Source organism: Neobacillus camarae (genome assembly GCF_054950115.1).
This window is the reverse complement of the sequence record NZ_JBUCKX010000001.1, coordinates 1-57,671: the sequence shown is the minus strand read 5'-3', so window position 1 is coordinate 57,671 and position 57,671 is coordinate 1. Positions and strand designations below refer to the sequence as shown.

General features: G+C 42.7%; 48 protein-coding genes, 1 tRNA gene, 1 pseudogene and 1 riboswitch (1 of these 51 running past the window's edge). Of the genes and pseudogenes, 18 read left to right on the top strand and 32 right to left on the bottom strand.

The window, feature by feature from the left end; translation table 11 throughout:
• From ACY8D0_RS00250 to ACY8D0_RS00235, 4 genes are all read right to left on the bottom strand, one after another.
• Positions 1-215: the 5' end (the start) of a beta-glucoside-specific PTS transporter subunit IIABC gene (locus tag ACY8D0_RS00250; RefSeq protein ID WP_462408516.1), read on the bottom strand. The gene continues 1,714 nt to the left of window position 1, outside the view; the window shows 215 of its 1,929 coding nt (coding positions 1-215); its start codon is at positions 213-215; the stop codon falls past the left edge of the window.
• Positions 216-428: 213 nt separating this feature from the next.
• Positions 429-1,628 (bottom strand): phosphoglycerate dehydrogenase, encoded by a 1,200-nt coding sequence (locus ACY8D0_RS00245; protein ID WP_462409906.1) that lies wholly within the window; start codon positions 1,626-1,628, stop codon positions 429-431.
• A gap of 163 nt (positions 1,629-1,791) precedes the next feature.
• A riboswitch (ZMP/ZTP riboswitch) is annotated at positions 1,792-1,870 on the bottom strand.
• Positions 1,871-1,982: 112 nt separating this feature from the next.
• Positions 1,983-2,894, bottom strand: coding sequence for an HD-GYP domain-containing protein (locus tag ACY8D0_RS00240; RefSeq protein WP_462408515.1), 912 nt, complete (start codon positions 2,892-2,894; stop codon positions 1,983-1,985).
• A 96-nt stretch (positions 2,895-2,990) separates the two neighbouring features.
• The gene (locus tag ACY8D0_RS00235) at positions 2,991-3,683 is read right to left on the bottom strand and encodes a hypothetical protein (protein WP_462408514.1); all 693 of its coding nucleotides are present in this window, start codon (positions 3,681-3,683) and stop codon (positions 2,991-2,993) included.
• Between the two features lie 371 nt (positions 3,684-4,054).
• Here ACY8D0_RS00235 and ACY8D0_RS00230 point away from each other — a divergent pair, with 371 nt between their 5' ends.
• Entirely contained in the window at positions 4,055-4,573 is a 519-nt protein-coding gene (locus tag ACY8D0_RS00230; protein WP_462408513.1) for a PH domain-containing protein, read from the top strand.
• A complete protein-coding gene (locus ACY8D0_RS00225; RefSeq protein WP_462408512.1) occupies positions 4,570-6,012 on the top strand; it encodes a PH domain-containing protein in 1,443 nt (480 codons plus the stop codon). Before ACY8D0_RS00230 ends, ACY8D0_RS00225 begins: the two co-directional genes overlap by 4 nt.
• 16 nt (positions 6,013-6,028) lie before the next feature.
• Here the strand turns inward: ACY8D0_RS00225 and ACY8D0_RS00220 are convergent, their stop codons facing one another.
• Positions 6,029-6,262, bottom strand: coding sequence for a hypothetical protein (locus ACY8D0_RS00220; protein ID WP_462408511.1), 234 nt, complete (start codon positions 6,260-6,262; stop codon positions 6,029-6,031).
• Positions 6,235-6,444 (bottom strand): FUSC family protein, encoded by a 210-nt coding sequence (locus ACY8D0_RS00215; protein ID WP_462408510.1) that lies wholly within the window; start codon positions 6,442-6,444, stop codon positions 6,235-6,237. Before ACY8D0_RS00215 ends, ACY8D0_RS00220 begins: the two co-directional genes overlap by 28 nt.
• A gap of 876 nt (positions 6,445-7,320) precedes the next feature.
• Between ACY8D0_RS00215 and ACY8D0_RS00210 the strand changes: the two genes are divergently transcribed.
• The 4 genes from ACY8D0_RS00210 (at position 7,321) to ACY8D0_RS00195 (ending at position 12,373) form a co-directional block, all read left to right on the top strand.
• Positions 7,321-8,520 carry a saccharopine dehydrogenase family protein gene (locus ACY8D0_RS00210; protein ID WP_462408509.1) on the top strand — a complete coding sequence of 400 codons (1,200 nt, stop codon included), beginning with the start codon at positions 7,321-7,323 and terminating at the stop codon, positions 8,518-8,520.
• Position 8,521: 1 nt separating this feature from the next.
• Positions 8,522-9,649 carry a carboxynorspermidine decarboxylase gene (nspC, locus tag ACY8D0_RS00205; RefSeq protein WP_462408508.1) on the top strand — a complete coding sequence of 376 codons (1,128 nt, stop codon included), beginning with the start codon at positions 8,522-8,524 and terminating at the stop codon, positions 9,647-9,649.
• Positions 9,650-9,972: 323 nt separating this feature from the next.
• Complete coding sequence (locus ACY8D0_RS00200; protein ID WP_462408507.1) at positions 9,973-11,139, top strand: solute carrier family 23 protein; 1,167 nt, start codon at positions 9,973-9,975, stop codon at positions 11,137-11,139.
• 175 nt (positions 11,140-11,314) lie between these two features.
• Positions 11,315-12,373, top strand: coding sequence for a Gfo/Idh/MocA family protein (locus tag ACY8D0_RS00195; RefSeq protein WP_462409905.1), 1,059 nt, complete (start codon positions 11,315-11,317; stop codon positions 12,371-12,373).
• Positions 12,374-12,718: 345 nt separating this feature from the next.
• On the opposite strand, the gene ACY8D0_RS00190 is transcribed toward ACY8D0_RS00195, so the two are convergent.
• The 6 genes from ACY8D0_RS00190 to ACY8D0_RS00165 form a co-directional block, all read right to left on the bottom strand.
• The gene (locus ACY8D0_RS00190) at positions 12,719-14,116 is read right to left on the bottom strand and encodes a sigma-54 interaction domain-containing protein (protein WP_462408506.1); all 1,398 of its coding nucleotides are present in this window, start codon (positions 14,114-14,116) and stop codon (positions 12,719-12,721) included.
• Between the two features lie 140 nt (positions 14,117-14,256).
• Positions 14,257-15,222, bottom strand: coding sequence for a nitronate monooxygenase (locus ACY8D0_RS00185; RefSeq protein WP_462408505.1), 966 nt, complete (start codon positions 15,220-15,222; stop codon positions 14,257-14,259).
• 28 nt (positions 15,223-15,250) lie between these two features.
• A complete protein-coding gene (locus ACY8D0_RS00180; protein WP_462408504.1) occupies positions 15,251-16,495 on the bottom strand; it encodes an L-lactate MFS transporter in 1,245 nt (414 codons plus the stop codon).
• 71 nt (positions 16,496-16,566) lie between these two features.
• Complete coding sequence (locus tag ACY8D0_RS00175; RefSeq protein ID WP_462408503.1) at positions 16,567-18,168, bottom strand: acyl CoA:acetate/3-ketoacid CoA transferase; 1,602 nt, start codon at positions 18,166-18,168, stop codon at positions 16,567-16,569.
• A gap of 532 nt (positions 18,169-18,700) precedes the next feature.
• Positions 18,701-19,555 (bottom strand): MBL fold metallo-hydrolase, encoded by an 855-nt coding sequence (locus ACY8D0_RS00170; RefSeq protein ID WP_462408502.1) that lies wholly within the window; start codon positions 19,553-19,555, stop codon positions 18,701-18,703.
• A 231-nt stretch (positions 19,556-19,786) separates the two neighbouring features.
• Complete coding sequence (locus tag ACY8D0_RS00165; protein ID WP_462408501.1) at positions 19,787-20,161, bottom strand: hypothetical protein; 375 nt, start codon at positions 20,159-20,161, stop codon at positions 19,787-19,789.
• A 567-nt stretch (positions 20,162-20,728) separates the two neighbouring features.
• Here ACY8D0_RS00165 and ACY8D0_RS00160 point away from each other — a divergent pair.
• On the top strand, positions 20,729-22,786 hold the full coding sequence (locus ACY8D0_RS00160) for a sigma-54-dependent Fis family transcriptional regulator (RefSeq protein ID WP_462408500.1): 2,058 nt from the start codon (positions 20,729-20,731) through the stop codon (positions 22,784-22,786).
• A gap of 186 nt (positions 22,787-22,972) precedes the next feature.
• Here ACY8D0_RS00160 and groL read toward each other — a convergent pair whose 3' ends face one another.
• From groL to ACY8D0_RS00135, 5 genes are all read right to left on the bottom strand, one after another.
• Complete coding sequence (gene groL, locus ACY8D0_RS00155; protein ID WP_462408499.1) at positions 22,973-24,607, bottom strand: chaperonin GroEL; 1,635 nt, start codon at positions 24,605-24,607, stop codon at positions 22,973-22,975.
• Positions 24,608-24,628: 21 nt separating this feature from the next.
• Positions 24,629-24,901: a GroES family chaperonin gene (locus ACY8D0_RS00150; RefSeq protein ID WP_462408498.1), complete on the bottom strand. Its 273-nt coding sequence runs from the start codon at positions 24,899-24,901 to the stop codon at positions 24,629-24,631.
• Positions 24,902-24,979: 78 nt separating this feature from the next.
• A complete protein-coding gene (locus ACY8D0_RS00145; protein WP_462408497.1) occupies positions 24,980-26,005 on the bottom strand; it encodes an NAD(P)-dependent alcohol dehydrogenase in 1,026 nt (341 codons plus the stop codon).
• Positions 26,006-26,027: 22 nt separating this feature from the next.
• On the bottom strand, positions 26,028-26,717 hold the full coding sequence (locus tag ACY8D0_RS00140) for a metal-sulfur cluster assembly factor (RefSeq protein WP_462408496.1): 690 nt from the start codon (positions 26,715-26,717) through the stop codon (positions 26,028-26,030).
• Positions 26,718-26,751: 34 nt separating this feature from the next.
• Positions 26,752-27,771 carry an amidohydrolase family protein gene (locus tag ACY8D0_RS00135; RefSeq protein ID WP_462408495.1) on the bottom strand — a complete coding sequence of 340 codons (1,020 nt, stop codon included), beginning with the start codon at positions 27,769-27,771 and terminating at the stop codon, positions 26,752-26,754.
• Positions 27,772-28,391: 620 nt separating this feature from the next.
• Here ACY8D0_RS00135 and ACY8D0_RS00130 point away from each other — a divergent pair.
• From ACY8D0_RS00130 to ACY8D0_RS00100, 7 genes and pseudogenes are all read left to right on the top strand, one after another.
• The gene (locus tag ACY8D0_RS00130) at positions 28,392-30,041 is read left to right on the top strand and encodes an aromatic/alkene/methane monooxygenase hydroxylase/oxygenase subunit alpha (protein ID WP_462408494.1); all 1,650 of its coding nucleotides are present in this window, start codon (positions 28,392-28,394) and stop codon (positions 30,039-30,041) included.
• Between the two features lie 101 nt (positions 30,042-30,142).
• A complete protein-coding gene (locus ACY8D0_RS00125) occupies positions 30,143-31,174 on the top strand; it encodes an NADH:ubiquinone reductase (Na(+)-transporting) subunit F (RefSeq protein ID WP_462408493.1) in 1,032 nt (343 codons plus the stop codon).
• 50 nt (positions 31,175-31,224) lie between these two features.
• Complete coding sequence (locus ACY8D0_RS00120; protein ID WP_462408492.1) at positions 31,225-32,292, top strand: ferritin family protein; 1,068 nt, start codon at positions 31,225-31,227, stop codon at positions 32,290-32,292.
• A complete protein-coding gene (locus tag ACY8D0_RS00115) occupies positions 32,292-32,615 on the top strand; it encodes an MmoB/DmpM family protein (RefSeq protein ID WP_462408491.1) in 324 nt (107 codons plus the stop codon). The genes ACY8D0_RS00120 and ACY8D0_RS00115 overlap by 1 nt, the downstream gene beginning before the upstream one ends.
• Positions 32,616-32,765: 150 nt before the next feature.
• Complete coding sequence (locus tag ACY8D0_RS00110; protein ID WP_462408490.1) at positions 32,766-33,053, top strand: IDEAL domain-containing protein; 288 nt, start codon at positions 32,766-32,768, stop codon at positions 33,051-33,053.
• An 18-nt stretch (positions 33,054-33,071) separates the two neighbouring features.
• Positions 33,072-33,299: pseudogene (locus ACY8D0_RS00105) on the top strand (catalase); the annotation flags it as partial.
• A 251-nt stretch (positions 33,300-33,550) separates the two neighbouring features.
• A complete protein-coding gene (locus tag ACY8D0_RS00100) occupies positions 33,551-34,477 on the top strand; it encodes a PD-(D/E)XK nuclease family protein (RefSeq protein WP_462408489.1) in 927 nt (308 codons plus the stop codon).
• On the opposite strand, the gene ACY8D0_RS00095 is transcribed toward ACY8D0_RS00100, so the two are convergent.
• Positions 34,474-36,663: an alpha-galactosidase gene (locus tag ACY8D0_RS00095; protein WP_462408488.1), complete on the bottom strand. Its 2,190-nt coding sequence runs from the start codon at positions 36,661-36,663 to the stop codon at positions 34,474-34,476. The two genes, ACY8D0_RS00100 and ACY8D0_RS00095, sit on opposite strands and share 4 nt — an antisense overlap.
• Before the next feature lie 177 nt (positions 36,664-36,840).
• On the opposite strand from ACY8D0_RS00095, the gene ACY8D0_RS00090 reads away from it, so the two are divergent.
• Both ACY8D0_RS00090 and ACY8D0_RS00085 read left to right on the top strand, forming a co-directional pair.
• The gene (locus tag ACY8D0_RS00090; RefSeq protein WP_462408487.1) at positions 36,841-38,496 is read left to right on the top strand and encodes a bifunctional metallophosphatase/5'-nucleotidase; all 1,656 of its coding nucleotides are present in this window, start codon (positions 36,841-36,843) and stop codon (positions 38,494-38,496) included.
• 370 nt (positions 38,497-38,866) lie between these two features.
• Positions 38,867-40,537, top strand: a complete 1,671-nt coding sequence (locus tag ACY8D0_RS00085; RefSeq protein WP_462408486.1) for a bifunctional metallophosphatase/5'-nucleotidase — start codon at positions 38,867-38,869, stop codon at positions 40,535-40,537.
• A gap of 76 nt (positions 40,538-40,613) precedes the next feature.
• On the opposite strand, the gene fabF is transcribed toward ACY8D0_RS00085, so the two are convergent.
• The 5 genes from fabF to ACY8D0_RS00060 form a co-directional block, all read right to left on the bottom strand.
• On the bottom strand, positions 40,614-41,855 hold the full coding sequence (gene fabF, locus ACY8D0_RS00080; protein WP_462408485.1) for a beta-ketoacyl-ACP synthase II: 1,242 nt from the start codon (positions 41,853-41,855) through the stop codon (positions 40,614-40,616).
• A 178-nt stretch (positions 41,856-42,033) separates the two neighbouring features.
• The gene (locus tag ACY8D0_RS00075) at positions 42,034-42,198 is read right to left on the bottom strand and encodes a hypothetical protein (RefSeq protein ID WP_462408484.1); all 165 of its coding nucleotides are present in this window, start codon (positions 42,196-42,198) and stop codon (positions 42,034-42,036) included.
• A 214-nt stretch (positions 42,199-42,412) separates the two neighbouring features.
• On the bottom strand, positions 42,413-44,398 hold the full coding sequence (locus tag ACY8D0_RS00070; RefSeq protein ID WP_462408483.1) for an oxidoreductase: 1,986 nt from the start codon (positions 44,396-44,398) through the stop codon (positions 42,413-42,415).
• 746 nt (positions 44,399-45,144) lie between these two features.
• Positions 45,145-46,596 carry a sodium/pantothenate symporter gene (gene panF, locus ACY8D0_RS00065; protein ID WP_462408482.1) on the bottom strand — a complete coding sequence of 484 codons (1,452 nt, stop codon included), beginning with the start codon at positions 46,594-46,596 and terminating at the stop codon, positions 45,145-45,147.
• Positions 46,593-46,880, bottom strand: coding sequence for a YhdT family protein (locus tag ACY8D0_RS00060; RefSeq protein WP_462408481.1), 288 nt, complete (start codon positions 46,878-46,880; stop codon positions 46,593-46,595). The genes panF and ACY8D0_RS00060 overlap by 4 nt, the downstream gene beginning before the upstream one ends.
• 222 nt (positions 46,881-47,102) lie before the next feature.
• Here ACY8D0_RS00060 and ACY8D0_RS00055 point away from each other — a divergent pair, with 222 nt between their 5' ends.
• Complete coding sequence (locus ACY8D0_RS00055) at positions 47,103-47,579, top strand: redoxin domain-containing protein (protein WP_462408480.1); 477 nt, start codon at positions 47,103-47,105, stop codon at positions 47,577-47,579.
• Between the two features lie 47 nt (positions 47,580-47,626).
• Here the strand turns inward: ACY8D0_RS00055 and ACY8D0_RS00050 are convergent, their stop codons facing one another.
• The 6 genes from ACY8D0_RS00050 to ACY8D0_RS00025 all read right to left on the bottom strand — a co-directional run bounded on the left by ACY8D0_RS00050 (position 47,627) and on the right by ACY8D0_RS00025 (position 53,993).
• On the bottom strand, positions 47,627-48,802 hold the full coding sequence (locus ACY8D0_RS00050) for an amidohydrolase (RefSeq protein WP_462408479.1): 1,176 nt from the start codon (positions 48,800-48,802) through the stop codon (positions 47,627-47,629).
• Between the two features lies 1 nt (position 48,803).
• Positions 48,804-50,033 (bottom strand): Zn-dependent hydrolase, encoded by a 1,230-nt coding sequence (locus ACY8D0_RS00045; protein ID WP_462408478.1) that lies wholly within the window; start codon positions 50,031-50,033, stop codon positions 48,804-48,806.
• A gap of 18 nt (positions 50,034-50,051) precedes the next feature.
• Positions 50,052-51,248 carry a hypothetical protein gene (locus ACY8D0_RS00040; RefSeq protein WP_462408477.1) on the bottom strand — a complete coding sequence of 399 codons (1,197 nt, stop codon included), beginning with the start codon at positions 51,246-51,248 and terminating at the stop codon, positions 50,052-50,054.
• Between the two features lie 336 nt (positions 51,249-51,584).
• Positions 51,585-52,403: a rhamnogalacturonan acetylesterase gene (locus tag ACY8D0_RS00035; protein WP_462408476.1), complete on the bottom strand. Its 819-nt coding sequence runs from the start codon at positions 52,401-52,403 to the stop codon at positions 51,585-51,587.
• 218 nt (positions 52,404-52,621) lie between these two features.
• Positions 52,622-53,659, bottom strand: a complete 1,038-nt coding sequence (locus ACY8D0_RS00030; protein ID WP_462408475.1) for an HAAS signaling domain-containing protein — start codon at positions 53,657-53,659, stop codon at positions 52,622-52,624.
• On the bottom strand, positions 53,646-53,993 hold the full coding sequence (locus ACY8D0_RS00025; protein ID WP_462408474.1) for a PadR family transcriptional regulator: 348 nt from the start codon (positions 53,991-53,993) through the stop codon (positions 53,646-53,648). Before ACY8D0_RS00025 ends, ACY8D0_RS00030 begins: the two co-directional genes overlap by 14 nt.
• Positions 53,994-54,293: 300 nt before the next feature.
• Here ACY8D0_RS00025 and ACY8D0_RS00020 point away from each other — a divergent pair, with 300 nt between their 5' ends.
• A complete protein-coding gene (locus ACY8D0_RS00020; protein ID WP_462408473.1) occupies positions 54,294-55,376 on the top strand; it encodes a branched-chain amino acid aminotransferase in 1,083 nt (360 codons plus the stop codon).
• Between the two features lie 62 nt (positions 55,377-55,438).
• Here ACY8D0_RS00020 and ACY8D0_RS00015 read toward each other — a convergent pair whose 3' ends face one another.
• The 3 genes from ACY8D0_RS00015 to ACY8D0_RS00005 all read right to left on the bottom strand — a co-directional run bounded on the left by ACY8D0_RS00015 (position 55,439) and on the right by ACY8D0_RS00005 (position 57,521).
• On the bottom strand, positions 55,439-56,008 hold the full coding sequence (locus ACY8D0_RS00015; protein WP_462408472.1) for a class I SAM-dependent methyltransferase: 570 nt from the start codon (positions 56,006-56,008) through the stop codon (positions 55,439-55,441).
• Between the two features lie 56 nt (positions 56,009-56,064).
• Entirely contained in the window at positions 56,065-57,258 is a 1,194-nt protein-coding gene (locus tag ACY8D0_RS00010) for a nucleoside transporter C-terminal domain-containing protein (RefSeq protein ID WP_462408471.1), read from the bottom strand.
• A gap of 189 nt (positions 57,259-57,447) precedes the next feature.
• Positions 57,448-57,521, bottom strand: a tRNA-Met gene (locus ACY8D0_RS00005).
• Positions 57,522-57,671 lie beyond the last annotated feature (150 nt).

Here is a 57,671-nt window from a genome sequence, read left to right as displayed (position 1 = left end):
ACATCCGGAACGTGGTTTCCGATCACCACTTGATACTGTCCGCCGCTTTTCATTACCGTCACGACGCCTTCCATGTTTTTAAGGACATCGGTGTTGGCCTTTCCTTCGTCTTTTAATTTAAAGCGAAGCCGGGTAACACAATGAACGACGCTATTAACATTTTCCTTACCGCCGACATTTTCGATAATTTCTTTGGCTAATTGCTCATATTTCAACCTTTAACACCCTCTCTCCATAGACTAAAAAAATACATAAACCATTTTTAGTTTGTTTCAAATCTGTCAGGTTATGCCCAAAAGCCAGGTGGGCTGCGTATAGAACAGTTGGAAAGATTGTGCAATCCCTTTGACAGGAACGAGATTTATTTTTCCATAAAAAAAAGAAGGGCAGCCCCTTCTTTTTTTAAAAACCTATTATGTTAGAACTAGTTAAATCACTCGCACTTTCACAATGCCATCGATTTGGTTGATTTTTGCCAGCAAGCCGGGAATGGTTTCGCCGTTTACTTTTTCATCGATATCAATCATCGTGTAAGCATAGCCGCCGCGGCTTCTGTTCACCATGTCCGCAATGTTTAAATGATAGCTCGAGATCGCAGAAGTAATCTGGCCAACCATGTTTGGAACGTTGTGGTGGAAGGCCGTAACACGGCGTTTTCCTGTAAACGGAAGTGCCGCATTTGGAAAATTGACGGAGTTTTGGATGTTTCCTGTTTCAAGAAAATCCTTCACCTCACGCGCTGCCATGATGGCGCAGTTTTCCTCTGATTCTTCCGTTGATGCACCAAGATGCGGGGTGCAGATGGTATTTTTCATTTTCAATACTTTTTCGTTCGGGAAGTCCGTAATATATTTGCCGACTTTTCCGTTTTCAAGTGCCTCCGCCATATCTTCTTCATTGACTAGCTCACCGCGGGAGAAATTCAAGATATAAACGTCGTCCTTCATGATGCTGAAGGTTTCTTTGTTGAACATTCCACCTGTATCTTTGGTAAACGGCACATGGACAGTAATATAATCGGACTCGGCAAACAATTGCTCGATTGTCATGGCCCGCTTTACGTTGCGGGACAATTTCCATGCCGTATCCACGGATATAAACGGATCGAACCCGATTACTTCCATATCCAAGTCAAGCGCATCGTTCGCCACAAGCGCACCGATTGCACCCAGTCCGATGACGCCAAGCGTTTTCCCTTTGATTTCTTTGCCCACAAATTGTTTCTTTCCTGATTCGACTAACTTGGGAACCTGGTCCCCTTCATCCACTAATGTTTTGGTCCATGCCACTCCGTCATACAGATTACGGGAAGATGCCATTAATGAGGTTAACACGATTTCTTTTACGGCATTGGCATTAGCACCAGGTGTATTGAATACGACGATTCCCTTTTCCGTGCATTTGTCGACTGGAATATTATTGACACCCGCGCCCGCCCGAGCGATGGCTTTTAAATTCGCACCGAAGTCCAAGGAATGCATATTGAAGCTGCGAACGACAATGGCATCCGGATCTTCACAGTTGTTATCAATGACATAGTGCTCTTGGTCAAATACCTTTAGCCCGCTTTCCGCGATGTTGTTTAATGGTTTAATGGTTTTCACTTTGTCTGCAATTAGTGTACTCATCATTCGATCCCTCTTTTAATTGAAGATAGTTATAATTTTCACAAACATTACCAAATTCCTACACCTACAAAGATTTCTGAAAGCTTACACCCCATACATACTTGAAAGCCGTATGGACTATCCCCTCCCATTAAACATAAAGAGGCAAGGGGAATAGTTCCCTTACCTCTGCCCAGGCGAACGGCAACGACACTATGTGCTCCCTCACGGTTTATCCGCGTTCGCCAGTCACACATAGCCTTTTTCATTTTTCTTAGTTTAACAAATTTTCTATTAACTTTCAATCTATAAAAGTTTCCTATTTTGTGCAAATCCAGTGTAACCATTTACATCATTTTGTGAAGGTGTGATGGATTAAGAGATTCTTCCTTCCTCCTTTAAAATTTGTTCAAAAGCTTCGACAACGTCTTTATCATAATGGGATCCCGCCAGTCTTTTTAACTCATCAATCGCTATTTGTTCTTTAAATGCTTTGCGGTAGGCTCGGTCTTCCGTCATTGCATCAAATGTGTCACTAACAGCGATGATTTTAGCTTCCAAAAGGATATCCTCTCCAGCTAGCCCATGAGGATATCCGCTTCCGTTTATCCTTTCATGATGTTGCTCGATAACAGGGGCCAGTTCCTTATAAAATGAGTCCTTAACCATTTCAGCTCCATCTACAGGATGCTTCTTAATAATCTCAAATTCTTCATCTGTTAGTCTTCCTGGTTTATTTAAAACTTCACCGGGAACATGGATTTTCCCAATATCATGCAGTACTGCCGCTACCGCCAGATTCTCCAATTGTTCCTTGCCCAGTTTTAACTTCTTTGCTATTTTTACCGAGTATTCAGCGACTCGGTCACTATGTTTGTATGTATATCGATCCTTTAGTTCAACTTGTTTGGTAATCTCCTTTAGTGCGGAAATATCTTTACTAATATGGACAAAGGTTTGTTCGGTAAAGACACACAGTAAGGTAACTTTCGATAGGGCGGTAAAATAAATTGGCTGCTGAAGGCCTCTTGCAGAAAAGTAGTCCTCAGGACCTAAAGTATGATTTTCATTATCCAGTTCACATATGACTTGGCCCGATAATATATAATAGAACTCAAGAGCGCTCGCACTCTCACTGGGATACACGTAAAATAATTTCCCCTCTTCAATCGTCTGTTGAATAATTTCAACACCATCTCCACGAGAAATTAAACTCAATTCTAGATTATTCTCAAAGCTTACTGTTTCTAAAAAAACGCCCTTTTTTCCGATCGTGAATCCTCCCATAGTATCCCACCTTTGTACAATAAAAACGAGCCCTTAGTACAGAACTCGTTTTTATTGTACAACATATTATTCTGAATTGTCAGTTACAAATACCTATTAACAACCGACTACCCTTATCGGATCAATCCATACCCACTTATCGGCAAACCGGACAAGCTCCCAGCTGCATTCAGCCTGTACACCCTTCTCCGCTGCCTTTTTAATGGCACCTTGTGACATTTTTAGTGTTTCATTGTATACATCCGTAATGACTTTATTAAGGTCCTCCGTAAATTTTTGTGTTTTTTCCTGAGATTTAGCAGTCTTTTCATCTAGCTTCGCTTGAAGCTTCGTTAGTTTATCATTCAACTTTTGTGAATCTTTATTGTTTGTGGTAACCATTTGAGTAGTTACTCCATCAATTTCCTGCTCGATATCTGCTATTTTTGCATCTATTTTCGCATTTTCCTGTGCGAGTTTTGCATTTATATCACTCAACTTCTGGTTTAACTTCTCAACCTTTCCAGCATCGTTAGCCGCACCATCTAATTCTGTTAGTACCTTACCTTGTTCTTCCTCTAACTTCACGATTTGATCTCCTGCTTCTATTCTACGAATATCTCGAAGATAATCAGCTTGTAGAGAATCTGCCTTTTCCACTGCCTTCTCAATTTTTGCATCAATCTCCGTGTTGGTCTTTTCAATTAATTCTAATGCTTCTTGTGCATCCTTATTCTCCGCTGCAAATGCCGGTGTTCCAATACATAATAATAAGGCCGTCAGAAATAAAATCCACAATCCTTTTTTCATCCTTTTCTTTCCTCCTTTTTTTACAAAAATAACCGAAAAATGGCCCAATAAAAGAAAGTGTCTTTTCCAATATGGTTTTCCCCACTTTCCTTTCATTGGCAATAAGACCTATGTACCAATCTACCATTATTATACAAGGAAGAAATTCCTAAGACTATAGTGGTTTTTGTAATATTTTGTCGTTTTTGAATATTTTATCAAACATTGGAAAATGGTATCATTAATTTGCGTTACTTGTTAGATTATGATGATTTACTGTTGAGTATATCGATCTAATGCAATAAGAATGCTCAAAGTACGAAAAGCTATAATCATAGAGAATGAAACAATTGGAGAAGTAATCTCGTATGGGATAGTTGAGGTGAAAAGAATTGTACTTGCACATAGAGGAACCATCGGAAAAAATTTCAGCAAATTCCGTAAAAGTCTGGAGAATTACCAATACCATCGGGCATGTCACCGCGCTGCTATTCACGTTTGTTTTACTACTCTGCTCCGGGAAGTTTGACTGGTATGAATGGATTAGCACGATCCTTTATATAATTGGCGCAATCACCATTTCATCCGCCATCTATTCCATTGGCGTAGAACCTGTGTATTTGCAGCGTACTTGGCGCTATCGTATTGACCCACAATTTGTTCAAATAAAACATGGAAGATTGTCTGAGAAACATACCTTAATTCCAATGGAAAAAGTGGAATACGTCCGTTCCAAACAAGGACCAGTTTTGCGGCGTTATGATTTATACAGTCTTGAAGTCGGCACCACTACTTCAGTCCATACCATTCCTGCCATTCCCTCTGAAGAGGCCAATACATTAAGAGCACAAATTGCGGTTTATGCCAAAATGAAAGACAAAGACGCAGCGGAAGGAGAAAAAGGTTCGTGAACCCTGGAGTGAAAAGGTACCACCCTGCTATAATAGCCATCGATATTGTATCCTTTATCAAAGGGTCATCTGCCATCTTTCTTTTTTTATTCGTGTTCAAGGCCTCTTCCGGTTCGACTTGGGTGATTTGGGGACGTTATCTGTTCTTCTTGGCTGTGATTTTATCCGTGATTTGGAGCATTTTAAAATGGTTCTTTCACCAGTATGAAATCAGCGCGGACACCATTGTCCTCCGCGAGGGTGTATTTGTAAAAGGGCAGCGCAGTGTGACTTTCAACCGGATCCATAATCAAAAATCCAATACCACCTTTGTGCACCGCTGGTTTGGCCTGACTTCCCTCACGCTTGAAACGGGAATAAGCGGTGAAAAGTCCTCCTTTCATTTTCCCGTCATCACCGAGGAAGAGAAAATGCGGATTCTGTTTCACTTGGAAGGGAAACAACCATTAAGCACTTCGGCGGATGAGAACCACATGGAAAATCCCTCTGACCGAACGGTTCATTTTCGCTCGACCAAAAAGGATTTGATGAAGGCATCCTTTACTTCTTTAAGCTTTTTGGCCCTTTTTCCGATGGTAACGGCCGCTTATTTTAATCTGGCTGACTACTTTAAAATTGAAGAAACGGCAGAAAACGCCATGGATTACTTGTTCATTCATTGGTGGATGCTCATTGTTCTCCTTTTCCCGACTCTCGTTTTATCTTTTATCATTGGTTTTATCAAAACCACCATCAAGTATGGGAACTATGTGATCAGCGATGACAAGAAGCGGATTTATATTGAAAAAGGCGCAGGGAATGTTATCCATTTTTCCATTCCGAAACATAGAGTACAAGCTATCGTGGTGAAACAGTCGATTTTGAAGCGGATGCTCGGGATGGTCTCCATAAAATTGATTAGCGCTGGGAGTTTGGAAGAGGAAAAGGACCAAGAAACCAGCTCACTTTATCCGTTTATGCCCAAGCATGAGGCATACCGGATTTTACAAACTTTGCTTCCTGGTTACCGAATCGAGGAAAGGATGGAGCGCTTTCCAATCAAAGTGTTATGGCTCAAGCTCCTCCAACCCTATTATTTGACTATATTGGCTATTATAGGATTATTTATTTTTAAAAAAGAATGGCTTTGGGTCGCAGCACTTGTTTTCGTTCCTTCCGTTCTCGATCGTGTACTCGACTACTGGTTTACCAGTTATATCCGCTCAGGCAGCACGATCCAAATTCGCAAAGGCGGCTTTACCAATGAAACATTTGTCACCCACAGGAACCGAATTCAGCAGATTACCGTCCAACATTCATGGCTTGAGCGCAAGTTCGGTGTCGCCACGATCCTTTTTTCCAATAAAGCAAAACCGCTATATGTAAGCAAACTTTACGGGATTTCCAATGAGGAAGCGGCTATTTTTTATAATTGGTACCACCAAAAATCCGCCATGTGATGAGCACATGGCGGATTTATCGTCCGTCTTGTTTTCGGGATACGAAACGGGACCAGCCCAACTGAATGATACCCGCGGTCAAGACACCTATTAGTGTGTCTCTCATTCTGTCTATGGCATAATGCTTCGTTTGGTGTTCGAATACAAATACAAAAAGAATCGTGAGGGCCACTTGATGAAGGACCTTTTTGTCCAATTTCAAGTACTTCGCTATATAACCGCCTAGTAAATTAATAACCCCAAGTTCCATCCGTTTACTTTCAAATAAGAGGCTATTAACACAGCGACCGATATGCCAATAACTGTACCAATGAACCGTTTAATGGATAAACTGACCGTTTTATCCATTGTGGATTGGATTGTCAAGATGACGGAAAGCGGAGCTAAGTAAGGATGGCTGGAACCAAAGAGTTTTGATATTTCCCAGGCCAATGCAAAACCCACCGACAATTTCCAAATTAAAAGAGATAAGCGATCAGGTATTTCCTTCTTTATTTTTTTCCATTTCTACTCCAATAATCATTCTTTCCTTATTATTCTTTCCTTTTGAATCACCCAATATTAAATTTCCTTGCACATAAACCAACTTTCCTTAATATCATTTCTTATGACAGAAGAACCTTCCCAACCAAACACATTAACCACCACTAAAATTTACCATATGGATTTTTTGTCTTTTTTTCAACCAGTCTGAAACCCAACATAGAGCCATTTTTCTATCTTCCACTGCCTATAGTTGATTTCGTGTGTCAGTCGAAAAATGTAAAAATTTATTTTTTCTATTGCTATTTTAATTATATGCTGATACTATAAATGAGTATTTAATTGGAAAGCTAATATTTAAGTATATCGTGAGTCTTTCCAGCAGATAATTTTGACCACTTCCTAAAGGAAGTCAAGGCCATACGGACAGCCGGGTCAAATGCCGATTGGCAACTTTAGTTGCCTTATTGATTGAGTTAAAAGCTCAAATTTTATAAGTTGGTTACTTTACAACCAGTGCATATGCACACAACTTGTGAAACGGTCAATAAGAGTGGTAAAAGTGATTATTTGCTATATAGACTCTGATCAAATGATATATTTTGAATATTAAAGAGCTTCCGCCATGACGTCTTTAACGTATTCTAATGGCTTTGTCATGGGTATTTTATGGCTTTTTTAATATGATGACTATATCCAAAGCAAGTGTGGTGCGCTATGATGCGATCGTCTTCACTTGCTTTTTTGTTGTTTTTAAAAGATTCTAGAGGGTATCACACTTATTCCTCTCGTTTTACAAAATCTATTAGGTTAGGAGATAGGAGAATGGGGAAAGCACTTATTATTGGTTGTGGCGGCGTGGCTCAAGTAGCCATCCATAAATGTGTTCAAAACAGTGAGGTATTTGAAGAGATTTGTATCGCCAGCCGTACAAAATCCAAATGTGATGATTTAAAAGCTAAATTAGATGGCGGAAAAACAAAAATTACCACTGCACAAGTGGATGCAAATAATGTAGAAGAACTAATTGCTTTAATCAATGAAGTAAAACCGGATATCGTTATGAACTTGGCATTGCCCTACCAAGATTTAACCATCATGGACGCATGCCTTGCCACAAAAACAAACTACTTAGATACAGCTAACTATGAGCCAGAAGATACGGCTAAATTTGAATATAAATGGCAATGGGAATACCAAGAGAAATTCCGTGAAGCTGGCATCACTGCCCTTCTTGGCAGCGGCTTTGACCCAGGTGTAACAGGCGTATTCTCTGCTTATGCCCTAAAACATCACTTCGATGAAATTGAATACATCGATATCCTTGACTGTAACGGCGGCGACCATGGCTATCCATTTGCCACCAACTTCAACCCTGAAATCAATATCCGTGAAGTTTCCGCTAACGGACGTTATTGGGAAAACGGCGAATGGATTGAAACAGAGCCAATGGAAATCAAGCGCGTTTATAACTTCGATGAAGTCGGCGAAAAAGATATGTACTTGCTGTACCACGAAGAGCTTGAATCTCTTTCGAAAAACATTCCAGGACTTAAGCGCATCCGTTTCTTCATGACATTTGGCCAAAGCTACCTGACACACCTAAAATGTCTGGAAAATGTCGGCATGACTTCCATCGAGCCAATCGAATTCGAAGGGAAACAAATCATTCCGCTTCAATTCTTGAAAGCTGTTCTGCCAGACCCTGCTACACTTGGACCGCGCACAAAAGGGAAAACCAACATCGGTTGTATCTTCCGCGGCAAAAAAGATGGAAAAGATAAAGTTTACTATGTATACAACGTTTGTGACCATGAAGAGTGCTACAGAGAAGTTGGTTCTCAAGCCGTTTCTTACACAACTGGCGTTCCTGCGATGATTGGCGCCATGATGTTAATGACTGGAAAATGGGATTACAAGGGCGTTTACAATATTGAAGAGTTTGATCCAGACCCATTTATGGACGCATTAAACAAATGGGGACTACCATGGAAGGAAAGCTTTGACCCAGAGCTAGTGGACTAAGATGAGATTTGAAGAACTGCCAACACCATGTTATGTAGTCGATGAAGAACTTTTGGAAAAAAATCTTAAAGTCCTGAACGGTGTCATGCAGCGTACAGGCGCAAAAATTGTATTGGCCCAAAAAGCATTTTCCATGTTTTCACTGTACCCTCTCATTGGGGAATATTTAAGCGGCACAACTGCGAGCGGCCTATATGAGGCTCGGTTAGGCTATGAAGAGATGGGCAAAGAAAATCACTGCTTTTCCGCTGCCTATCGGGCAGAAGAAATGGACGAAATTATCTCCATTTGCGATCACATCATTTTTAACTCCAACACCCAGTTGGAAAAATTTAAAGATAAAGTGCTTCAGGCTGGTAAAAAAGTGGGCTTGCGCATCAACCCGCAATGTTCCACCCAAATCGGCCATGCCATTTATGACCCATGTTCACCGGGTTCCAGATTTGGTGTTACCATCGAGCATTTCCGTCCGGAATTGCTTGATGGTGTCACAGGCCTGCACTTCCACACCCTTTGTCAGCAAAACTCTGACGACTTAGAGACGACTCTAAATGCGGTGGAAGAAAAGTTTGGCCCTTATCTCTCCCAAATGGAATGGATCAACTTCGGCGGCGGACACCATATTACTAGAGAAGATTATGATATTCCACGCCTAGAAGCTTGCATTAAAAGAATGCAAGAGAAATACGGCTTGGAAGTATATCTTGAACCAGGCGAAGCAGTTGCTCTAAATGCTGGCTATCTAGTAACCACCGTTCTAGATACCATAGAAAACAGCATGGATATCGCCATTCTTGACACCTCTGCTTCCTGCCATATGCCGGATGTGCTAGAAATGCCTTACCGCCCACCGCTCTTTGGATCTGGTGAAGTTGGTGAAAAACCATACACATACCGTCTTGGCGGACAGACCTGTTTGACTGGGGATGTCATCGGTGACTATTCGTTCGACCAGCCATTACAGCTTGGCGACCGGTTAGTTTTTGGCGATATGGCGATTTACACGATGGTCAAAAACACTACGTTTAACGGCATGCCATTACCGGCGATTGCTGTGAAGCATAAAGACGGAGACTGTGAAGTAGTTCACCAGTTCGGCTATCAGGATTTCAAGATGAGATTGGCATAAGGTTTAGCATCTGCACAAAAAATGAACATGCAACATTACACATAAAATCTATAAATAATGCTCAGGGTATAAAGACTCTGAGCATTTTTCTATATATTAATCTCAAAATAAATATATTTTTTTGCCATAACATTCTTTCAACTTTTTATTCTAATGAAAAAATGACACTGTTGCTCCTAATTTCTGCTTCTGCACCTGCTCCCACAAATTCCACTAATGAATAGCAAATAAGAAAAAGCGATAAGTCCGACCCATGTCTAAAAGCACAAAACATCTCATATAGTGAAAATGAAAAAATAAAAAACGAATGGGGGGAAATACCTATGAAACAAGTTTTACGGGCCATTCCGTTATCCGTACAGCATTTGTTCGCAATGTTTGGTGCGACCGTTTTAGTGCCTGCACTCACTGGTCTTGACCCAGGGAGTGCACTTGTCGCAAGTGGTTTAGGAACCTTGATTTTTCATTTGATTACACGCGGAAAAGTTCCTACGTATCTCGGTTCCTCGTTTGCCTTTATTGCTCCGCTTGCACTTTATGTGCAGAAACAGCATTCACCAGGCCAAGCCGTCGCAGGCCTTATCAGCGTTTCTATTGTTTATGCCATCGTCTCATTAATTATTACATTTGTCGGTTTTGAGAAAGTCCGGAAAGTCATTCCGCCGGTTGTCGTCGGACCGGTTGTAAGCATCATTGGTCTTTCGCTGGCAACCACCGCCGTGACTGCCATGGCTTCCACCCATTGGGATGTCGCGATTATCAGTCTTCTTGCAGCGGTTATCGCCACGCTTGCCGGCACAAAGGTCATCCGCCTATTGCCGATTATCATCGGGCTTATCGTTGGATATCTTTATGCAGCGGTACGAGGATTTGTTGATTTTGGAGGAATCGCTGCCGCACCGTCCTTTGCTCTTCCTCATTTTGTCGCTCCTGAGTTTACCTGGGCCGTCATCCTGGGGATGGCTCCAATTGCCCTGGTTACCATCATCGAGGACTTAGGCCATATGTTCGTGCTAAATGAAATTATCGAAAGAGATGTGACAAAGAATCCCGGATTTTCAAAAATCCTTTTGGGAAATGGCATCGCCACATTTGTTTCTGGCTTCCTTGGCGGACCTGCTCAAACCACTTACGCCGAAAACCTTGGGGTTCTTGCTGTCACACGCCAGTTCTCCAGCAGGATCATACAAGGGGCAGCTGTTATTGCCATTATCCTTGGCTTATTCGGTAAAGTTGGAGCAGCTATCCATTCTATTCCAACTGCCGTGATGGGCGGCATTTGTATCCTGTTGTTTGGCATGATTGCCGCAATGGGGATCCGTCACATGGTGGAGGAAAAAGTGAATTTGGCTAATATGAAAAATTTAATCATCGTTGCCATTATCTTCATCATTGGTGTGGGATGGGCGAATACGGGGATCGCTTACGCCACCCTTGCCGGCTTGCTCATTTATTGGCTGGTCCCAGATTTTACCGTAAAGAAAAATTAGAAAAAAGACTTTCCTCAGCATGACTTGTGTTCCCGTTAATTAAAGCGATTGGGCTCAAAATAATCCTCCTTCAAGGGGGATTATTTTTTTATCGTAGAAGGTAAAGTGAATTAGCTTTATAATGGGAGCATCACGATGAAAGCTCAAGGAGGTATCACAATTGATTTCTTTTTGCATGATTGGCGGCGCTGGTTTCCGGGCTCAGTATTACTTAAGAATCGCCCAAGCTCTACCTGACTTCTTTCGTGTTTCAGGAATGGTAGTCAGGGACGTACATAAAGGAAGCGGGCTTGAAGAAAAGTACCATGTTGCGACATACCGAAGTTTGGAACAGCTTTTAGAAAAAGAAGAACCTGATTTTGCCGTAGTAGCAGTCAGCAAGCCTGCAGCACCGGATTATTTGCTCCGGTTGGGCAAGCTTGGAATTCCCGTATTGGCAGAAACGCCACCTGCCCCTTCCATAAAGGAATTAATTCAGCTTCATGAGCAGCTTACCTGTAAAGGCGCTAAAATACAGGTCGCTGAACAATATCACCTGCAGCCCTTGCACCAGGCAAGGCTTTCGGTCATTCAGTCCGGAAGGTTGGGGAATGTGACACAAGCCACCGTTTCGATTTCCCATTTTTATCATGGTGTAAGCTTGATTCGAAAAATGCTCGGGATTGGTTTTGAGGATGCCGTCATTAGAGGAATGAGATTCGAAGCGCCAATTGTGGCGGGTCCGGACCGCAGCGGCCCGCCGAAGGAAGAAAAACTGATAAACGCTGAGCGGGATCTAGCTTGGCTTGATTTTGGCGGCAAGCTGGGAATCTATGATTTTACCAAGGATCAGCACCGTTCTTGGATCCGTTCCAATCATTTGTCTGTCCGCGGCGACCGTGGGGAGCTTTTTGATAACCGGTTGTCGGTATTGGATGATTTTTCAACGCCTCTTTACCTTGATTTGAAGCGGATTGACAAGGGAGAAGAAGAAAACCTGGAGGGCCATTATTTAGAAGGAATCTTGGCTGGTGAACGGTGGGTGTACCGGAATCCGTTTATCCCTGCCCGGCTCTATGATGACGAAATCGCTATCGCTTCGTGTTTAGTGAAAATGGCTGAATATGCCGCGGGCGGACCAAGTTTTTATAGTCTGCCTGAGGCCTCACAGGATCATTATCTTGGTCTCATGATGGAAAAAGCCATTGGTACTGGCGAAATCGTAAAGACAGCTCGACAGCCTTGGGCTGAATAATCCATGGAGAGGATTCATTCCGTTCTACACTAAATGATCCTCCCCCCCTTCTAGCTTTATTGGCTACTGTTCCGACACTGTTTTATATTCTTGAGTTGTTAATAAAGTTGTATTACCTACCGTTCTCCCTCCTTTTTCGCTCCTACAGTCGTTCATAAGTCTTATTGGCGGACCGTTCCGACCCTTTTTTCTTTCCTTCAGTCGTTAATCAGCTCGATTACCTACCGTTCCTAAGCCTTTTTCCGTTCTTCAGTCGTTAATCCGTGCTTCTGCATGCCCTGACCTTTATACAAAAAAACACCGCTACATGATGCGGTGCTATTGGTTAATCACTATACTGTTTTTTTACTTATCTTCCAGGACATTTTCCATCTTCTTGAGTTTCCGATAAATCACCGATCGATCGACGCCCAATTTTTTAGCCGCCTCCGTTGCATTGCCGTTATGTGTCTCGAGGACATGCTTGATATACCGCCCCTCGACAATGGCGGTAAAGTCTTTTAAGGTTCCATGTTTATCAAGGTTGGTTTTAATAAAATGATCAATGGCAAACCAATCGGTAACCGAATCCTCGGAAGACATGTGGATGCTATCCTGTGCCGTTACCACAAGACGCTCGATATAATTCCTCAGTTCCCTGGCATTACCGGGCCAATCGTGCTTTAGCATTTTTTGAAATTCACTGGCACTGAGGACCAGTTTTTGATTATATTTTTGATTAAATTCATCCAAAAAATAAGATATTAAACCGACTAGGTCCGTTTTTCGGTTCCGGAGAGGCGGGATATGAATCGGTATGACGTTGATCCGGTAATATAAATCCTCTCGGAACGTGCCTTTCTTCACCATTTTCCATAAATCCCGATTCGTGGCAGCAATAATTCGGCAATTAATCGGGACATTTTGAATACCGCCGACCCGCCTCACTTCCTCATTATCGATGACTCTCAGCAGCTTTGCCTGCATGTCCAACGGCAGTTCAGCAATTTCGTCCAAAAATAAAACCCCGTCATTTGCCAGTTCAATGATTCCGGCCTTCTCCTGTTCTGTCCCCGGAAACGCGCCTTTTTCATAGCCAAACAATTCTTGCTCCATTACCGCCGGTGGAATAGCGGCACAGTTGATGGCGATAAAAGGGCCTTGGGAACGGTCGCTTTTTCTGTGAATATAGCGGGCAATGACTTCCTTGCCCGTTCCTGATTCGCCAAAAATTAATACTTTACTATTAAAAGAGGCAATCTGATTGCAAACCTTCAGAATTTGCTTCATGGCCAGGCTCTCGGCTACCATTCCCGGCTCACTTTCTGCATCCGTTGCTGCCTGCTGTTTCCCCTTGTAATTTTTACTTATCCTATCAGGCTCAACATGCAGGAGCGGCAGTTTTCCGTTAAATTCATTCGATGTGGTGACCACCAGCTGGATGTCGCCATCTTTTTGTAAAATCGGAATCGCCGTCGATTTCATATGAAAGCCGCGGTTCGTGATGATGGTTTTAGATACCCTCTGCTTCGTTTCTATGGCTTCCATGGTAACGGACTGGTTATAGAATCCATTCTTCACCAAATCCTGTACATTCATTTTTATTAATTCATCCAAGGAAATGCCCAGCGTCAGTGCGGTGAATTCATTGGATATGAGTATATTCCCTTTTGAGTCCGTAACAAATAAAGTAGAAGGCAAGTCGTTGAGGTCAGGGAGCTTTATGGGGTTATTCTGCAATGTTTCAATGGCTTTTTTCTTCATTTGTTTAGCCTCCTACTATTATTCATTCTTCTATTATAAGGAAGAACCCCTATAATGACAGTGGATATATTGTGACATTTACACCAAACAAAACAGGACCCTATGAAAGGTCCTGTTTTGTTTGAATATTGTCATCCCTCTTAAGCGAAAACTAACTCTCTTTCCTCTTCTATTATAGAGATTTTTCCAAGGTTGTTCATTACCTCTTGTGCTTCTGCAAACATGCTTGTGATCATTTCTTCAACCGTTGTGATTTCTTTGACAAGCCCGCAAATTTGCCCAGCCATAACGGAACCACGATCTGTATCTCCCTCAAACACGGCTTTACGCAAGGAACCTAATGAAAGATGTTCCAATTCGTCACGAGAAGCCCCATCTTTTTCAAGTTTCAGGTACTCTTCAATCATGCTGTTTTTAATACTGCGTACGGGACCGCCAAGGCTGCGGCCTGTAACCGTTGTGCTTGTATCATCGGCATGAACAACAGCCAGTTTGAAGTTTTCGTGTGTCGGGCATTCAACGGTTGCCAAGAAACGGGTACCCACTTGCACACCTTGTGCACCTAGAGCGAAGGCTGCCGCAATTCCGCGGCCATCGGCAATACCGCCAGCTCCTACAACAGGAATGGAAACGGCACTCACCACTTGAGGCAATAATGCCATAGTTGTGGTTTCGCCAACGTGGCCGCCTGCTTCTGTACCTTCAGCAACTACTGCATCCACACCTAATGCTTCCATTTTCTTCGCAATTTTAACAGAAGGAATAACAGGGATGACTTTAATTCCGTGTTCCTTAAAAATTGGCATATACGGTGCTGGTGTGCCTGCACCAGTTGTGACAATTTGTACTCCCTCTTCCACAATGACCTCAATCAATTCAGGGATATTTTTCATCATTAACATTAAGTTAACAGCAAATGGCTTATTAGTGATTGCTCTTGTTTCTCTGATTTCCTCACGAAGCTGATCAGCGGTCATGCCTCCGGAACCGATAATTCCTAATCCACCTGCATTGGATACGGCACCTGCAAGAGGGGCACGGGCAATTTGCGCCATAGCACCTTGAAAAATTGGATATTTAATGCCTAATAAATTTGTAATACTCATGTTCTTCATCCTCCAATAAAGTTAAAGTTTAAGCTGCTTTTGCAGTTTTTGAGCCTGATGTTTGCTTCTTATTTTCCATAGCTTTATAAACAAAGGTTAAGGCAAAGCCAACGAGTGATATCACTAATGCGATATAGAAGGCATTGGTGAATTGGCCATTGTTGGCCGCAGCTACTGAGTTGGCAATTCTTGGGCCAAAGAAGGCAGCGCCTGAGTAGCCGATAAAGGTGACACCGTAGTTGACGCCGTAGTATTTCATTCCAAATTTCTCGCCGACGATGGATGGGAAGATTCCCATGGTGCCGCCGAAGCATAAGCCGATACCGATAACCGCAATGGCAAAGCCGGCAACTGAAGTGGATAAAGCGATTGTTAACATCATCGCGGCAATTACGATATAGATTACCATTAAGCATTTGGTGCGTCCGATTTTGTCAGAGATTGCGCCCCAGAAAACACGTCCAGAGCAGTTACTTAATGAATATAAACTTACGAATAATGCAGCTGTTGCAGGGGTTAACCCGAACATCGTCTGTCCAATTACGGAAGCATTTGAGGTAACCATCATACCGGAAAGAGCACCGATTAAGAACAAACCTGCAATTACGTAGAATATCGGTTTCTTGATCATTTCATTCCAAGGAACATTGACTCCGCCTTTATTTGCGCCGCTGGCAGCAGGAGGTGTCCAGCCTTCTGGAACAAATCCGTTCGGGCATGCTTTGACTAAAAAGCTACAGCCTAATATCACCACTAAGAAGGCAACCCCAAGAGTAATCATGGATGACTGAACACCATTGCTCGTAATCAAGGCATTGGCTAGCGGAGCAATCACGATCGTTCCACCGCCATAACCAGCTGTGACGATACCTGAAGCAAGACCTCTTTTGTCCGGGAATAATTTAACAGAGTTTCCGATAGTGGCGGAATACACAATTCCTTGTCCCAAACCAGTAATCACACCGTAGGTAAGATAGAGCATCCACGGGGCAGTGGCCAATCCTGATAAAATAAATCCTAAGCCGAACATCGAACCGCCAAGGATAATCGCCGTTTTGGCGCCACCCTTATCGACTAATTTTCCGCCCAATATCATCGGGATTGGTGAAATTGCCGCATTAATGGTAAAAGCCATCATAATTTCCGGCATAGTGGTGTCGAAAACTTTGGTGAGTGGTAAAGCAAAAATACTAAATGCGTAAATTGCACCAACACAGATATTGATTAGGGTAGATGCAATAAGGATCTGCCAACGATTAAGCTTGATGTTCATGGTTTATAATTCCTTCCTGATTTTGGATTGGCTGGCGGTGAGTGTCCTTCTCCTCCGCCAGCTGATTGATATTAGTTTGCTGGAACGAGTGTTTTTTCGCTCTTCCCTGCTTTTTTCTCATCAATAATGTCTTTCAATTTGCCCCAATTTTCTTGGAACATCGCAGCGTCCATTTCTTTTAAATCAGCGGAAATGACCGGAGTGAATTCCATTTGGTCGAGAATATCCTTCTGCAAATCCACACCAGGGGCCACTTCTGTCAACGTGACCCGGCCTTCCATCAATTCAAACACCGCCCGCTCTGTTACATAGACAACTGGCTGGTTAATTTGTGAGGCATAGGATCCGCTAAAAGTAATTTGCTGAACTTGTTTAATAAATTTCTTGGCTTTGCCTTCTTGCAAAATCTGCAATTTGCCATCTTCCACTTTTACCTGCAGGCCGCCTGCGGTAAAGGTGCCGGCGAATACCAATTTTTTGGCTGATTGCGAGATGTTGATAAATCCGCCGCAGCCGGCCACGCGTGTGCCAAACTTACTGACGTTGACGTTGCCAAATTCGTCTGTCTGAGCCAATCCTAGTACCGATAAATCGATACCGCCGCCATCATAAAAATCGAATTGGGAGTCATGGTCGACGATTGCTTCGGAGTTATAAGCATGGCCAAAGTCCTTCAATCCAGCAGGGACACCGCCAATGGAACCGGCCTCGGTTGTCAGCATGAGCTGATCGCTTACTCCCTCTTCTGCTGCAACTGTTCCTACGCTGACCGGAATCCCAACACCAAGATTCAGGATGGTGTTTGGCAGCAGTTCAGCTGCCGAACGGCGGGCAATCACTTTCCGCTCATCCAATGGAAGGGCATCAATGCCCTCAACCGGTACTTTGACATGGCCGGAGAATGCCGGATTATAGTAGGTATTTTCTGTTTGGAAGTGGTTCTCCGGTTTGGAAACGACAATATAATCGACTAAGATTCCAGGAACTTTAATGTCTTTTGGATTTAACGTTCCGTTTTTCGCCACGGTCTCGACTTGGGCAATCACAATTCCGCCGGAGTTGTGGACAGCCTGGGCAATTGGCAATACTTCCATGTGCAAGCCTTCTTTTTCAAGCGTCAGGTTGCCGTTCTCATCGGCCACTGTTCCGCGAATCAAGCCGACTTGGATAGGAAATGCTTTATAGAATAACCATTCGTCTCCCTCAATTTCGATAACCTTTACGATGTCTTCTTTGGTTGATGGAGACATTTTTCCGCCTTCCACACGTGGGTCAACGAATGTGCCCATCCCTACTTTTGTGATCACCCCTGGGCGTTTTGCCGCTATTTCGCGGTATAGCTGAGTGATGACGCCTTGCGGAAGGTTGTAGGCTTCGCACTTGTCTTCCTCAATTAATTTCGCCATGCCTGGGGATGCGATGGCGATGCCGCCAATCCAGCGTTTGACTAATCCTTCATAGCCTAGGTGACTCATTCCTTTATCCCGTCGGTTACCGACTGCACTTGAATGCATGACGGTTAAGTTTTGCGGGTGACCTGTTTGTAAAAAGCGTTCTTCTATGGAAATACCCATTTCTTCGGCCCAGCAAGATAATCCAAAACCAGTTGCTGCAACGGTATCGCCATCTTTGATCAGCTCGGCAGCTTTAGCAGCTGAAATTACTTTTGACACGGCTGTTCATCTCCTCGGAATTTATTGTGAAGTTCTTCACATGTTTATCAATAAATTAATTAACCTGTTAAAGGTAAAAGCCTATTTCTTGTGAACTGTTTTACAAAATAGAAGAAAAAAATTTGTCTGCTCCATCTTTCCCTTTTTGTTTGTGAATCATTTCACTAACATCCTATGATAAAAGAAACCGGCCGTCAATATCGGTGAAAACGGCCAAAAACCACTCCTATACTGTGGCTTTTTTGCCTATTGAGGTCATGGAATTGGAGTGATCAATGAAGTAAAAATGCCTGGTTTAGATAGTTCCCTTTGGTCTAGGTTCAGTGTTGTTTGGTATTTTATGAACGTAATTGCGGCACATGCAAAAATGCAACACTCTATCGCTTGCTAGCTCTTCGGTTTTACCTTATATCCGGGATGCGTCAAAAAAATTAAAAAAGGAGGCAGATAAATTTTTTAAAAAATTTTTTCTGCGCCCCTTTTTCTGTGAATATCGCATTTTTACAACGTAATGAAATCTACCGCAAGGCTGCTAAATGCCATAGCCGTTGATAAATTCTTGAATTGTTTCCTGCTCGTCTTCCGTCAGTTCCCGGTTTACTTTGGTTCTAAGTGCTTCGGTTATTTTTTCTCTGTCCCCTTTATATAGGCCTGTCAAATGGGCAATGGTTCGAAGGGTACTAGCTTCATATTGGAATTCGGCTTTGGATATCGGCTTCCAATGGGAAAGAATGTACGTATCTGCATCAAAGGTTTCCAGTATATCCAGCATCCGTAAGGTTTCATTAATGGTATAGTTCGGTTTTTTCGCAAAAATGTCCGGATAGAGGCAATCACCCAGAAACAAGATTTTTTCTTCTTTGATATAGACGACAACCGAGTCTGCAGCATGGTCTCCTCCGACATGGCGAAGAATACAAGTCACGCCGCCAAGGTCTATTTCCAGCTTGCCTTCAAAGTTCATTTGAGGCAGACAGATTGTAATATCGCGGTGGTCCGGGTACTCCTGCTTGATGGCGTTTGCACAAAATTCAATTTCTGTTCCTTGTTGGACTCTTGCATCCAAGGCAGCATTTGTCCAAGAAAGCGGAATCAATTTCTCCATTTCCTGTTTGGTTTGAGCGGAGGAAACGGATAGGGATTCGTTTAGGGCGGAAAGGCCAAAAATATGGTCCCAATGCCAATGGGTCAGGACAATGAAATCTGGTTTGGATACTTGCTGTTTGGATAGTTCGTTAAGAAAATACTGGACATGTGCTTCGGAGTTCCCTGCGTCAATCAACAAATTCTTGGTATCCCCCACCACCATTCCCAGAATCGGCCGATCGGTTTCCGCTATAGGTGTTATGTACCAAAATCGTTGAGCAATTTTTTCAATTGAATGCATGAATAATCACACCATACCTTTGTGAGCACTGGGCCTTTTTTTTATAAGTTAATTCCATCAAATATCGTGTACACGTCAGAAAATTTATCTTTCGTTTAAAACTCCCTCGTATAGTAACACATATTCAGCAATAGGTGAAAAATAACAAAAGGTAACAAGAAAGCTGTGCACGGTAGGCATGCACAGCTTTTTTGTTATTTATATCAGCGATATGGTTCATTAGATTTTGTCTTACTTAATGACCTTTTCAGTCTTTATTTTTTCTTGATTCCCTTTAGTTTCTTTATAGGATTGCAACCCTTTCTCTCCATAAAAGAAAAATGTCATTAGTTCATCTTTGTTTTCCCAATTCTCAAAGTCATCAGGGAGCCATTCATAAAGATCCTTAATAGCAAATTCCTGAAGCATTTTTGTGACGACAAGCAATTCATGCGGTTTTAATTTGTGTTCTTCCATGCAAGATTGGGTGAAATTCGAAAAAATTTCGATAACCTTCTTTTGTACAACATCATTCCACGAAACTGTAATCGTACTAAATTCAGTCATAAGGTTTGCTGCCTTTTCCCGTTTCTCGGGAGATAAGCCGTTCCAAATTTCTGTTTCCATAGAATCACTCCTCTTTTCCATAATTTCATGCAATATTTAGTCTTATAGTCTTATTTCTTTTTTTATCATTGGTATGAGACTATAAAACTACCTGTTTTCCTTATAGTTAAAGATGCAAGTTTTGTGCCATTTCGAGTACCCGGATATCATCATATTTGGTCATACATTTGAATAAAATCTGTCGCAAAATAAATAGGAGCTTTGTTGCATTTTGAGACATAGGTCGTTAATTGCAAATTTCATTGAAATATTGTCCACCTGTTGAAATGACTCCGCGCGAGCTTTAAAAACTGCTCTAATGTAATAAATTCGGTTTCGAGCTTTATCTGTTCAGGCAAATTGTCACCCTCATCCCAATTTTAATCTAAAGTCTTACAATCTCGTTCTTCCGGCAGGTAAATCTTTCCTAATTATGTTCACTATCATTTGAATTTTTCCATAATTTGGATTATACTATTAACTAGGTGTACATAGTAACAACCCCCTATTTTTCTGCTCTTTAACAAAATCTACAACATAACATGTAAGCGTATTCAATTATTGAATTTTCGCGAGAGGTGAGTAGGTATGAAGAGTCCTTATATTTCATTAGATGTTAACGCATCACCTAAAAATGAAAAAGTGAGGCTTTCAAAAGCATGGGAAGATTTCGTCTCAGGAAAAGATTTTGATGTAAAAGTGAGGACTTTTACCCAGCAATCTTGGGAACGTTCCTTAAAACACGGAATCCATCCAGCTCAGCAAATAGCACCTTTAACTTTAACAGAAGAACAAATCTTAAACTATAAATCTTCAAATCCCCTCTATTCCATCATAAAACCCATCCTTTCAGAATTAAAAGAAGTAGCAATTGATTCAGGTCACTTGGTGGTTTTTTCGAATAATAGCGGGGAAATTATTGATGTGGAAGGAGATGTTAAGCTTAAAAGTGCTGCCGAAAAAATGAATTTTGCGGTAGGAACATCATGGCTGGAAAATAATATCGGAACAAATGCGATTGGCACTGCCCTCGCAACGGGCACCCCTATGCAAATTTTTGCTTCTGAGCATTTTTGTGAGCCTGTACATAATTGGGTGTGTTCAGCTGCTCCCGTTAGGGATCCTGCCACAAAGGGAATTATTGGCGTTGTTGATTTAACCGGAGAATGGAGTCTGATCCATCCTCACTCCTTGACCACGGCCATTTCCATTTCACAGTCCATTGAGGGGAGACTTCTTAATCTGCTGGAACTTGACCGGTATAAGTTATTGGAGCATTATCTTGAAACAAGCATAAAATTTCCGAAGCGTATTTCAGCAGTCCTTGATCGCGGCGGGTACGTGATTAAGGCTAACCATCTTTTTTACTCTAATGGATGGATTGACATCACTAATCATATCCCTGAATTAAAGAATGTATCTTTAATGCATGAACAAAGATGGAAAACGAATAATGATGGTTGGTCTTTTGAATTAACTCCGATTTATTTTGAAGGTAAATTTATCGGGTCGGTGGTACAGGCTATTTCGACTAAAGTTTCTGTTACTATTCCTGGTTATACCAACGAACATAATAATAATAATAATAATAATAATAATAATAATCTACGATATTCTTTTTCTCATCTTATTGGATGTTCTAAAGAGTTTAAGTCGGTTATTGCTGAGGCTCAATCCATTGCAAACTTAAATTTGCCGGTGCTCATTGAAGGGGAAAGCGGAACTGGAAAAGAATTATTCGCCCAATCCATTCATGCAGCGAGTTCTCGCTCTTTTGGACCTTTTGTTGCCGTAAACTGTGGAGCCATTCATAAAGATCTTGCAGAGAGTGAATTATTTGGATATGAAGAAGGAACATTCACAGGAGGGCAAAAGGGAGGAAGAGCTGGAAAGTTTCAACAGGCGGACGGAGGAACGATTTTTCTAGATGAGATTGGAGAAATGCCGTTAAATTTGCAAACCATTCTTCTACGTGTTTTGGAAGAAGGCGAGGTTGTACGCCTTGGTGGAAAAAAGCCCATAAAATTAAATGTTAGGGTCATTGCCGCCACCAATCGGGATTTAAAGAAGGCCTCTGAAGAGGGGAAGTTTCGACTAGACCTGTATTATCGATTAAACATCCTTTCTCTTAAAATTCCCCCCTTACGGGAAAGAACAGGAGATATTCCTGTCATTTTGGAAGATTTATTAAATAAAGTTTGTAACCAAATGGGACGGTCACCGCTTAGAATTGAAAATACAGCATTAAAATTCCTTGAGCGTTACGAGTGGCCCGGAAATGTTCGTGAATTGCGTAATTTTGTTTATAAAATGGCTGTAAAGGTACAAAATAGTCCTTTTGTTACTATTTCAGACCTTCCAAATGAAATAATGGACAGTCAAAACCAGAAATACGACAACAACTATAATACGCCTTATCCAGGTCAGGATTCTAAAGGCGATTCACCTTTGTTACCCCCACCCAACGAAACAATAAGTGATATCCAACTTTTAAAAGAACAGGAACTAAAGACCATACTAAACGTACTTGAAGAAGTGAATGGGAATGTTCAAGAAGCGGCTAAAAGACTCGGTATCCATAGAAGTACTATTTATAGAAAACTCTCACGTATTAATGGGGATAGGCTGAATAAACGGAGTAAATAATCATTGTGATGGAAAGAAACTTAGTATTGGCTTAGAATTCAACCAATTTGCTCTTCTATAGCCTTCCAAGAGAGCCGAACGTGTCCGTTAATAAAATTTTTACTTTCATAGAAACATAGAAAATGACCACAAAGACCGCCCGAGTCTTAGTGGTCATTTTTATTTTTGCAGCTATAATGGTGTTGACTATTCCAATAACTCTCCTCCGCCCCCGCGGGAAGGCCCTTTGGTTGGATCTAGTTCGACCACTTCTTTTTCAGTAATCAAAGAATCGGTTGTGATGATAAGTGATGCAATGGAAGCAGCATTTTTAAGGGCCGTGCAAGTTACTTTAACAGGGTCAATAATCCCGTTATTGATTAAATCGACAAACTCCCCAGTTAATGCGTTAAATCCATAACCATATTCCAAAGATTTAACCTTTTCCAATATGGTGTTTCCGTCTAACCCACAGTTATTGGCAATCGTCTTAAGCGGAGTAATTAAAGAATCCAGTACAACCAGAGCACCGTTATATTGATCCCCTGATAGACTCTTAATTTGTTGGCTTACTTCAGGCAAAACTTGGACTAAAGCAGTACCTCCCCCCGCTACAATCCCCTCTTCGACGGCAGCAAAAGTAGCATTTAGGGCATCTTCAATACGGAGTAATTTCTCCCTGCATTCTACCATCGTAACCCCGCCTGCCAATATAACAGCCATTCCCCCTGAGAGTTTGGATAGACGTTCTTGCAGTTTTTCTTTTTCCCATTCCTGCACGGTATTTTCAATTTGGAATTTTATTTGATCTTTTCTTCCTTGTATTTCATCATAACGGCCATTGCCCTCAACAATAGCGGTTTGATCTTTATTTACAATTACTTGCCTTGCCTTGCCTAAATCTTCAATTGAAATGGTATCTAATTTTCTTCCAGTAGCTTCTGAAATAACCCGGCCGCCTGTCATGATAGCAATATCTTCCAACATTAGTTTGCGGTTATAACCAAATTCAGGGGCTCTTACAGCTACGGTCTGTAAATTTCCTCTATGTTTATTAACCATTAAAGTTCCTATTATCTCATCTCCGAGGTCTTCCGCAATAATTAGGAGTGAATTTCCGGAGTTATTAATTTTTTCTAATAGCGGCAGGATTTGATGAACAGAGGAAATCTTCTGGTCGGTTATTAATATATAAGGTTCTTCCAGCACTGCCTCCATTTTCTCAAAATCAGTCACCATATTATGAGAGATATATCCTCTATCAAATCGCATCCCTTCTACCACTTCTAAAACCGTGGCAGGGAGCTTTGATTCCTCAACAAGAATGACACCATCTTTTCCTACTCGGTCCATGGCACTAGCAATCAGCTCACCAATTTCGTTATCCCTTGAAGCTATCGAGGCTACCTCGGAAATTTTTTTCCGGTCGACTATTGGAACGGCGTTTTGTCTTAGGGCATTTACCACTAATTTAACAGTTTCTTCAATTCCTTGTTTTAGAAGAATCGGATTGGATCCTTCTCTAACATATTTTAAACCTTCCTTTACCATACTTTGTGCCAGTACAGTTGCAGTAGTGGTACCATCCCCAGCATGATCATTTGTATTACTTGCTACTTCTTTAACCAGCATAGCCCCCATATTTTCAAACGGATCTTCCAGTTCAATTTCTCTAGCTATAAAAACGCCATCATTCGAGACCATTGGCGTAGCGAATAACCGGTCAATAATCGAATTTCTCCCTTTAGGCCCAAGTGTAGCTTTTACAACAGTTGCTAATTTATCTACTCCAATTTCAAGAGCTGTTCTAGCTTCTTCGTCCAATTTGATTAATTTCGGCATATCAATTCCTCCTGGCTACTATCAAAAATTTGTAGTTTCATAGATTGCTAAAATGTCATCTTCTTGCAAAATATAATAGTTTTCATTCTTTACCATTATTTGTGTTCCGGTATTTTCAGTGAAAAGAATAACATCCTCTACCCTAATATCCGCAACTACATCATTGCCAATCGCCCTTATCATTCCCCTTTTTAGGTTTCCTTTTACAGTTGTAGGAATGATGATGCCATTTTGAGAGGTTGTCTCTTCTACTAAACTGACAATGACTCGATTGCCAATTGGTTTCAATTCCATGATATCAACTCCATCTGGTGTGAATTTTTAGGATGAAGGACAGATGTATTTTCACATCTGTCCCGATAAAAACGTCGTTTATGGAACTAAGATCGCCCGGCCATTGATTTTGCCTTCATGGAGCAACTGCAGAACTTCATTTACTTGGTCAAACGGAAACTTGGTAGAATGAAGTTTGACTTTCCCACGACCATAAAGAACCATGAGCTCGTAAAGTTCATTGTAATTGCCTACTAGGCTGCCGACGATGCTATATTCATTATTGATGATATTTAGGGAAGGGACTTTTACAGTGCCGCCGTAACCTACCACAAAGTAATGCCCGCCCTTTCTTAGCATCTGCATACTTTCAGCATGAGTCTGGTCTGTCCCGACAAAGTCGATAATTATATCGGGTCCCTTTCCATCTGTTAATTCTTTTATATTTTCAAACATATTTTCATCTGCTTTTACTGCATGTAAAGCTCCTAAATCCAGTGTTGCATTTAAGCGCTCTTCGTTTCGATCCACCGTTATTATGTCAGCGTTTCCAAGTTCACGCATGACTTGTACGCCGATATGTCCAAGGCCGCCCATCCCAATCATGACTGCTTTGGTTCCCGGCATCGCAAGTGGCGCTGCCTTTTTAACAGCACGGTAGGCTGTAATGCCGGCGTCTGCAAACGGAGCCACGTCCGCAGGATGTACGGTATCTGGTAATCGAATGAGCGCCCGTTCTGATGTCTTTAAGTATTCCGCATACCCGCCATCGACTGTCAGCCCGGAAAACTTTAAGTTTTCACAGTGCATATCTTCTCCTGCTCGGCAGCTTAGACATTTACCGCAGCTGGCTACAGGATGAAGGATCACTGGATCTCCTGGTTTAAAATCAGTAACAGCAGATCCTACTTCATGGACCCAGCCGGCGTTTTCGTGGCCAATCGTATAAGGTAGCGGCGTACCTAAGGTTTCATTCCATACCCCTTCGATTAAGTGTAAATCTGTATGACAAACCCCAGCTCCAGCAATTTTTATGATAACATCTGTTGGTTCCGTAATTTCTGGCATAGGGACATCTTCAATACGTAATGGCTGGTTAAATTCATGTAAACGCGCTGCTTTCACTTTGTTCCATCTCCTTATGAAATTATGATGTTTGATATCGTGTTTCCAGCAAACCTCGGCAGTAAGTAGCATTGAACTCCATCGACATTCTTGTTCTTCTTGCTTCTAATAAATAGTCTGAGAGTTCAGCAGGTTCAATTCTTTCACCTGTATGTTTTTTAAAAGCCAGATCATGAAGATTAGTGCTTAATTTTAACTCCTCACAAAGAGTTAAATAACGGTTTAAAACGGCCTGCTCCTGGATAGCAGTATGTGATTTCAATTCATTTATTGTAAGATTTAACATCATTTCTTTATCGATTCCAAAATCAATCAAGTCACGAAGCAGTTTCTCCTGCCTAGCCAAAAAGGATTTGATTTGGAATTTTTTCCGCACTTCTTGTAAATTTCCATTGGCCATATCGGCAAAGACTTCACTAAAGGATTTCCCTTCAGCCACTCCTTTGTTGATCGCCTCTGAGGCAGAATGATCTTTTAGATTAACAATGACCTTATTAACCCAAGGGATTTCTGATACACGGTCCCGGATATCTTCTGCCATGATAAAAGCGAAATTTGGAGAACACCAATAGGTTGGCAGCCGCATGATGACACTGACGACGTCTCTTTGTATGTCTACTTTTTCGATGAAATTCATTTCTAAAACGGACTTATCTAACTCTGGATCATATACCACGTTAAGTTTCTCCATTACAGCTTCCTGTTGTCCCAATTGAAAGCCTCCCTCCCTCAACTTAAACTGAATTCTATTTAATTACTGCTAAACTATCGTTCCGTAACAGTTGTTTTTGTTTTTCAATATCAATGTTATAGAGCGCGGCCGCGTTTTCGCCTAAGATTTTCTTTTTCACATTTAAATCCAAAACTGCCCCGGTCTCTTGAGCAATATCTTCAGGTAATTCAAAAGCCATAAATTTCTCAATCAGCCAGTCTGGCTCCCAGATCGCATAGTCACTGCCAAATAGAATTCTGTTCTCATCCAGCCAGTAAAGCAATTCGCTGATAATTTCGGCAAAATAGCGCGGTCTTGTATGAATGAACGGCATAACGACAGAAAGACCAGCGTATACATTCTTTTCTTGTGTTGCAATCCAGCAGAAATCTTCTAATCTAGGAAGCCCGCAATGCTCGACGATAAAGTTTAATTCAGGGTAACAGCTTGCTGCATCGTCGATATCTGCCACATCAAATGCATCTCTATTTAGAGGAGTAATGGTCGGACCTTTATGAACGTGGATATTTTTAATGCCAAGTTCCAAACACTTCTCAAGATAACGTTTTGCCCATGCATCCGAAAGCTTATAGCCTTTGGATTGGCCAAACCAATCTGCTGTGTAAAGTTTAACTCCCTGCCAGCCATATTTTTTCTTATTTTCTTCCAACTTTTCTAAGCCAATTTCCCCGTGACGCGGGTCAAGAGTTCCATTTGCGATAAACCGGTTTTTATACTGCTGCACTAATCGTTCGTTGGCATCAAAATCTCCGAATCCATTTCGATAAAATTCTTTTAACCAAACGGGCTGGAAAATAGCCATGTCTGCATAGCCTTTGATGATAACATCATTGACTAAATCCTCTGGATTCAATTTTCTGAACTTGTCATAATCCCATAAAACTTCCTTAGGACTTAGATTTTTATGATAGTCGTAGAAGCAGCTGATGAATTCCTCACCATGTTTGTTTAATTGGTTTTCCGGGCTGCCGTCCCATAGAGCAATATGTGCATCGATAACAAAGATTTCTTCGCCATTAGCAGTTTTAAACATATCTATACCTCCATCGTTTCATTTTTTTGAATTCATTTCCAAGAATACTGATGAGCTTTATGCTGCCTATGACACCGCATTCATTTCTTAACTCGATTGGACATTTAGTCAGATTTTGTTCCCCTGTCATTCTCCAATTTTTCCAGACTTACACCAAACGTGCACTAATTTCCTATACTTTGAATCATCCTGGTCTTTGGTGCAGCAAATAAAGTTTTACATACTCTTGTTGTAATAAGGGATGTGACTCCACAGACTCGCTTTTACCACCACCTTTAATTTTTTTAAACTCATCCATATTACATGCAATAATTGTGCCAAGTTGTAAAAGAGGGGGAAAAATCCTGAAATACCTTGAGTTATGGAATTCTTCATTCGCACTTTCGCAGTGTTGCAGTGCTGTATTTTCGAGAATTGCAACAGTTGTGTAGATATTTGAGACAAATCATTTTTTAACGCGACAATCCTTTTATGCCCGCAAGAAAATCTATTATAAAGGAAGTTATTCAGGAATTTTTAATTTTCAGGGTAATTTGGATGAATTGGCACCAAAATTGCATTAAATAGGGTGTAGGATTTGAAGCCTGCAAATAAATTTCTTGAAGGAGGAGTACGAATTAATGGTTACGCTTTCGAAAATTAAATCTCAGCCTAATATGAGTAATGCTGAGGCTCATAAGCGGGTGAAAGATTTGGCGTGGCTTCCCAGTTATGCCAAGGAATCATTAAAGTACCCAACCGATTACAAATTCTCCAAAGCACCAAAAGACACCATGAAGCAAGTGCTGCGTTCTTACTTTGCGATGGAAGAAGAAAAGGATAATCGTGTTTACGGTGCAATGGATGCCGCACTCAGAGGGAATATGTTCCGCGATGCACAACCAAGATGGGTGGAATGGATGAAGCTATTCTTAGCGATTATTCCTTTCCCTGAAATCTCAGCGGCCCGTTCGATGGCTTTGCTTACTGACGTGGTTCCAAATGATGAGTTAAAAAATGGCTATACCATGCAAATGATTGATGAATTCCGTCACTCCACGATTCAGATGAACCTTAAGAAATGGTACATGGAAAACTACATTGATCCAGCTGGGTTTGATATTACTCAGAAGGCATTTGGAAAATGTTATGCCACCACGATTGGCCGGCAATTTGGAGAAGGGTTTATTACCGGAGATGCTATTACAGCTGCGAATATTTATCTGCAAATCATTGCCGAAACAGCCTTTACTAATACGCTATTCGTAGCCATGCCTTCTGAGGCTGCTGCCAATGGAGATTACGCTCTGCCTTCTATTTTCCTTTCTGTACAGTCAGATGAATCACGCCATATCAATAATGGATATGGAACTTTAATGATGGTATTAGGAGATCCTGACAATCACGACCTGCTAGAAAGGGATATTCGTTATGCCTTCTGGCAAAACCATGCGATTGTAGATGCTGCGATTGGTACGATTATCGAGTACGGCACCAAGGATCGGAAGAAAAGCAAAGAATCCTATGCCGACTTGTGGCGTAAATGGATTTACGAAGACTACTACCGCAGCTATTTGGTCCCACTAGAAAAGTATGGTTTAAAAATTCATCACGATGATGTGGAGGCTGCATGGGATCGGATTACTAAAAAGAATTATGTGCATAAAGTAGCCCAGTTCTTTGCAACTGCTTGGCCAGTTAACTTCTGGCGGATTGATCCATTGGATGAATATGATTTTGAATGGTTTGAATCGAAGTATCCAGGCTGGTACAAAGAGTTCGGTAGAGGCTGGGAACACTACCGTGAATTGTCTGAGCCCGGCAATGCACCATTCCTATGGGCAGATACTGGATATGTCTATCCGCATCGCTGTTGGAGCTGCTTAGTACCGATTCTCATCCGGGAAGACTTGGTTGTGGATGAAGTGAACGGTGAATTACACACCTATTGCTCCGAGCAATGCTGCTGGACCCACAAGGTTGCCTTCTCTGATAACTATAACGGCCGCCCAACTCCTGCAATGGGACGTTTCAGCGGAAGAAGAAACTGGGAAGAAGTTTACCATGGAATGGATTTAGCTGATGTTATCAAAGATTTAGGCTTTGTCCGTAACGATGGTAAAACCTTAGTTCCACAGCCGCATTTACACTTTGAAGATTCAAAGATGTGGAACCTTGATCATGTGAAAGGTTACGAGCTGCGAAGTCCACTATTGGATCTGCGGGCGATGTCAGATGCAGAACGTGCCATAAGCATAGCTGAATATAAGGCTGGATTTAGCTGGAAGTAACAGCAGCTCCGAGCAAGTTTACTCAGCCTTGAATTTAATTCCTATTTTTTCAAGGCTGAGTATCTTTCTAATCATTCTAAAAAGGAGCGGGGGGCAATTAAATGGTCTATAAAGTAACACTTGAACCAGTTGGATTAGAAATGGAAGTTGAGGAGGATGAAACCGTTCTAGAAGCTGCCTTTCGCCAAGGAATTGCGCTCATGCATGGCTGCAAAGAAGGACAATGTTCCACCTGTAAATCTCTTCTACTTGACGGAGATGCTGAAATGGAACGGTACTCCACTTTTGCACTGAATGACTATGAAAAAGAAGAAGGCTACGTTCTTCTTTGCAAGACCATTCCTTACAGCGACCTGACAGTTGAATTACTTCAATATGATGAAGAAGCATTAAAGGTTTCGATTCCTATCAAAAATTTCGAAACAACGGTTGAGAGTATTGAAAGTCTTACGCATGATATTAGAAAGCTTACATTAAAGCTGCAAGAACCGAATGAGATTACATTCCATTCCGGTCAATTCATAGACCTCTACGCTCCGGATAAGAGCTTTTACCGTTCCTATTCGATGGCCAATACTCCAAGCCAATCGGACCGCCTCGAATTTATGATTAAAATTTTTAAAGGCGGGAAATTTTCAACTCTTTTAGATGAGGAGCTGAAAATTGGGGATAAGCTGGAAGTAAGAGGCCCATTTGGAAATTGTATTCGCCGGGAAGAAAATACAGGTGATATTATCCTGATTGGCGGCGGCTCTGGAATGGCTCCATTATGGTCCCTTTTAAATGATATAAAAGAAAAGAACGTCAAACGCAATGTTACCTTCTTCTATGGAGCCCGTTCGAAAAGGGATTTATTCTATCTGGAAAAGTTCGAGGAGATTGCCGATCGCCTAGAAGGATTCCGCTTCATACCTGCTCTTTCTGAACCGCTGCCAGAAGATGAGTGGTCTGGTGAAACAGGATTAATTACAGAAGTAATTGAGCGGCATGTTTCTAAGGAAGCAGCCAGTCAGTTAGATGCTTTCTTATGCGGTCCAGGACCGATGATTGATGCAGCGATAGCCGTGCTCAGAGGGAAAGGTGTTACACCTGATCGAATATTATTTGACAAGTTTGTCCCTGCCTCTGATTAAAAAAGCTGGAACAAAGTCTGGATATTATTCTTTAATAGGAGGTCAAAACGATGACAGAAGCTATTGAAAAATCTGCCGAGGCCGGCTCAAAAACGTTTGCTGGCAGCAGAAGCCGCAAATATAACTACTACGAGCCAAAAGGAAAAAGACCAACCTTGTATGAGGATGTTACTGTAGATGTACAGCCCGATCCGGAGCGCTACTTACTTCAAGGATGGATTGTTTCTTTTGCTGATGATACACCGGCCTATTCCAGCAAATGGACGCAAATCAAAAGCTCCAACTGGCATAAATACCGCGATCCAAATGGTGAATGGGAACGCAATCACTATATTCGTCAATCCGGAATTGAAAAGCAGGTAGCGTTAACGATTCAAAATGCGAAAGCTGAAAATCAGTTTACCAATCTTGATAAGACCTGGGTGAAAATTCTCCAAACACATTTAAGTGCATCAAAGCATCCTGAATACGGAATGGGAATGATTTTTCAAAAAGCACAGCGTGATGGAATGAGCCAAATGATCAACAATTCCATTTTGATTAACTCTTCTGATAAGCTGCGTTATGCGCAGGATCTGGCCATTTATCTTGGCGAAGTTGCAGGAATTATTGAACTTGATGAAGCTGCCGGTAAAGACAACTGGTTAAACAATCCTGTTTGGCAAGGTGTTCGTGAGGTAGTTGAAACGATTGGTGCAGCGACAGACTGGGCCGAGCAGGTATTTGCCGCCAACCTGATTTACGAACCGCTGGTTGGAGAATTATTCAGAAGTGGCTTTATTATGCAATATGCAGCCTCTCACGGGGATTATGCGACCCCAACTTTAGTTTCTACAGCAGAAGCGGATTATGAGAGAAATTTAGATTACACTGCTGAAATGTTCGATGTTTTCTTCCAAGACTCTGAATTTGGCCAAGAAAATCAGCAGGTGGCTCAAAGATGGCTTGAAAAGTATGTGCCGCTCTGTGTTAAGGCCTCTAATCAGCTTCAGCCGGTGTGGTCTCAGCCAAGAGTAAAAGTAACAACCTATGCCGATGCCTTTAATAGCGCAAAGGAACGTTTTAATGTCATTTTAACTCATTTAAATATAAGTTTGCCGAAAGGGGTAAATTTGTAATGAGCAAATCAGGACTAGAAAAAACATTTAATAACAAGTGCGGGGTTACTCTAAGTGATAGTGTGGAAGGCAGGGTCATTGCCGATATCATGAAAGATAAGCCCAATGTTCAAGTCACTCATTATCCGGCTTTGATCCGGATTGATGGTACAGGTTTGCTTGAATTTGACATGAATGAAATCAGCGAGGATCTGGGCCGGGATTTTGATCCATACGCTTTCCAGGTAGAAATGTCTACCCACTACGGCCGAATGGTCATGTTAGATGACAAAATCCTGTTGTTTGCTGACCCTGAGGAAGCAAGGAAATATATCGAGTTTTAGAATTTGCACAAGTTTGGTGTGGTGGTGCGGTAACTAGTTTTCGAGTTTACCGCATCACCCGTCCACTCAAGAAGAATATAGCGGATATAAGGATTTTTGGTTTTTTGGATAAAGTTGATCATGGAGAAAGGTAACTAGGGGTGATCACGTTTGGAAAATAAAAAACCGAATGATTCATCCTCTTATAGTGAGATTATGAAATCATTTTACTTACAAAAGGGGTCTCAAGAACACTTTTCTATTCTTGAAATGTATATACAAATGTTCTGGGATGAAGTGATTGTTTCTTATAAACTTACTCTCCTTGAGGAAAAGATTGATGCTGCCCTTGATTCACATGATAAGCAGTTGTTTCTAGAATTGGCTGGACAATATACAAATTTACGTCTTCAACAAAAATCGTTAATTGAAACCATGAAGGAAAACAAGATTATCTAACCTAATTTGAATCTATCTTTCTTTCGCTTTTCCACAATAGCCGGTGAGCTGGTATCTGCGGATTACGGTAGCGACCCCGTGGTTTTGTCGTAAAAATTTTATACAGAAGAAGGGAAATATGATATCGTTGGCAACAATACCCCCAGTTTTTTCATTTATATACAAAATAGAGATCCTAAAACCCATTTTAAAAATCCTACCACAGTATGGGATTTTTGGGGTCTTTCCCCTGAATTGACTCATCAGCCTGCCCCACTTTGGCAAAATAGTTATCAGGATTACGGTCCTTTCTGCGCGCCAAACAATCTTCCAAAATTGAGTGAACCATTCTAAAGAGTTGTCTAGTTTTATCTATTTCAGCCATGTTCTAGATTTTTAGGAATAACGCCCTTTTTTTATGAGACTAGCAAATTTTACAAAGAATATATTTACTGCTGCCATTTCTTCTATAACTGTTATAATTTTTAACAGAAGTATTTTTATAGGGGGAACAGCCCATGTACGTGGACCGTGATTATCCGGAGTTTTCTTGGTCGAACTCCAGGCATAAGACTTTTTTGGAGTGTTTGCGGAAATATTATCATCAATACTATGAATCTCATAATGGCTGGTTATACAATTCTCCCGAAGAGAACAAGGCAGCGTACCGGCTAAAGAATATAAAGAATATCCCGATTCTGCTCGGAGATTTGATTCATAAGAGCATTGATATGCAGTTGAAAAACATTTTAAACGGGAAAAAACTATTCACTGAAGACGAAATGATTGCGATGGTAACCCGCGGCTTGAATAACGCTTATTTGGATTCTACTAAGTTTCGCCAGTTGTGGGTTCAAAAGCCGAAGCGGCATCAAATGCTGTATGAAATCTATTATGGGGACGGGCTAAGCAAAGATGCCGTAGCGGCTGCCAAAACGAAGCTCGAATCCTGCGTGAAGAATTTTTTTATGAGCAAAACCTATCAAGATATTTTAAACAAGTTAGAAATGCGAGTTTTGTATTCAGAGGATTTTCAAACCTTTGAAGTTAATGGGGTCGATGTCTTTGTTGTCCTCGACTTTATTTACCAGGATGTCCGTCAGGAAAAGTGGATTGTGGTCGACTGGAAGACAGGCAAAGAGTCGGAAGATGACCGCAAACAGCTCGCTTTTTATGCCCTCTATTTATCCAGGGAGCACAACATTCCGGTTGAAGACATCATGATTCGCAATGAATATTTATTGTCAGGGAAATCCCAAGAATATCAATTATCCGAGTTTGAAATCGAGTCCTCCCAGCAGCTGATGAATGATAGTATTTATCATATGCTGAAGTACCAGGAGGATCCTGTTAAAAACAAACCGCTGGACAAGGAGTATTTTGACATGAATCCTTCCAAAAAGTGCAGCTATTGCAATTTTAAAGAAAAATGCAATCAAATTTAAATGGGTTTGGCTTCAAGATAGAAGATTTTTGAGAAAAAGTCCGACTTGATGGGCGGCATGGTGATTCCCAGTTTCATCAGCTCATCACCCGTGTAGGTTTGCTCGTTATTCATTTGATACACCCGGTTTGGATCCATACCGCGGAAATATAGACGGAATAAGGGCGGGTTCGGCGTTGCCAGGGTTTTATAGTAAAAAACAACGGCTTGTTCCTGGTTTTCCGACACATACATCCAAGCTGTGTCCTTGCCGTCAAAAGGACTCAGCAGCCTATACAGATTGCCAAAGCAAACTAGCTCCTTTACTTGGTGATAGTATTGGATTTTCTGTTTGACAGTCTCTTTTTCTTCGCTCCCCAGCTTATCGATGTTCAGCTCGAAACCGAAGTTGGCTGCCATCGACACATCACATCGCATCTCTAGAGGTGTGATCCTGCCTACTTGATGGTTGGGGACGTCCGAAACATGGGCGCCTATTGTGATGGCCGGGTATACGATACTGGTTCCGTATTGGATTTTTAACCTTTCGACTGCATCGGTGTTGTCACTGGTCCACGTCTGCGGCATGTAATACAGCATCCCTGGGTCAAACCGCCCTCCCCCTCCAGAACAGCTTTCAAAAAGAATCTGGGGAAATCGGCTTGTTATTTTTTCTAACACTTGATACAGCCCAAGCATATAGCGGTGGGCCGTTTCCTTCTGCCTCTCTGGAGGAAGGGCGGTAGAACCCACCTCCGTCATATTGCGGTTCATATCCCATTTCACATAGGAAATGGGAGCACTCTCGAAAAGGCGGGTGAATGTCTCGACCAGCCAGTCGCAGACATCCTCCCGGCACAAATCAAGGACAAGCTGGTTCCGCGATAGGGTCCGATTTCGGCCCGGCACATGGAGACACCAATCGGGATGCTGCCGGTATAAATCACTGTCAGGTGAAACCATTTCCGGCTCGACCCATAGCCCAAATCGCATCCCTTTGCTTTGGACATACTTCGTTATACCGTTTAAACCAGATGGAAGTTTTTTCTTATTTACGTACCAATCCCCCAGTGAGCTTTTATCATTATGACGCTGGCCGAACCAGCCGTCATCAAGGACAAATAGCTCGATTCCTACTTCAGCAGAGGCATCCGCCAGTTGCTTTAATTTTTTTTCTGTAAAATTGAATTTGGTCGCTTCCCAGTTGTTTATCAGGATGGGACGGGTTTGTTGGCGATACTGCCCGCGGCAAATCCTTGTGCGCAATAATTTGTGGAAGGTACGTGACATTCCGCCTAAACCTTCTGAAGAGTAGACCATTAGAGCTTCAGGTGTTTGAAAGGTTTCTCCTGGCTTTAGCAGCCAGATAAAATCAAATGGGTTGATGCCAATGGACAGCCTGGTGGATTGATAGGGATCCACTTCAACCGAAGCTTGGAAATTCCCGCTGTACACGAGGCTGATGCCATAAACATCCCCATATTCCTCAGTGGTATTTTTCGCAAGCAGGGCCATAAAGGGATTATGCTGATGGCTGGAAGCGCCTCTGGCGGAAGAAATCGATTGGGTTCCATCGATTAGCGGCCGGCGCTCGATATGCCGCTCCCTTGCCCAGGTTCCGTGAAGGTGCAGCAGGTCCCAATTACAATGGTGAAAATCAACCGACATGCTCATACATTTATGTATCTCCACCTCTTGGCCGCCCAGATTTTCAAAGGAAGCCGACCGGGTGATTACATCAAAGTTTCGATAAATCGTGTATTGGAGATGCAACCCGATGCCAAGCTTGGAATCTACCAGTGTGATGATTAAACTGTCGGCCTCATCATCCTCTTCTGTGTAAGCAGCGGGGAGTCCTTTAAGCGGGCGCTTGCCTTTAACTATTTCATGGGAATCATAAACAAATTCCGTAAGGGTCGAACCATTCTTGGTGCGGAGCTGATAAGCAGGCGTCCGGAAGTCCCCGTTTCCAAATGCGGGGTACTCTTGTGGCAATGTATCAAGAGAAAAACTTGGGTCTGAAGGCTCGGTCATCGGCGAAAAGGTTCTGCTCTTATTGAACAGGATGGACATGGGCTGCAGCGCATGAACCCGCCTTCCCCAGTACAGATGGGCCGGATATTTCCCATGGACAATCCCCATCAAATAACTCGTCCGGTCATTAAACAAATGGAAAATGCCCTTTTCTTCATCCCATTCAATCGGCATGGTATTCCCTCCTTCTTTACTTCCATATCTATTCGTCATGGGAACTGATATGCTTTTTAATCTTTTTAAAATAAATCTGTTTGTTGTTGGCAAAATAAGGCTTACTAGCTAACACTTGGAGGCGTTTGGGGTTTTCCTGGTGGCGGCCAAAGTATTTTTTCAAGGGATGGTTGAAAGATGAATTTTTCAAAAAGGATGGCCCTGGGATTTTGCGCTGTTTTTGCTGCGGGTTCACTCGCCACAACCTCTGTTGTTTCTGCAGAGTTCGCACCCGCACCCGTCAATGGGAATGGCAGCACCTTTGACTTAACGATTATGCATACCAATGATACCCACGCACACTTGGACAATATCGCCAGACGCATTACCGCGATTAAGAAAATGCGGTCGCAAAAGCCTAATAACTTACTGATGGATGCCGGTGATGTATCTTCCGGTACTGTGTATTTCAGCGAATTTCATGGTTTGGCTGACCTGGAGTTTATGAATTTGGCCGGCTATGACGCGATGACGTTCGGCAACCATGATTTTGACCGGGGAACCGGTCCTCTGGCGAATTTTATAAAAGGAGCGGATTTTCCCTTTGTCGATGCCAATGTCGACCTCTCAAAAGGCGCCAATTTATCAGGCCGCTTTCATGACGAAATCACGGAACGGCCCGAAAACGGGCTTGTCTATAAGGGAATGATAAGGGTCGTGAACGGGGAGAAAATCGGTATTTTCGGTTTAACCACGGCTGAAACATTGGTCATCTCCAATCCGGGACCGGATGTTGTATTTAATAACTATATTGAAAAGGCGAAGCAGACGGTTGCGGCCCTAAAGGCAAAGGGCGCCAACAAGATTATTGCTCTCTCGCATCTAGGGTTTGACGATGGCGGCGGCGATAATGATTTAACCTTGGCCAAAGAAGTGGAAGGCATCGATGTGATTGTCGGCGGCCATTCGCACACCAAACTGGAGGCCCCGGTAGTGGATCAAACCGGTGCGGAGCCGACCATTATTGTCCAAGCCAATGAGTACGGTAAATATCTTGGAACTCTTAATGTGACATTTGACCAAAACGGAAAAGTGATTGGCCACGATGGCAAGCTCATTGATATTGACCGAAAAACGAATCAAGGTTATGTCATCTCTGATGACCCCAAAGCAGCGCAAATTCTTGAAAAGAAATATAAACCGGCTGTGGAGGAAAAACAGCGAACCATTATTGGAACCACCACCGTGGACTTAATTGGCGGGAGGCCGGATGCCCGTGTCAGGGAAACGAATTTAGGGAACCTGATGACGGATGCGATACTGGCCAAAGCGAAAACGATTGACCCTGACACCGTGATGGCTGTCCAAAGCGGCGGCGGCATCCGTACCTCAATTCCTGCCGGAAAGATTACTTTGGCTAACGTATTGGAGCTGATGCCGTTTGGTACCTCATTGGCTATTATCAAGCTTACCGGCATCGAGATCAAACAAGCTTTGGAGTTTAGCGTAAAGGATGCCCCCAAGCCGTTTGGCGGATTCCTGCAGGTGTCCGGCATGAGATTTACTTACGACAGCAGAAAGCCTCCCGGACAACGGGTTCAATCGATTGTGGTCAAAGAAAATGGCCGCCACTATGTTCCGATGAATCCGGCCAAAACCTATCATGTCGCCACAAACACCTACACCGCCAAAGGCGGCGACGGATTCACCATACTCGCAAAAGCCTACAAAGAAGGCCGCGTCAGCGAACCCGGACACGCCGACTGGGAAACCTTCATCGAATACATCGGCGCCCAAAGAAATAAAACCGTCAGCCCCACCGTAGAAGGACGGATTGTCAACCTAGCCAAATAATTTGGGGCCTGTCCCCCAGTGCGTTAATGCTTTAATGAGCCGGGGGACAGGCCCCCACCGCGTTAACGCATTAATGTGCCGGGGGCTGATCCGATGATTCCGCTATTATCATATTTATATTTCTTTATAGAGAACGCCTCCATGTTTTTTGTAATAATTTGTTTGATATTTAAATGATTTTACATAGGATAAAAGTGGTGGTAAAATTGTCCTAATTATCAAATTTTTACAAATTTTTTACATGGATTTTAAACATTTCTGATAGAATAATGGGGACAAGCTATTTATTTTGACAGGTGAATTTGACGCAATTCATTCGTTATAAAATAAAGAGGCTTCGATAATGAATTACATGGGGGAGAATAATGCAATGAAGAATCCAGTAAGGATGAATCGCAAATTTTTTTCAATTCTTGCTACTGCGGCTATAGTCACAGCTGCGGCTGCTCCTGCTGCCCTTGCGGCTCCTAAAGAGTCAAAAACAGACAATGGGGTAGGTCGTACTTATGAGCTGACTATCATGCACACCAATGATACACATGCCCATTTGGACAATGTGGCAAGACGGATTAGCGCCATCAATCAAGTTCGTGCAGAAAAGAAGAATACCCTGTTATTGGATGCAGGGGATGTATTTTCCGGTACTTTGTATTTTAACGAATACAAAGGACTGGCTGATTTAGAGTTTATGAATCTAGTTGGCTATGACGCGATGACATTTGGAAACCATGAGTTTGATGAAGGAACTTCCACTCTGTCCAATTTTGTAAAAGAAGCAGATTTCCCGTTGGTTAGTGCGAACGTAAACTTCTCAAAAGATGTCAATCTAACGAATCGTTTCCATGAAACCACGGCAAAACACCCGGAAGATGGAAACATCTATAACGGGATCATCAAGGTGGTGAATGGGGAGAAAATCGGAATTTTTGGCTTGACCACTGCCGAAACGAAGGATATTTCCAGTCCTGGGCCGGATGTTGTTTTTGAAAACTATATTGAAGAAGCGAAGCAGGCTGTGGACGATTTTAAAAAACAGGGTGTTAATAAGGTCATTGCTCTCTCCCACCTCGGCTTTGATGATGGCGGCGGGGACAATGATTTGACATTGGCAAAAGAAGTGGAAGGCATTGATGTTATTGTCGGCGGTCATTCCCATACGAAACTGGATGCCCCATTTATCGATAAAACCGGTGAAGAGCCGACTGTCATTGTACAAGCCAACGAATACAGTAAATATCTTGGAACGGTTGATTTAAAGTTTAATAAACAGGGAAAGGTCACTGAGGCCGATGGAAAACTGATTGACCTTGACCAGAAAAATGCCGAGGGCGCTTATGTGATTCCGGATAATCCTCAAGCCGCTCAAATCCTGGAAACCAAATATAAACCAGCGATTGTAGCAAAACAGCAAACTGTTATTGGCAAAACCACTGTTGATTTAATTGGCGGTAACCCTCCTGCCAGGACGGGAGAAACCAATTTAGGCAACTTAATCACAGATGGAATGCTGGCTAAGGCCAAAACTATCAATCCTGAAACGGTGATTGCCTTCCAAAACGGTGGCGGAATCCGTACGACCGTTCCAGCAGGTGATATTACATTGGCGAAAGTGTTAGAAATCATGCCTTTCGGTAACGCGTTAGCGATTATGAAACTTACAGGTGCTGAAATTAAACAGGCCTTGGAATTTAGTGTTAAGGACGCGCCAAAAGCATTTGGCGGATTCCTGCAGGTTTCCGGTTTGAAATTTACTTATGATAGCAACAAACCCGTCGGTGAAAGAGTACAATCCATTGAAGTAAAAGAAAACGGGTTCAACTATACAGCCATCGACCCTAAGAAAACTTACGTGGTTGCTAACAACATCTTCACCGCAAAAGGCGGAGACGGATTTGATGTTTTCGCTCAAGCTTACAGCGAAGGCCGTGTCAGTGAACCAGGATTCGTTGACTGGGAAACTTTCGCTGATTATGTTGGTTCTTTCGAGAATCAAACAGTTAGCCCAAGTCTAGAAGGACGGATCACTAATCTAGCTCAATAGTATCTAACCATAGATGTCCCTAAATTTGAAACAAAAATGAAGCTGTCCTTAGTACAGCTTCATTTTTGTTTGACCATTATTTCGTATACTTTTTAAAAATTAAGGTGGCGTTATGCCCGCCAAATCCTAATGAGTTGGATAGTACCACTTGTACATCCTTCTTCTTTGCCACGTTTGGAACGTAGTCTAAGTCAAGTTGCTCATCCGGTGTTTCATAGTTAATTGTTGGAGGAATAATTCCTTCTTGAATGGCAAGAACTGAAAAAATAGCCTCAATCGCCCCGGTAGCACCAAGCAAATGACCGGTCATTGATTTCGTGGAACTTACAGATAGGTGATAGGCGTGGTCTTTGAAAACTTCCTTGACGGCTAACGTTTCATACAAATCATTATAATAGGTGGAAGTTCCGTGCGCGTTAATATAATCAACCTCAGTGGGATCAATTCCAGCATCGTCCAATGCCAACTTCATGGCGCGCTGGGCTCCCTCTCCGTCTGGTGCAGGGGTCGTAATGTGGTAGGCATCACCTGTTGCCCCATATCCTATCAGTTCTCCATAAATCTTTGCTCCGCGGGCTAACGCGTGTTCCAATTCCTCTAAAATAACAATCCCAGCGCCTTCCCCGATGACAAACCCATCACGATTTTTATCAAACGGACGACTGGCGGTTTTCGGGTCTGGATTTTTAGACAAAGCCGTCATGTTGGAAAAACCGGCGACAGTCATTTCTGTGATCGTCGCTTCTGTTCCTCCTGCCACTACCATGTCGACATCCCCGTTTTGGATAGCACGGAAGGCATCTCCGATGGAATTGGCACCGGAAGCACAGGCAGTTACCGAACAATTATTGATTCCTTTTGCCCCAAGCTCAATGGCCACCCGTCCTGCTGCCATGTCCGGGATAAACATCGGAATTGTAAATGGATTGACTCTTCTTTGGCCCTTTTCGATAAATTTCTTATGCTGCTCCTCGAACTCGCCAAGCCCGCCAATTCCTGACCCAATCCAAACGCCAACCCGTTCAGAATCAATATCGGCACCAATTTTAAGGCCTGCATCATCGACTGCCATTTTACTCGCAGCTACCGCAAATTGGCTGTAACGGCCCATTCTTCTCGATTCTTTTTTGTCCATAAATTCTTCTGGTAAGAAGTTCTTTACTTCCGCCGCGATATGGACATCTACTTTTTCCACATCGAACAAAGTTGCCGGGCCAATTCCTGACACCCCGTTTTTAATGTTTTTCCATGTCGTAAAAGCATCATTCCCCAAGGGAGTGACTGCCCCTACACCTGTTATGACGATTCTTCTCTTCATATAATCCTTTCTCCTATAATAGAGTTTATATTTATGCTGCAGTTATTCAAACAAATAATTGTCACGTTTTTCACAATCATAACTATTTTATCGGATAAAGAAGAATCGGACAAATAAGGGGCCTGTCCCCCATGGTACTAATGCGTTAAAGCGCTGGGGGACAGGCCCCTTTTCCCGCTCAATTGTTGTTCTTTCCCAGAAAAAAACCGGCGGCCAATAGACAGGCGATCGATAAACCTACTCCAATAAACATGGAATAGTTGAGGGATTCTTTGAGCGCCATGCCTGCTCCAATAGAGGCAACTGATAAGAACATAAACGAAACGGAGTATTTTTTTTTCATAGACTTTAAACCCTCCCACTATCCAATAGACCGGTAGTCTGCTCAGTTTACTTTTATATTGTGAAATTGTTAATCAATATACGGATAAAAATGGGAAAAGTTTCAAATTTGTCCCAGAAGACCTAAGTTCTCACTTCTAGAAAAACAAGCGGCAGAAATTTGTTTTCTGCCGCTTGGTTGCATCTCTATTATCGGTGGTTAACCGGTTACTCTTTTAGTTTATTCCCGCCAATTCTTTCACCGTTTTGTTTGTAACAATGGACTCCAGCACATAGGCTTTTTCAAATCCATCTTTAATTGCGTGGGTAATGGCACCTGGAACGATGGCATCACCTATTACAAAGACATTTTCAAAGTGCTGGCGATACAGTTCTTCTAATGGGTTATGGGATTCAGTACCCATCGAGAACACCACATGGTCGATTTCTAGTTCCATCTGGTCCCCTGATGATTCCCGTTCCATCACTACAGCATTCGGTAGGACTTTTGCCACCTTTTGGCCTTCGATGATCTTAACATTTAGATTGCTCAAACGGTTTAACAGCATCATTCTGGTCGGGGCTGACACTTTTTCACCTGTGGCAGTTGGAACATCAATTAAAGTAACCTCGCTGCCCGCTTCTGCCAGTTGGCGCGCAACACTATAGCAAACCATTCCGCTTCCAACCACGGCCACCTTTTTGTTGGCAAACGGGATGCTTTCCAGCAATACATCCTCATAATCACAAACATTGGCCAAATGAATTCCTTCAATTTCCGGCATAATTGGTTTGGCGCCGGTTGCGAGGAAGACTGCATATGGGGTTAAGGCGCTTATTTTTTCCACTGTAGCCAGTGTATTCAGCCTGACATCCACGTTTAATCGAGCCATTTCATGACGGTGAAAATCAATCATCCAGTTCATTTTCTCTTTAGCAACCGGTGTATGCACGAGGTCCATTTGACCGCCAAGTTGCTCTTCTTTTTCAAAAATGGTCACGTCATAGCACTTTAAGGAAAGAACTCTTGCAGCTTCCATTCCTGCCGGCCCGCCGCCAACGATGGCAACCGTGCGCTTCTCTTCTATTGGTTTAAGCTCCTTAAACTCAAGCTCCCGGCCAGCACGAATATTGATTCCGCATTGTATGTGCGAATTCTTGTTGACGGTTTGGATGCAATGAAGGCAATTGATACACTTCCTGATTTCTTGCACCCGGCCTTCGAATGCTTTTCTAGCCCATTCCGGGTCGGCTATTTGGGTTCTTCCCATGGCCACAAAGTCCGCTTTGCCATCAGCAATAATCTTTTCGGCAAAATCCGGCTCGCGAATCACCCCAACTGTGATGACAGGAATGCTAACCACTTCTTTAATTTCCTCCGCTAGGTACACTCTCCAGCCTTGTTCATACATCATCGTTTCGATAATTTTGTCCCCGGAATTATAGGTTCCACAGCTGGCATGGATCCCATCTACTCCGATTTTTTCTAAATGCCGGGCTATCTCCTTGCTTTGTTCCACTTCCAGTCCGCCCTGATCAAAATCATCCACATTCAGACGCACAGTTACTGGAAAATCAGCGCCGCATTTTTCTTTGACACCCAATACAATTTCCTCTAAAAATCTCATTCTATTTTCAAAGCTGCCCCCGTATTCATCAGTCCGTAAGTTGGAGTTCGGACTTAAAAATTGGTTGATCAAGTAGCCGTGGGCAGCATGGATTTCGACCCCATCGATGCCGGCCAGTTTGCATCTGACGGCCGCCTGAATAAATTTTTGGACCAATTCCCTCACTTCGGCATTGGTTAACTCCCTCGGCTGTTCGCCGATGGCGGCGCTTGCAACGGCACTTGGCGCCACGATTTGTTTTCCGCCTGTGAGGAATGAATTAGACTGCCTTCCGGCGTGATGCAGCTGGACGAATATTTTTGCATCGTATTTATGGACGGCATTGGCCAAACGGCCGAAGCCTGAAGTAAACCGGTCTTCGTCAATCCTTACTTGGTTGGACATTCCTTTTCCCAATCCATATTCAACGCAGGTAAATTCCACAATAATTAAGCCAGTTCCACCTTTGGCCCGTTCCTCATAATAAGCAATTTGATGATCAGTAACCTCACCATTAGGGCCAGCCAAATTAGTTGCCATAGCAGGCATGACCACTCTATTCTTCACTGTTAAACTTCCGATTTTCCCTCTCTCAAACAAATGGCGAAAACCCAAAACAACCCCTCCTCCTTAACAACAACTATGTTAAACACTTCACAAACACAGATGAAGCAATCCCTCCCTTCATTATAAACGAACGCATTCCTAAACTTTGTGATAGATACGTGACACTTAAAGGGATTTGTGACAACTCCCCAATCCTTTAACGCATTACCCTGGTGGGGGACAGGCCCCCGGTGTATTAACGCGTTACCCTGGTGGGGTCCTGTCCCCACTCAACCTACTATAATAGAAAGTAGCCCAATGGTATTTTGTTGGAAATAATTCTGGGTTTGTGAATATACATATAGAACTAGTTTGTTTTATCTAGGTTTTTATAGGAAGGAGAATTTAGTTATGGATAAATGTATTTCTTGTGGTGAAGAGTTATCTGTAATGGAGAGAAACAGGAGTGAATGCTGGGCTTGCCGGGATACGACGACTGAAGCTTATTCAGAGGAAGATGATTGAGTTTACAGGGCAGTGATGATTCCCCTTGTTATCTTTAATTAATAGAAAGCCCCCCTTCACTTCGATTGGTGCCACAGCACCTTGTGAAAACCCCTCGATTGTATATATCTTCATTTCCATTATTACTGAAATGGTTCCTGCAGACACTACTACACAAAATTAGGCGCCATTGCTATTGGCGCCCAAAAAAATGTTTGCAAGGGACTGTTCCCAACACGTTAATGCGTTACCATGCCGGGGGACAGGCCCCCGACACGTTAATGCGTTAGCACGATGGGGGACAGGCCCCATTATTTTTCTCGCACAACTTTAGTGTCGGCGGTTTTTGGCTTGGTGGCAAGACTTACTGCCACGAAAGCGATGAGTGAGAGGATGATTGGTAGTACGACGGTGTGGAATCCAAAGGCATTTGGGTAGAACCGATCTAATAGGATGTACGAGCCCATTCCGATGACCATGGAGGTAATGGCTCCGTACTTATTTCCCCTGCCCCAATACAATCCCATGATCACTGGCCATATGAATACGGACTCCAGTCCGCCGAACGAGAATAAATTGAGCCACACGATTAGGTCAGGCGGACTTAACGCAAAAATAATTACAATTACGCCAATAACAGCGGTCACGCTAAAACTCACCTTTTTGATGTGGTTATCACTGGCTTCAGGTTTAATATAGTTCAAATAAACATCTTTCACCAAGGCCGAGCTGACTAAAATCAGCAGCGCATCAACGGTCGACATGATGGCCGCCATTGGCGCTGCCAAAACAATTCCTGCCAAGAATGGCGGAAGCACCTTCATCGATAACAACGGCATCACGGTATCGCCAATTTTCACACCGGGCAGGACCGGACGGGCGAACACACCGATCAGATGCATCCCCAGCATGATGAACCCGACGACAATGGTGCCGATCACAATCGCATTATGCATGGCTTTAGAATTCTTATACGACATGGCCCTTACCGCGATTTGCGGCAGACCGACCACCCCGACACCCACCAAAATCCAATAAGAGGAAACATAGGCTGGCGAAAGGCTCCTGTCCGCGCCAAACGGGCTGATTAAGTTAGGATTCTCGGCCGACAAATCAGAAATAATCTTCGATACCCCCCCGCCTGCCTTAATGGTGGCAATCAACAGAATCAAGGTCCCTAAGAACATCACCACACCTTGAACCGTATCTGTCAAAGCCACGGCACGGAACCCGCCTACGATGACAAATACAAGGACGGAAAAAGCAAATATGTATAAGGCCGTTGTATATTTCAGTCCGGTGAGGGACTCAACCAAACGGGCACCGCCAATCCATTGGGCCGTCATCGAGGAAAAAAGAAAAATAATAATGCTGGCTGCCGACAGCAAAACAACCGTTTTACTTTGATACCGTTCCTTAAGAAAGTCAATTAAGGTTACCGCCTTGTATTGCCTCGAAACGATAGCAAACTTTTTCCCAAGGACCATTAGCGTAAAATAACCGGTTGCCAGTTGAGCCATTGCCAGCAGAACCCAGCCCAACCCTCTCGTATAGGCGACTCCCGGCCCGCCAATAAAGCTTGAGGCACTGCCATAAGTGGCAACCATCGTCATGGCCAGGATAAACCCACCCATGGAACGCTCGCCCAGAAAATAGCCTTCGAGGAAGGAACTTGACTTTAAAACTAATTTGTTCGACCAAAGCCCTATGGCAAAGATAATCAGTAAAAAAATGAGTAACGGTGTAATAACGCCCCAGTTCACTGTTTTCCCTCCTCTTCCTCTTCAAAGGGAACATCCTTGAACAAAAATTTTACGGTCAGACTGACCAAAATAATCATCAAAATGGATCCGACAATGCAGCTGTAAAAAAACCAGGCAGGCAGTCCGAAAACATAATGGTAATTCTCCACTTTTTCCGAACCAAGCCCATAACCAAACCCGTACCACCAAATAAAATTTATGATAACAAGAATGACCCCAATCAGGGCTTCTTTATGGGCAATCTTAAAACGCTTGTCCAATGGTGCTTCTGACTTTTTCACCATACTCCTCCTCTTAAAGCAGTTATGTTATTTTTCTCTAATCATGAACATTTTACCAAACATTCCTATGAAAAAAAGCAAAAAGCATAAATCAGATTAGGCGAGAGCTGACCGCCCTTCAAGACTGCATTGAAACTTATCGCAAAAAATAGGTAAGATGGCAATATAAACCGGTGATTTTGGGGAAAATAAAAGAAGTATGACCATTTTTTCCGTAAAGGAGGAGTGACCTTGGAGGAGTCTTTGAAGATTGGCGATGCCGCACCGGATTTTTCTTTGCCGGCTACCATAAGAGATCCGCTGTCCCTGTCTGATTACAAAGGCAAAAAAAACGTTGTCGTTGCCTTTTATGGGATGGATTTCACCCCCGGCTGAATTAAGGAAATATCCTCTTGGAAAGAGGATTATAAACGGTTTGAGCAGTTGGATGCCGAGGTGCTGGGCATGAGCGTCGACCATATTCATTCACATCGGGTGTTTTCCGCCAGCATGAGTACGTTGCCCTATCCATTGGTATCTGATTGGCATAGACAGACGGTGAAAGATTATAAGGTTTATAACGAAAAGGGTGGAGTAGCCATCCGTTCTGTGTTTGTCGTGGATAAAACAGGGATCATCCGCTATATCAACACTTCCTTTAAAGCAGATAAAAAAGAGGATTATGAGGCGGTTTTTACCGAACTGGAGAAGTTAGCGCACTAACTAGAAAGGGCACGATTCGTTTTGGAATCGTGCCCTCTTCTTGATGATTATTCATGTAAATAGGCCCAAGCATATTGAGCATAAAGTTCCGCTCCGGTTGCGAGAGCGTCCTCGTCGATGTTGAATTTGCCATGATGGTGGGCCCACTGGGTATCCTTTTCAGGATTCCCGCTGCCAACAAGGGCAAAGCTGCCAGGCGCTTTTTCAAAATACTCGCTGAAATCTTCCCCGCCCATTGTCGGCTTTTCATTAAATACCGCATCGGCACCAAATGCCTCAGATACAACCTGTTGAACCAATTTAGCACTGTATTCGTCATTAATAACCGCTTGGGTTCCACGGGTATATTCCACTTTGGCCGTTGCCCCGTAAATGGCGGCTACTTGTTCAGCATAGTGCTGGAGCTGGGTTTCAATATGGTCCCTGACTTTAGGGTCAAAACAACGGACCGTTCCCTCAATCACCGCATTCTCGGCGATGACATTGAAGCGGGTGCCGACCACCATTTTTCCAATGGTGAGTACTGCGGGCTGCTGGGAATCAACCGTTCTGGAAACCACGGTTTGCACATTCATGACAAACGAAGAAGCCACAATGGCTGCATCGATACAGGCATGTGGCAGAGCCCCATGGCCGCCCTTACCCTTGAACGTCACCTTAAACAAATCTGCTGAAGCAAAAGATGGCCCAGGTGTGCACGACACTTTGCCCGTTGGCATTTGCGACCAAATGTGAATGCCAAAGACATTATCGACACCGTCAACCGCCCCTTGTTTCACAAATGCCTTGGCTCCTTCCGCCACTTCTTCGGCCGGCTGGAACAATAACCGGACGTTCCCCGCCAAATCAGCTTTGTTTTCATTTAGAACTTTGGCCGCAATCAACAGCATCGCGGTATGGGAATCATGGCCGCACGCGTGCATTTTGCCTTCAAACTTGGAGGCGTATGGCAGGTCTTTATTTAGCTCTTCTACTGAAAGAGCATCCATGTCCCCTCTTAATGCCACTGTTTTACCTGGCTTGCCGCCTTCAATTGTTGCAATGACTCCAGTCGGCTCCGCCCGACGGTAGGAAATGCCTAATTGGTCGAGATACTCACAAACAAAATTGGTCGTATTATATTCCTCCCAGGAAAGCTCCGGTTCACTGTGAAGCTTCCTGCGGATTTCTGTTATTTCTTCGCTGTATTGTTGAATGCCTGCTTTTAATTTCTCATTGATCATTTTACTCTGCCTCCGTTAATTTCTTGGCTGTTTCATATAAGATTTCAACGGCATTGGCTATATGAAGCGAGTCAGACCATTCTTCCGGGCAATGGCTTAAGCCCTTTTTACTTGGGATAAACAGCATGCCAACTTCCGTCACGTCGGATAAAACCATTGCGTCATGACCGGCCCCGCTATTAATCGAGCAATACGGGATATCCATCGCGCTGCTGTTTTGTTTTAGAAGGGCAACAATATCTGAATTCATCGCTTTAGGCTGCATGTAAAGCTGCTGGACGGCCGTGATTTGTACACCGTCCTGATTATAGGACTCTATTAATCCATTCATTTTGCCGATTACATTCTGAATGTGCTCTTCCTTGCCGGAACGAATATCCACTGTGAAGACTGTTTTTTTCGGAATGACATTGGCGCCGTTTGGAAATACATTTAATTTTCCGGTGGTAATCACGGTGCCCTCCCCCTCCTCAATGGCAAGTTCAGGGAATTGGGCAATCATCCGGGCCGCAGTCACCAAAGCATCCGCGCGGCGGTCCATCGGTGTTGTACCCGCATGTCCAGCTTGGCCTTCCACGGTAATTTCAAACTGGGTCAGACCAACGATGGTTTCCACGACACCGATGGGAATGTTTTTCTCTTCCAAAATCGGCCCCTGTTCAATATGCAGCTCCAAGAATGCCTTGATGGTTTTCGGATCCCGCTGTTTCGGAAGCGACGGATCGAGCCCAATTTGGGCCATCGCGTCTACTGTAGAGATCCCGTCTTGGTCCTTCAGGTTTTTAAAATCTTCCTCAGTCAGCAGTCCGGTGATTCCTCGCGAACCCATCAACCCGCCTCCGAATCTTGCCCCTTCTTCTTCAATAAGGGCAATGACTTCCAGTGGATATTTCGGTTTGATCTGATTTTGTGCGAAAAGAGCGGCGACTTCCAATCCTGCGACCACACCGGCGGGACCATCATAAGAACCGCCATTCGGGACGGAATCAAAGTGGGAGCCAATTAATACGCTGGGCGCATCCTTCAACGTGCCCTCCATTTTGCCAAAAATATTGCCCAAGCCGTCTTCTCTGACTTGTAAACCGTATTCCTGCATTTTTTCTTTAATATATTCCCGTGCCTGTTTATCTTCCTGACTATAGGTCAACCGAGTTGTCCCTTTTCCGGGTGTCGCTGTAAATTCACTCAGCGAGTCTATGTGTCCTTCAATTCGTGTTTGAAGTTCGTTCATTTCAATCTCCTCCGCTTCCTACAAGAATTTCACGAAAATGCCTGCTAAAATAACCGAAACAATGGTAACGGTGATAAACCCGCCAACTAGCATAGGAGGCAGCATGTGGCTTATCAGTACTTCTTTTTCCTCTTCGTCTTGAGTTAGTGATTTAATGACTTCGTTTGTAATGATGAAGTCGGCCGGGAATCCGTATAGAGCCGTTAAGGAAACGGCGAAGGCCATTTCTTTGCTGACTTTTAGGACTTTGCCTGCAATAAATGAGAAAATATACATTCCGATGACACCAATAACGATGGTACCGATTAGCGGCCAAATGATTTCCATCATCATGCCTGGTGTCGCCTGTTTTAATCCGTCAAAGATGAACAGCATCAGGCCCATAATCGCGAAACCGAAGCCATTTGCTTTTTGTAACGCCTGTTTTTCCAAAAATCCGATACTTTTTCCGATGATCCCAAACAATAAGCAAAGAACAAACGGGCTGACGGAGACAACCGGTGCTAATAGAGTGGAAACAAAATAGGCTAGAAGCGCTACTAAAGCCAGTCTAAAAAACTTAAAAAATTCAGTATTGTATTTTTCAGGCAAGTTTTTAAATAGTTTAAGCTCTGATTCTGCAGTAGCTGCCACTTCAGCAGATGCTTGAACGTGGCCGGCTGTTTTCAGTTCCCCTTTTCGATACTTTTCCAGTAGTCTCTTACCTTCTTTTTGCAACATGATGGAAGTAAGCGGGTATCCTGCAAATCCCTGCATAACATAGATGACGATGGCAAATACGGACAACGAGGCAAGGCCGGCAGCCTTTGCTCCTTCTGACATAATAAGAGCGGAAACGACGCCGCCTACTAAAGGCGGAACGGCAACAACCATGGTTTTAAAGCCAAAAATGAGTGACCCGATTCCCAATAAGAATACGACGATCCCTAAGATACCTGAGATAGCGATGAGAATTGTCTTCCATTGGGCTTTCAATTCTTTTAGAGACAACAGGGTGCCCATATTAGTGATAAGCAAGTACATTAGCATGGTGGCGACCACTGATGGGACACCAGCTAGTGCGACAATTTCTTTTGGGAAGAAAGTCCAATATCCGATTAGGAACAGAACGGCACTGATGAACATCGACGGTACCCAGGCCTTGGTCCTAATGGCTATCCAATCCCCAACCAATAAGATAAAAATGACAATTACTAGAGCAAGCATTTGTGACATATCTACACCTTCATTTCTACTAGTTTTAAAATTATTTCGCAACTCTAAAAAATATATGTTATTAAAATAATAATATAATTATACTTTTCAGTCAATTTTAACTATTAATATTTTTCTGGTAATCGCTTTCATTCTATATTTTTATATTTAAGTTATATATCAGAAAATTATAATTAATATTTCAAAATAGAGGCTCTGTTAAATTTGGCAGTTGATTTCCTCCCTTTGCGATCACTTTCCGCTTCAATCAACATGTTTAAAAAACAACATAAACCCTTAAAACAGCCATAAAAAGAAGGCCGCAAGATTAGCGGCCTTACCTGGTAAAACGGACTATTATCGAAATTCTTCCCGTACATGCTCTTTTAAAGGTATATCTTTATTCACTATTTCCTCAATTACCAATTTAGCGACTTCCCGCGCTCCCTTTTCCTGAAAATGGGTGCCGTCTTTGACTCCATTTGGATAATTAGGTGAGTCTCCAGGATTCAACCATAGAAATACATCTTTTGTTTTGCTTGGACCAAGCTTTTGAAATAATTCATTACTTTTCCCCGTTAAATCAATAACCGGGACATTTTCCTCTTTAGCCAAAGCCATCATGGCTGCCGGATAGGTGCCATGGGTTGAGAATACTTTTCCACTTGGAGTAAACCGCCTTCTTTCTACCGGTGTAACGAGAACGGGAATGGCTCCTTTGCTCCGCGCCCCGTCAATATATTGCTTCAAATAGCTTTTATATGTGGTGGAAGGGTCAGTATAAAGGCTTGGATATTTGATCTTCTCATCATTGTGGCCAAATTGGATAAACAGGTAGTCACCTTGTTTAATTTGGCTGAGAATAGCGTCTAGTCTGCCTTCATCTATGAAACTTTTCGAACTTCTTCCGGGCTTAGCGTGGTTGCTCACCACTACCTGCCCATCAAACATCTCACCCACTACTTGTCCCCAGCCTGCCCTTGGTGCCAAATCGCTCGTATAATTGGAAACCGTCGAATCCCCTGCAAGATAAACTGTAATGATTCCCTTTTTCTCCTCACCATACACTTTCTTCGGCGGGTCTTTCAAGGAATATATCCCCGTAGCCCAGACTAAACATGCTGTCAATACTAGCAAAACCGACAAAGTTGCTCTCCTGGTCCATCTCTTCTTCAATCCGCTTCCCCCTTGTTGCTCCATCCATAAAAATATTCTTTGTTTAATCTTACTTCAATACACCCATAAGAAAAAGTACTTTTTATTGGGAGAATAGACCTGGTGCGTTAACGCTTTACCCTGCTGGGGGACAGGCCCCCAGTGCGTTGACGCTTCACCGTGCCGGGGGACAGGCCCCCACCACTTTAATGCATCACTGTGCTGGGGGGTGGTCCTTATTAGGTTTTTGTGTTCTTGCTGATGTTGTTGGGATTAGAAGAGGGCATGCTTGCTTTTCTGAAGCTTTGGTAGGCGTCGATGGCAGCGAAGATGACAAAGATGGCAATGGTTACCCGGATAAACCATGATGTTGGATTGTCGATGTCAGGAAATAGGTTTGCTAGGATGTTGTCGAACGATCCTGTGAACAGTTTCGGAGCTGTTATGATCTTCACGAAAATGAGGGATGTCATTATTTGGACGATTGTGTTGGTGGCGGCAAGCTTTTTTGTCCATTGCTTTATTCTCCATTTATAAAGGGCAAGGGAGATTTCCAGAATAACCGTTAAGACAACAAGCAGCCAATAGGAATTTAATACCTCTTGGTTTAACGAGGGGATGATTACCATGATATGCCCGCCCTGCCCATTCTGGTAGACTCCAGCAAAACTAGAGGTCTTAAAATAGAAGGTTACCCAAATTGCTGTCCAAATGAGAGGACCGTATATTTCAATTCTTGGTATTGCTTTTTCTCTAGGCAAAACTGAAATCTTTGTTAAATCATCCGGATTCCATTCCTTATGCAAAGGACCGAGCAATTTATGGTTTTTCAGGTCCACACGTTCCATGACGGCAAATACCAGTGTCAGCCAGAAAAAGGTTTGCATTATGGTCATCAATACCCGAACGATTCCGTCGCTAATCACCCCAGTTAAAAAGATGTTGATAAATGCATGATTTTCCGGGGTATTTACCAGAGTTTCTATGAAGAAAGAAAGTAATGTTACAGTCACCGCAATTGGTAAAATAATTTTTAACATATTAATATACGGGTCATAAAATTTTGGACCTATTAAATACATCGGCTGGTCCAGATATCCTCTTGCAAGCACGGAAGGGTCTCCTAATTTCTTTAATACCTCCCTTACATCTGAATCTTTATAATTTTCCGGAAGCATATCCTCGATTGTGGACCTCAGCTCGAGGGCAATATCACTTCGGCTCTTTTCAGGCAGCCTCCGAGTAACCTCCCGTATATATAAGTCAATTAAATTCATTAGGTTCATCTCCTTTTAATAATGAATAAAGTTCCTGAGATAACTGCTCCCACTCCGTCCTCAACTGTTGAAAAACCTCTACGCCAAATTCACTTAAAACATAATATTTACGCGGTCTGCTTTCGGAGGTGTCCCAACTGCTTGTAACTATTTCTTGTTTCTCCAAACGGCGTAGCAGCGGATAAAGCGTACTTTGGTCAATCGTAATACCACTCTTTTCTAAAGACAGGACAAGGGAATACCCATATTGCGGCGATCGCAACTGGCTCAAAACAGCCAACGTCAACGTCCCCCTCCGCAATTCTGTCCGCAAAGAATTCAGCAGTGTGCTCATCAACTCACCTCGGCTTTTTTACCTTACATCACATACTATGCGTCATACACTATTATGTGTAATTAAATATTATCATCTTTCAAACAATTTGTAAATATTTTACAATTAATTGAAATCTGACCCTCACTTTAGCGCTTTATCAGGGCGGGGGCCTGTCCCCCGCCACGTTAATGTATGAAAGTAAAATCTTAAAGAATGGAATCCTAAAGGTCTAAAGTGATAAAGTAATATCAAGAATAGTACTATAATTTGAAATTTTAGGGTTTTGTTTAAGACGAAATATAGTTAAGAGGTGTAGACATGAGTCAAGAGATTGCATTTATTCAACGTGAGGTTTTAAAGGAGAAGCCTGAGTCTTCTTCCCTTGGCTTCGGGAAGTATTTTACTGATTATATGTTTGTGATGGACTATGATGTGGAAAATGGATGGCACGATGCCCGGATTGCCCCGTACGAGCCGATTACCCTTGAACCTTCAGCAATGGTTTTCCATTATGGACAAGCTATCTTTGAGGGAATGAAAGCCTATAAGACGCCTGATGGCACCATTCAGCTATTCCGGCCAGAGAAAAACATGAAGCGTTTAAACGATTCGTGTGACAGGCTTTGCATTCCGCAAATTGACGAACAGTTCTTATTAAACGCCATTAAACAATTAGTGCTAACTGAAAAAGACTGGGTCCCAAATGAGGAAGGGACTTCCCTTTACATCCGTCCATTTATTTTTTCAACTGAGCCATATCTTGGGGTAAGGCCTTCCCATCAATATAAACTGCTAGTGATCCTCTCACCATCTGGTGCCTATTATGGTGACCAATTAAGCCCTGTAAAAATATATGTGGAGGAGCAATACGTCCGGGCTGTCATCGGCGGAGTCGGCCATGTTAAAACAGCTGGAAACTATGCGGCAAGCATGAAAGCACAGGAAAAAGCAGAAGCAAACGGTTATGCACAAATTCTCTGGCTTGATGCGAAAGAAAATAAATATGTTGAAGAAGTTGGCAGCATGAATATTTTCTTCAAAATTAACGGCGAGGTTGTGACCCCACGGTTAAATGGAAGCATCTTGCCTGGGGTTACCCGCGATTCTGTTATTGAGTTATTAAAATACTGGAATGTTCCGGTACATGAAGAAAGAATTTCAATAGAAGAAGTTTTCGCCGCACATGATCGCGGTGAGTTGGAGGAAGTTTTTGGTGCTGGAACAGCCGCCGTTATTTCTCCCGTCGGTGAACTAAATTGGAACGGCCGTGCCATTACCATCAACGACAACCAAATTGGTGAATTTTCCCAGCGTATTTATGATGAAATGATTGCCATACAGCTTGGAAAAAAAGCAGATCCGTTTAGCTGGACAGTAAAAGTTGCCCAGGTTGAAGTTTAAGGGTTTACCCCCAAAAGCAAAAATATAAGAGGGCAGTGAGAAAACTTGCTGCCCTATATTTTTTATTCGGTTGTCTTTTGGCAAAATATCGTTTGCCGTCCCTCCTGCTCATTTTCCTCAAAAAAAAGAACTTTCCAGTCCCTAAATACAGTCAAAAGCTCCTGAGACTTCAGCTTATATTGATCGGAAACTGATTGATTTTCTGGCTGTGGCGACATGTAGAAGGTCTCAATGAAAATAAAACCATAGTGTTTTATACTGTCTTTAACTGCTGAAAATAGGGAACGGTCCAAGTAATACGTCATTACCACTAAGTCATATAAACTTTTTTTCAACGAGATGTTATCCAATTTAGAAAGATCACATATTCGAGAATTGATGGTTAAATTATGTACTGCAACCAGTTCCTTTATATAGTCAATGGCCACTTCAGATATATCGACTGCCTGTACTTGATAATTCATCCGAGCAAGAAATTGACTGTTTCCACCGAGCCCGCAGGCTAAGTCGAGAGCCTCCCCTCCGGTAAGATAAGAGGAAAGGTGCTTTAATCTAGGATTTGTTTCGGGCTGCCCCCGATTATGATTCAATCTTTCTCGATATTTTCCGTTCCACTTACTTCTAATATCCATTTGGAACTCCTCTTTTTCCCATCTTCAAACACAATAAAAGGCTTTAAGTCCATGCCTTACCAAACAAATAGACCAACAATCATAGCACTTAGCAACGAAACAGCCAGGCCACTCACTAATAGTTTCCACACATTTCTACCAATAACCTTTGATTTCTCTTGACTGATCGTTGAATTAAACGCCCCGTATATCATTCCCACCGTACTAAAGTTAGCAAATGAAGTTAGGAAAGTCACGGCAACTGCTACAGTATGTGGGGCAAGTTCCTTTATTCGCTCCGTTAAATCAAGCATTCCAACAAATTCGTTTGTTGCAAGCTTTATTCCCATCAATTGAGCCACATACATCGCATCATCCACAGGTAAGCCTAACAAGAATGCAAATGGACTAAATATATAGGAGAATATTTTTTGGATAGTCAAACCTTTCACAATAACACCTAGAATTCCATTAACAGCAGACGTTAGTGCCACATAGCCAATTACCATCGCGGCGATAACAATGACCATTCTAATGCCAATGAGCATACTATTTGAAATGGTTGAAAAGAAATCTCCACGCTCCTCTTTTGCGGGGACATAAACAAGGTCTTCCTCTTTGCTAACGTGAACAGGGTTCAGCATATTGGCAAGCAACAATGAATTTAAGCAATTCAACGGAATAGCAACAAAAACATATGTCGCTGGAACCATCGTTAGGTAGGCACCAATAATCGACCCGCTAATGCAACTCATACTCATTATACCAAATGTTAACAGACGATTTTCATTTAGGGCCGTAAGCTGCTGGCGGATTACAGCCAGTGCTTCCGTATTTCCAAGGAACATCATTTGAATGGAAAAGAAGCTTTCAAGCTTCGGCAATCCTGAAACTTTTGAAATGAGCCAACCCACTTTATCAATAATCCACGTTAATATTCCAAAGTAGGTCAAAATATCGAAAAACGTAATAATGAAGATGATAGGCATCAAAGCGCTAAAAAAGAAGTCAACTTGGTCACTCGCCATAACCGACGGGAAAACAAACTTAATGCCCTCGTTTGCACAATCAATTAACCACGTAAAGAAGGACGCAATTTTACTAATGACCCATGACCCGATTTTTGTAGACAGCATGAACCAAGTAATCAGGAATTCAACAATGAGCAATTTAAGAATAGACTTCCAATTGACCTGGGCTTTTCTAGGAGAACAAAGATAGACCAGACCAATGACAACTAAAACCCCCAGTGCATTCAACAAGAAATACACAGTTTCACCCCCTTTAATTTATCATTTCCCTAATTAATTTTTATTTATAGAAAAAATCTTTTTTTCATGACCTCAGATGTTGGATTGTACCTTTTCGAAAAATTATCTAACCTAAATTTTTGTCATTTTGTTTAAGAAAGTGGACAAAAAAAATAGTGGACAGTGATTAACACTGTCCACTATTTTTAATTGCGGGGGCAGGATTTGAACCTGCGACCTTCGGGTTATGAGCCCGACGAGCTACCGGACTGCTCCACCCCGCGATAATAAAAAATATTTTGTTTGTCCATGCTCATAGTTTCATGGACTGTCCCCATCTCAGAATGCTTATTCAAGCAGCGGCTCGATGGGTACAACTCGCAGATTAATCGATGAAGTAACGCTCGTTGCTCCACCCCGCGATAATATAAATA

Bases quoted from the DNA above. Each gene is read 5' to 3' on its own strand.
- ACY8D0_RS00120 (WP_462408492.1), top strand. From the start codon at position 31,225: ATGACAGAAGCTATTGAAAAATCTGCCGAGGCCGGCTCAAAAACGTTT.
- ACY8D0_RS00210 (WP_462408509.1), top strand. From the start codon at position 7,321: ATGGGGAAAGCACTTATTATTGGTTGTGGCGGCGTGGCTCAAGTAGCC.
- ACY8D0_RS00220 (WP_462408511.1), bottom strand. From the start codon at position 6,262: ATGGAACTTGGGGTTATTAATTTACTAGGCGGTTATATAGCGAAGTAC.
- ACY8D0_RS00060 (WP_462408481.1), bottom strand. From the start codon at position 46,880: ATGGTGAAAAAGTCAGAAGCACCATTGGACAAGCGTTTTAAGATTGCC.
- ACY8D0_RS00180 (WP_462408504.1), bottom strand. From the start codon at position 16,495: ATGAACATCAAGCTTAATCGTTGGCAGATCCTTATTGCATCTACCCTA.
- ACY8D0_RS00185 (WP_462408505.1), bottom strand. From the start codon at position 15,222: ATGAGTATTACAAATTTATTAGGCATTAAATATCCAATTTTTCAAGGT.
- fabF (WP_462408485.1), bottom strand. From the start codon at position 41,855: ATGAAGAGAAGAATCGTCATAACAGGTGTAGGGGCAGTCACTCCCTTG.
- ACY8D0_RS00165 (WP_462408501.1), bottom strand. From the start codon at position 20,161: ATGGAAACAGAAATTTGGAACGGCTTATCTCCCGAGAAACGGGAAAAG.
- ACY8D0_RS00170 (WP_462408502.1), bottom strand. From the start codon at position 19,555: ATGCATTCAATTGAAAAAATTGCTCAACGATTTTGGTACATAACACCT.
- ACY8D0_RS00135 (WP_462408495.1), bottom strand. From the start codon at position 27,771: ATGTTTAAAACTGCTAATGGCGAAGAAATCTTTGTTATCGATGCACAT.
- ACY8D0_RS00015 (WP_462408472.1), bottom strand. From the start codon at position 56,008: ATGGATATTAGAAGTAAGTGGAACGGAAAATATCGAGAAAGATTGAAT.
- ACY8D0_RS00150 (WP_462408498.1), bottom strand. From the start codon at position 24,901: ATGGAATTGAAACCAATTGGCAATCGAGTCATTGTCAGTTTAGTAGAA.
- ACY8D0_RS00040 (WP_462408477.1), bottom strand. From the start codon at position 51,248: ATGTCACAAATGCTTGCTCTAGTAATTGTCATTTTTATCTTATTGGTT.
- ACY8D0_RS00100 (WP_462408489.1), top strand. From the start codon at position 33,551: ATGTACGTGGACCGTGATTATCCGGAGTTTTCTTGGTCGAACTCCAGG.
- ACY8D0_RS00240 (WP_462408515.1), bottom strand. From the start codon at position 2,894: ATGGGAGGATTCACGATCGGAAAAAAGGGCGTTTTTTTAGAAACAGTA.
- ACY8D0_RS00160 (WP_462408500.1), top strand. From the start codon at position 20,729: ATGAAGAGTCCTTATATTTCATTAGATGTTAACGCATCACCTAAAAAT.
- ACY8D0_RS00025 (WP_462408474.1), bottom strand. From the start codon at position 53,993: ATGAGCACACTGCTGAATTCTTTGCGGACAGAATTGCGGAGGGGGACG.
- groL (WP_462408499.1), bottom strand. From the start codon at position 24,607: ATGCCGAAATTAATCAAATTGGACGAAGAAGCTAGAACAGCTCTTGAA.
- ACY8D0_RS00085 (WP_462408486.1), top strand. From the start codon at position 38,867: ATGAAGAATCCAGTAAGGATGAATCGCAAATTTTTTTCAATTCTTGCT.
- nspC (WP_462408508.1), top strand. From the start codon at position 8,522: ATGAGATTTGAAGAACTGCCAACACCATGTTATGTAGTCGATGAAGAA.
- ACY8D0_RS00030 (WP_462408475.1), bottom strand. From the start codon at position 53,659: ATGAATTTAATTGACTTATATATACGGGAGGTTACTCGGAGGCTGCCT.
- ACY8D0_RS00075 (WP_462408484.1), bottom strand. From the start codon at position 42,198: ATGAAAAAAAAATACTCCGTTTCGTTTATGTTCTTATCAGTTGCCTCT.
- ACY8D0_RS00050 (WP_462408479.1), bottom strand. From the start codon at position 48,802: ATGATCAATGAGAAATTAAAAGCAGGCATTCAACAATACAGCGAAGAA.
- ACY8D0_RS00130 (WP_462408494.1), top strand. From the start codon at position 28,392: ATGGTTACGCTTTCGAAAATTAAATCTCAGCCTAATATGAGTAATGCT.
- ACY8D0_RS00235 (WP_462408514.1), bottom strand. From the start codon at position 3,683: ATGAAAAAAGGATTGTGGATTTTATTTCTGACGGCCTTATTATTATGT.
- ACY8D0_RS00090 (WP_462408487.1), top strand. From the start codon at position 36,841: ATGAATTTTTCAAAAAGGATGGCCCTGGGATTTTGCGCTGTTTTTGCT.
- ACY8D0_RS00125 (WP_462408493.1), top strand. From the start codon at position 30,143: ATGGTCTATAAAGTAACACTTGAACCAGTTGGATTAGAAATGGAAGTT.
- ACY8D0_RS00115 (WP_462408491.1), top strand. From the start codon at position 32,292: ATGAGCAAATCAGGACTAGAAAAAACATTTAATAACAAGTGCGGGGTT.
- ACY8D0_RS00200 (WP_462408507.1), top strand. From the start codon at position 9,973: ATGAAACAAGTTTTACGGGCCATTCCGTTATCCGTACAGCATTTGTTC.
- ACY8D0_RS00095 (WP_462408488.1), bottom strand. From the start codon at position 36,663: ATGCCGATTGAATGGGATGAAGAAAAGGGCATTTTCCATTTGTTTAAT.
- ACY8D0_RS00245 (WP_462409906.1), bottom strand. From the start codon at position 1,628: ATGAGTACACTAATTGCAGACAAAGTGAAAACCATTAAACCATTAAAC.
- ACY8D0_RS00195 (WP_462409905.1), top strand. From the start codon at position 11,315: ATGATTGGCGGCGCTGGTTTCCGGGCTCAGTATTACTTAAGAATCGCC.
- ACY8D0_RS00020 (WP_462408473.1), top strand. From the start codon at position 54,294: ATGAGTCAAGAGATTGCATTTATTCAACGTGAGGTTTTAAAGGAGAAG.
- ACY8D0_RS00045 (WP_462408478.1), bottom strand. From the start codon at position 50,033: ATGAACGAACTTCAAACACGAATTGAAGGACACATAGACTCGCTGAGT.
- ACY8D0_RS00190 (WP_462408506.1), bottom strand. From the start codon at position 14,116: ATGAAGAAAAAAGCCATTGAAACATTGCAGAATAACCCCATAAAGCTC.